This window comes from Pseudomonas sp. R4-84, assembly GCF_054130985.1.
In genome coordinates, this window is record NZ_CP096390.1 from 793,478 (window position 1) to 849,699 (window position 56,222).

Here is a 56,222-nt window from a genome sequence, read left to right on the forward strand (position 1 = left end):
GGTGTGCGTCGCATAAGTGTGCGCAGGCAAAAGTTGGGCCATACTGCGCCCGATTTCGGACGGTCGGGATGTATCGCATGAAAAACATTGCATGGGCCTGGGTGTTCGGCCTGGGGCTGGCCGTGCCGGTCGCGCACGCCGCGTCGGCACCACCGCTGAGCGAGGTCAAGGTGCTCAAGGTCGAGTCGCCGGCCTGTGGTTTCGAAGACGTTTCCGCAGGACAGGCGCAAACCCGTTGCGACCACAGTGGCCCGCATATCAAGGTCTACGTGCTGGAGCTCGGCATAGGCCACCAGCCGAATGTCACGCTGGACGGCTTCGAGGTCGACGGCACCCGTTCACCGGTGTGTGCATACGACAATGGCAATCTCAATGATTGTTCGACCGGAGCCCGGCGAACGGTCGGCTACTTGTATATCTTCGATCTGAAGGGCAAGCAGGAAGGCACCTTCAGCTTCAGCAACGTGTCGATCAACGCACCGGGCAACCGGATGTCGACCCAGTTGTACATCAAATGACATGCCGTGGACGACCTTCGGCTGACAGGGCCCGGCAAAGCTGACTAGTCTTGAAGGATCACCCAGCGGAGAGTGCCCATGATGCCTGGAACCAAGATCCCCCGAGTCCTGATCGCCGTGGCTGAAGGCGTTGATGATTTGCAGGTGGTGACGCTGATCGACGTGTTGCGCCGGGCGCAGCTTGAAGTCGTCGTGGCGAGTATCGAGGGCCGTCGCATGCTCACCTGCGCACGCGGAACGCGCCTGACCGCCGACGGCATGCTGGTAGACGTGCTGGTGCAGGATTTCGATTTGATCGTCTTGCCGGGCGGCATCATCGGCGTGCAACACCTGGCGGCCCACCCGCCTTTGCAACAGTTGATCAAAGACCAGGCGGCCGCCGGGCGCATCTTCGCCGCCATCGCCGAAGCCCCGGCGTTGGTGCTCCAGGCGTTCGGCGTGCTGCGCCAGCGCCGGATGACCTGCCTGCCCGCCGTGAGCCAGCAACTGTCCGGGTGCAGCTTCGTCGACCAGCCGGTGGTGGTGGACGGCAATTGCATCACCGCCCAGGGTTCCGCCGCCGCCTTGGTGTTTGCCCTTGCGCTGGTGGAAGCATTAGCCGGTAAAGGGGTGAGAAGCGTGGTGGCGGCGGAGTTGTTGGCGTGACAGCGTCAAATGTGATGGGCAAGGGGTTCGATCATTGGTTGTTCGCGCCGCTCGGCTTGCCATAGGTCATAGTCGGTCTGGACGCCCAGCCAGACGCGTGCCTTGCCAATGCCTGCGCGTTCCAGGCGTACTGCCAGGTCTGGGCTGACCGGTGCATGGCCGTGCAGTACCCGAGAAAGGTGCGGTCGAGCGAAACCGAGGTGTCTCGCCAGTTCGGTCGCCGTGATGCCCAGCTTGGGCAATACGTCCACCAGCAATGTTTCGCCAGGATGTGGCGGATTGTGCATGGGCATGTTCCAGCCTCCTGTCAGTGATGGTCGAGATAGTCGACCAGTTCGATGTCGGGCTCGATGAAGCGGAAGACAATTCGCCAGTTCCCTGAAACGCTCAGCGACCAATAATCGACCAGATCACCCTTGAGCGAATGCAATCGCCACCCGGGGATGTCCAGGTCGCTTGGCATGCATGCCCTGTCCATGAACTGAAGCATGCGAGCCAGCCGCTTCCCGTGGTCTGCCGAATTCCCGCGTCGAACCCGTTTCATAAAAGACCCTGAGGCCTTTGTGCTGGAAGGATTTCATCATGGAAAAGAATGTAAGGCGATACATTACAGTCTGTGCGATACATATGTACCGCACAGGCGCGCTGGACTCGTGCATTGGGGGCGGGCAATTGTCTTGGAACGCTCATCCCACCCCGAAGTCGTACCCCTTATGACGGCGGTTTTCCAAAACGCCGCGTGTACGACCAACCGTGAGGTGTTCCATGAGCGCGACCTTGTCCGAAGCGACGCAGGCGTCCTTCGTCCGTCATTCCATACGTCTGACACTCAATGGCGCGGTGCGCGAGTTGCAGGTGCTGCCCTGGACTACGTTGCTCGATTTGCTGCGCGAACAATTGGACCTGGTGGGCAGCAAAAAGGGCTGTGACCACGGCCAATGCGGCGCCTGCACGGTGCTGCGCGACGGCAAGCGGATCAACGCCTGCCTGACCCTCGCGGTGATGTGCGACGGTGCCGAGCTGACCACCGTCGAAGGCCTGGCCAATGGCGACGAGTTGCATCCGATGCAACGGGCATTCATCAAGCATGACGCGTTCCAGTGCGGCTATTGCACTCCCGGGCAGATCTGTTCGGCAGTGGCGCTTGCCCACGAGGGGCGGGCGAGCACTGGCGCCGAAATCAGCGAGCTGATGAGCGGCAACCTCTGCCGATGCGGTGCCTACAACAACATTCGCGATGCCATCGAAGAAGCCCTGCCGCTCTGCCAGCAGACCGGAGGTGAGTCGTGAATCCCTTTCGCTACAGCAAGCCCGACACGCTGCAGGCCGCCGTCGAGCTGTCGAGTGCCGATTCGCGTTTCATCGCTGGCGGCACCAACCTGCTCGACCTGATGAAGGAAAACCTCACCCGCCCCCAGCACCTGATCGATATCACCGGGCTGCCCTTGGCCGACCTCAGCGAAACGCCATCGGGCGGGGTGATGATTGGCGCGTTGGTGAGTAACGCCGATTTGGCCTGGCACCCCTGGATCGAGCGCCGTTATCCATTGCTCTCCCAGGCCATTCTTGCCGGTGCTTCGCCACAGCTGCGCAACATGGCCAGCACGGGTGGCAACCTGTTGCAGCGTACCCGTTGTTACTATTTTTATGACGCCGGTGTGCCGTGCAACAAACGTCGGCCCGGCAGTGGCTGCCCGGCTCGAACCGGTTTGAACCGTATTCACGCGATTCTTGGGGCGAGCGATCAATGCGTCGCGACTCATCCCTCCGACATGTGCGTGGCACTGGCCGCGCTTGACGCGGTGGTCCATGTGCTGGGCCGGGGTGGTCCACGGACCATCGAATTCGCCGACTTCCATCGCCTGCCCGGCGACGCTCCGGACCGGGACAACCAACTGGCCGATGATGAACTGATCACCTATATCGAGCTGCCGCCCACAGGCTTCGCCGAACACAGCCAGTACTTGAAGATTCGTGACCGCGCGTCCTATGCCTTCGCTCTGGTCTCGGTCGCCGCCGCGCTGGAGCTGGACGGGCTGGTGATTCGCCAGGCTCGCCTGGCCCTGGGTGGCGTGGCACACAAGCCTTGGCGTGATCGATCCGTGGAGAGTTGGTTGGTGGGGCAGGCGGTCAGCCGCGAGACGTTCACGGCCGCCGCGGATGCGCTGCTGCAAAACGCCGAGCCGTTGGAGCACAACGGTTTCAAGGTCAAGTTGGCGCGCCGGGCGATTGTCCGCGCCTTGAGCGATGCCGCACTGGTGGGAGGAACCGCCCGATGAATGCACCGAGCAAAACCATAGGCCAGCCGCTGGACCGGGTCGATGGCCTCCTCAAGGTGACCGGTCGGGCCCGTTACGCCGGGGAATATCCGGAAGACGGCTTGTTGCACGGCAGTGTCGTATCCAGTGCCATCGCCCGGGGGCGGGTGGTGGGTATCGATGCTTCCCGCGCCCTGGCGCTGCCGGGTGTCGTTGCTGTGATCGATCATACCAATCGGCCCAAAATCGCCAGCTACGACGAACCCTATCAGGATGCCGACGCAGCGGAGGGCTCGCCGTTCCGGCCACTGTTCAACGACCAGATCCTCTATAGCGGCCAGCCGCTGGCCCTGGTGGTCGCCGAAAACCTGGAGCTGGCCCGTTATGCCGGCTCGCTGGTGGAGATTGAATACGAGGCTGAGGGGCATCAGACCGATCTGACAATCCTGCAAAACGAAGCCCATCCAGCACCTGCAGAACTGCCCAAGCCCCGTGGGAATTTTCAGGGCGAGTACGCGAGCGCAGCCCTGAGTGTGGACGTGTCCTACAGCACGCCGATAGAACACCACAACCCGATGGAGCCCCATGCCTCCACCGTGTTGTACCAACCCGACGCAAGCCTGCATATCCACGACAAGACCCAAGGCGCGCAGAACTGCCAGGCGTACGTGCAAAAAGTATTCGGGCTGGAAAAGGAGCAAGTGCGGGTATTTGCCGCCTACGTGGGCGGCGCGTTTGGTTCCGGCCTGCGTCCGCAATACCAATTGGCGCTCGCGGTGATGGCCGCGCTGCATCTCAAGCGTTCCGTACGGGTCAGCCTGACGCGCCAGCAGATGTTTACGTTTGGCTATCGGCCTCGGACATTCCAGCGCTTGCAATTGGGTGCTGCGGCCAACGGAAGATTGCTCGCGGTAGCGCATACCGCCATTGGCCAGACCTCGCGTTTCGAAGATTTTACCGAGCACGTGGTGGAGTGGAGCGGCATGCTCTATCACTGCGATAACGTGACACTGACGTACAAACTGGCGCCGTTGGACGTGTACACACCGCTGGACATGCGCGCCCCGGGCGCGGCCCTCGGGTTGATCGGGCTGGAGTGTGCCATGGACGAGCTGGCCTGCGCCCTGGCGATCGACCCGCTGCAGTTGCGTCTGATCAACTATGCCGAACGCAACGAAAACGAAGGCAAGCCCTATTCCAGCAAGGAGCTGCGGGCCTGTTACGCCCAGGGCGCCGACCGTTTCGGTTGGAGCAAGCGCAACCCCGAACCGCGCAGCATGCGCAGCGGCCGGCAACTGGTGGGCTGGGGCATGGCGGGCGGCGTGTGGGAAGCCATGCAGCAAAAAGCCAGTGCCCGCGCCTCGCTGGACGCCAACGGCAAGTTGACCGTCAGCAGCGCAACGACGGACATCGGCACCGGCACCTATACCGTCATGACTCAAATTGCCGCCGAGGCGTCAGGCGTTTCCCTTGAGGACGTCACCTTTGTGCTGGGCGACTCGTCGCTGCCAACGGCACCATTGCAGGGTGGTTCGTTTACCGTCTCGTCGGTGGGCACGGCGGTGCAGAAAGCCTGCGAAGCGCTCAGGGAAAAGCTGCTCGCCGTGGCCCGTCAGTCCTGTCCTGCCTTCAGCGGCGCGACCCTTGAGCAGGTAACATTCATCGACGGTGAACTGCGCATGGGCGAGGCCCGTGTCGCCCTGGCGGAGCTGGCGCAAAAAAGCGGCGAAGTGCCGTTGCAGGCGGAGGTCGGCACCGGACCGGATGAAAAACGCCATGCCTATGCGACCGCCACGCATTCGGCGGTTTTCGTTGAGGTGTTGGTGGATGAAGACCTTGGCACGGTGAAGGTCAACCGAGTGGTCAGCGCCATCGCGGCGGGCCGGGTAGTCAATCCGAAGACTGCCCGCAGCCAGATCCTCGGTGGGGTGGTCTGGGGCGTTGGCATGGCACTGCACGAAGAAACCTTGACCGACCATGCCCTTGGCCGCCACATGAACCACAATCTGGCCGAGTACCATGTGCCGGTGAATGCCGACATTGGCGAGATAGACGTGATATTTGTCGAAGAGCATGACGAGATCGTCAACGCCCTCGGGTCCAAGGGCGTCGGCGAAATCGGCATTGTCGGCGTGGCCGCGGCGGTGGCGAATGCGATCTACCATGCCACGGGCAAACGGGTGCGGGATTTCCCCATCACCCTGGATAAGTTGCTCTAGGCTTTCGCCTCGTCCACCGGTTCGTGCATCCGGTCACGGTTGGCCAGGGTCGGGAACAGTTTGATCCAGGCCCCGGTCACCAGCAGCGTGCCGACGCCGCCCATGACCACCGCCGGCACCGTGCCGAACCAGTGGGCGGTGATCCCGGACTCGAATTCGCCCAACTGGTTCGAGGCGCCGATAAACAACCCATTCACAGCGCTGACCCGACCGCGCATCTCGTCGGGCGTTTCCAACTGCACGAAGGAGGCGCGGATGACCATGCTGATCATGTCCGCCGCGCCCAGCACCACCAATACCGCCAGGGAGAACCAGAACGACGTGGAAAGGCCGAACGCAATGGTGGCGACGCCGAACACGCCCACGGCGGTAAACATCACCCGGCCGACCTTGCGCTCCACGGCAAACCGCGCCAGCCACAGCGACATCAGCAAGGCCCCGACCGCCGGCGCCGAACGCAACAGGCCCAGGCCCCAGGGGCCGGTGAGCAGGATGTCCTTGGCGAATACCGGCAACAGCGCGGTGGCGCCGCCCAACAGCACCGCAAACAAGTCCAGAGAGATCGCCCCTAGGATGTCCGGGCGGCTGCGAATGAAGCGAATACCGGCCAACAGCGAGTCGAGGGTCGCCTTGCCTTTATTCAGCGGTGTCTGCCGGGCGGGCAGGTTGAGCATCAGGCAGCAGGCGATGACATAAAGCAACACGGTTGGCCCATAGACCCAGACGCTGCCAAAGGCGTACAGCAAACCGCCCAGGGCCGGGGCGACGATGGTGGCCGATTGTTGTGCTGATTGCGCGGCGGCCACTGCCCGGGGAAACAACGCGGCAGGGACAATGCTCGGCAACAGCGCCTGGGTGGTCGGCATTTCGAAGGAGCGGGCCGCGCCGAGCAGGAACGCGAGGATGAAGATCATCTCGCGCGTAACGTTGTCGCTGGCGCTGCCAATCGCCAGGGTGAGGGCGATCATGGCTTGCAACGATTGGCAGATGGCCGCGACTTTACGTCGATCGTATCGATCCGCCACGTGCCCGGTGTGCAGCATGAACAGCACCCGTGGGGCGAACTCCACGAGGCCGACGAGCCCCAGGTCCAGGACATTGCCGGTCAGTTGATAGAGGTTCCAGCCGATGGCCACCGTCAGCATCTGGAAACCGCTGGCGGTGAATATCCGAGCCAGCCAGAAAGCAATGAAGGGACGATGGTGACGGAGCAGAAGGGGCGCTTGGCTGGGCATCTGTGACGGGGTCCGGTGATGGGAAGGTCGAGATTATCACTGAGCTGTAACAGGAAGTTGCGGTGGTTGGAAAAATAGTTAGCCAAACATCGATATTGGCTTGAGGGAACATTTGTGGCGAGGGGATTTAGCGAAACGTCGCACCGCCCCGCTGGGGCGCTAAGCGGCCCCAAGCTTCTGCGAGTGCTGTGCGATCGAGCGGGATGAATCCCCTCGCCACAAGAGTTTTTACTTATGTCCTGAGCACCTGGGACAACCTGTCACGCGACAAAAAACCACGCCGTCCATCGGCCATATAGCGACTACTCTTTGAACATTGCTTGACCCAGGTCAATCCCCTTGGGGCGTTGTGCTGGCGGCCATTGGGCCAAAGTCCTGCGTTGTGACGGTTTAAAAAGAACGATTTTAAAAGCATCGCACTCCATATCCCTGGGGGCTGTGATGCAAGCCCCGCCCGCAGCCGGTTTTACCTGACAGAGGAAGACTTATGTTCGGTTTGGAGGCGCTCGATCTCGCCCGAATCCAGTTCGCGTTCACCATCTCGTTCCACATCCTGTTCCCGGCCATCACCATTGGCCTGGCGAGTTACCTGGCGGTACTCGAAGGCCTGTGGCTGAAGACACACGACGATACCTACCGCGACCTGTATCACTTCTGGTCGAAGATTTTCGCCGTCAACTTCGGCATGGGGGTGGTCTCCGGGCTGGTGATGGCTTATCAGTTCGGCACCAACTGGAGCCGTTTTTCGGATTTCGCTGGCGCTGTAACCGGGCCGCTCCTGACTTATGAAGTGCTCACGGCATTCTTCCTCGAAGCGGGCTTCCTCGGCGTAATGCTGTTCGGCTGGAATCGCGTGGGGCGTGGCTTGCACTTCTTTTCCACGGTCATGGTGGCGATCGGTACGCTGATCTCGACCTTCTGGATCCTGTCGTCCAACAGTTGGATGCAAACCCCGCAAGGCTACGAAATCATCGATGGCCGGGTCATTCCGGTGGACTGGCTGGCCGTGGTGTTCAACCCCTCGTTTCCGTTCCGGCTGATGCACATGTCGGTCGCGGCCTTTGTCGCCACCGCGTTTTTCGTCGGCTCGTCGGCGGCCTGGCACCTGCTGCGCGGTCGCGATAACCCGGCCATTCGCCGCATGTTGTCGATGGCGATGTGGATGGCCCTGCTGGTCGCGCCTGTACAGGCGGTAATCGGTGACTTCCACGGTCTCAATACGCTGAAGCACCAGCCGGCAAAAATTGCCGCCATCGAAGGGCACTGGGAAAACGTCGGCGACGAACCCACGCCACTGATTCTGTTCGGCTGGCCGGACATGAAGGCCGAGCAAACCAAGTTCGCTGTGGAAATCCCGTACCTGGGCAGCTTGATCCTGACCCACTCGCTGACCGATCAGGTGCCGGCGCTGAAGGATTTCCCGCCTGAGGATCGACCGAATTCGACCATCGTGTTCTGGTCGTTCCGGGTCATGGTGGGCCTGGGGTTGCTGATGATATTCACTGGGCTGTGCAGCCTCTGGCTACGCCGCGGCAACCGGCTTTACCAATCCCGCCCGTTCCTGCACCTGGTGCTGTGGATGGGGCCTTCCGGGCTGATCGCGATCCTGGCCGGCTGGTTCACCACGGAAATCGGTCGCCAGCCGTGGGTAGTCTACGGCTTGATGCGCACGGCGGATGCGTCGTCCGGCCACAGCTTTGCGCAGATGAGCTTCACCCTGGTCATGTTCGTGGTGGTGTATTTCGCGCTGTTCGGCGCGGGGTTGAGCTACATGATGCGTCTGGTGCGCAAGGGCCCGGTGGCCCAGGAAGCCGAGCCGACCGACGGTGGCCCCGGTCAGAAACGCACCCCGGCCCGTCCATTGTCGGCCGCCAACGAAGGCGACGACGAAGTGGACCACAACGACAGCTCGAACAAGGGGAATTGAGTCATGGGTATTGATCTTCCGCTGATCTGGGCCGTGGTCATCATCTTCGGCATCATGATGTACGTGATCATGGACGGCTTCGACCTGGGCATCGGCATTCTCTTCCCCTTCGTCAAGGGCGAGCGCGACCGCGACGTGATGATGAACACCGTCGCGCCGGTCTGGGACGGTAACGAGACCTGGCTGGTGCTGGGCGGGGCAGGGCTGTTCGGGGCGTTCCCGCTGGCGTATTCGGTGGTGCTCTCGGCATTGTACCTGCCGCTGATCCTGATGCTCATCGGGCTCATCTTCCGGGGCGTGGCGTTCGAGTTCCGCTTCAAGGCCAAGGCCGAGAAGCGGCATCTTTGGGACAAGGCATTTATCGGTGGCTCGCTGACGGCGACGTTCTTCCAGGGGGTCGCCCTGGGGGCGTTCATCGACGGCTTCGAAGTGGTCAATCGCCAGTTCGCCGGCGGTTCCCTGGACTGGCTCACGCCGTTCACCATGTTTTGCGGCCTGGCGCTGATCGCCGCCTATGCCTTGCTCGGCTGTACCTGGCTGATCATGAAGACCGAAGGCAAGCTGCAAGAACAGATGCATGACCTGGCCAGGCCGTTGGCCTTCGTGGTGCTGGCGGTGATCGGCATCGTCAGCATCTGGACCCCACTGGCCCATGCCGATATCGCCGCGCGCTGGTTCACCTTGCCGAACCTGTTCTGGTTCCTGCCGGTGCCGATCCTGGTGTTGGTGACCATGTACGGGTTGTTCCGCGCCGTGGCCCGCAACGCCAACTACACGCCTTTCATCCTGACGCTGGTGCTGATTTTCCTGGGTTACAGCGGCCTTGGCATCAGCCTGTGGCCGAACATCGTGCCGCCGTCCATTTCGATCTGGGACGCCGCGTCGCCGCCACAGAGCCAGGGCTTCATGCTGGTCGGCACGTTGTTCATCATTCCGTTGATCCTGGTGTACACCTTCTGGAGCTACTACGTGTTCCGCGGCAAGGTGACCCATGACGATGGCTACCATTGACCGACCTGCGAGGTGCCGAAGATGGCCAAGCCTGACTTGAAAGACATCGAGGCCGCGGAAAAAAAGCCGCTATGGCAGCGGCTCGGTTGGCTGGCGGCGATTTGGGCCGGTAGCGTGCTGGCATTGTTCATCGTAGCCAGCTTGATGCGGATGTTCATGAACGCCGCGGGTTTGACGACTCACTGACGGAGTTATTTGCGGGCGTTGAGGATCACGAACTTCGGCGTGGCGGCCACCTGCTCGACACCGCGGAACAGCCGCGCCAGCTTGCTGTGATAGCCCAGGTGGCGGTTGCCGACGATGTACAGCGCGCCGCCGACCACCAACGCTTCACGGGCCTGCTGGAACATGCGCCAGGCAAGGAAATCGCCCACCACTTGCTGCTGATGGAAGGGCGGGTTGCACAGCACCACATCCAGGGACTGCGCTTCTTGCCCGGCCAAGCCATCGCCCGCCCTCACGATCACTTCGCGCTCGCCCAGGGCGGCTCGCCAGTTTTCGGCGGCTGATTGCACGGCCATGTACGACTCGTCCACCAGGGTGTAGCGAGCGTCCGGGTTAGCCAGGGCGCTGGCAATGGCCAGCACGCCGTTGCCGCAACCCAGGTCCGCAACACGCGCCGAGCCCAGGTTTTTTGGCAGATGCGGCAGGAAGGCGCGGGTGCCGATGTCCAGCCCTTCACGGCAGAATACATTGGCATGATTGAGCAACTCGATGTTCGGCTCATCCAGCGCATACCGAGTGGGGTAAGGGGAAGCGGCCGGTGTCCTCGGTTGCGGCGTGGCAATCAACAGACGGGCCTTCTTGACAGCGAGCGAGGCCTGCACCGGGCCGACGTAGCGCTCCATCAGGTCGCCTGCGGCCCGGGGCAGGTGCTTGACCATCGCGGCAGCGATCACCTGGGCCCCTGGTGCCAGTTGCCCTTGCAGCCGGATCAGTTGCTCCTCCAGCAGCGCCAGGGTCTTGGGCACCTTGACCAGGACACAATCGAAAGGCCCCGTCAGCGCTTCGCTGGCCGGCACGATGGGCACCGTATCGAACGGCAAGCCGTTGCGCACCAGATTCTTTTCCAATGCCTGCAGCGCCAGGAACGAGTCACCGCTGCTGGTGACCTTGACCTTGCCTGCGAGGCTGGCCGCCAGGGCGCCGAAGCCATCATTGAGTACCAGCACCCGAGTTTCCGCGCCCGGTTGCTGTTCGGCCAGGTGCGCAAGCAAATATTCATCGGCAGCGTCGAACGCTTGCAGGGGTTCGTTCGGCTGTTCGGGCTGGCGGATCAGGTCGAGTTGGGCGAAGGGAGTATCGAGCAAGGGCATGGCTGGGACTCTGGCAAATCAACGGGTGTCCCGCTGCCTTGGGCAGGTCTGTCAGCGGGACCTCCTGAATGAACTGCGTCGCGGACTAGGCGCGTCATCATTCAAGTGGGGCCGTAAATGGTACTTTTTTTTGCCAGGCATTACCCGTGGGTTTTTGCAGACTGAGCGGTTACCTAGATCACATGGATGTGCGCAGCTTTCGCCACCGCCGAGATTTTATTGGTCACATTCAACTTCCGCATGCAGCTGCAGACATGGAAATTCACGGTACGTTCGGACAGGCACAGGATGCGCCCGACCTCCGACGCCGTCTTTCCTTCCGCGGACCACCTCAGCACTTCGATCTCCCGGGGGGAGAGGTGGTAGGTTTGCGGGGGCACCATATTGTCGACCAGCTTCTTGCCCGCCAGAGCATGCAGTTTCTGGCTGGCGAAGATGGCATAGCCAAGGTTCCCATAGTGCTCGTCGGCATCGATCGGACAATGCGTCCTGGCGAGGCTGAATAAACTGTAATGGGAGCCGTGCTCATCATGTATGGCTTGTGTCCAGCCGTGCCTGAGACCCTGTCGGTTAAGTTCCCGCCATAACTTGGGTGCTTCGGAAAATGCACTTTCACTCCACAGGATAGGTAATGCGGACTGGTTGCAATGCGCCACTATCGGGTCATTGTTCACGTAACCATTTTGTTCATAAAGCCGGTCCCATCCATAAGGGTAATTATTAATATTGATCTTGCTGGCATACCGATCGGGAACGCCCGAGTATGCGGCAAAGGCGCAGTATTCAAATCCTTGAAAATTAAAGAAATCCAGTACCAGACGATAGGCCCTTTGCAAGTCCTTTTCACATGACAGTTTTCGCAGTTGCAAGTCCTTCCACTCGTCCATTGCATTTCTCCTTTGGAACTTTCAACGAGGTGGATCCAATCGGTGACGCAAAAATGAGTGTAGGACTTTTCCTTGCTCGGTAGTTAGATTTTTTTCTTTTGTCTGGCGTCGTCGCTATTGACGAAGGCACTTTATTAACAGTGTTTTTGATACATGTTTTTAACTTTGTAGAGCTTTATCCACCGATGTACAAGGTGGGTGGCTTAACGCTATCAATCTTCGGCGGTGGTTAATATCCTCACTTTGCGGGACACTGCAGGCCTTGTTCGATTGGAGTGCCCCATGACCGACAATGCAGAAAAGTTTACCCGCCAGAGACTGGTCGACGTACAAACGTTGACGCCTCACTTGTTTACGCTACGCACCACCAGGGATCGCGGTTTCCGCTTCCGGGCTGGTCAGTTCGCCCGGCTCGGTGTCGTCAAGGCGGATGGGAGCACCGTCTGGCGCGCTTATTCCATGGTGTCATCGCCGTTCGACGAGTTTCTCGAGTTCTTTTCGATCGTCGTCCCGGGCGGTGAATTCACCAGCGAGCTGAGCCGTCTGAAACCAGGGGATAATCTGCTGGTCGAGCGCCAGGCCTTTGGCTATTTGACGCTGGACCGTTTTGTCGACGGTCGTGATCTATGGCTGTTGTCCACGGGAACGGGTGTCGCCCCGTTTCTTTCGATCCTGCAGGATTTCGAGGTCTGGGAAAAATTCGAACGGATCATCCTCGTCTACAGTGCGCGGGAGGCCAGGGAACTGGCGTACCAGGACCTTATCGAGGGGTTGTTCCAGCGAGACTACCTGGCCGAATACGCGCATAAGTTCCGGTTTATATCGACCGTCACCCGAGAGCAGGTTCCAGAGGCCCTTAACGGGCGAATCACTACGTTGATAGAGAACGGTGAGCTGGAACGGGTCGCCGGTGTCCCGCTGACGCCTGAGCATTCCCGGGTCATGCTGTGCGGCAATCCCCAGATGATTGACGACACGCGCAAGCTGCTCAAGGCCAGGGGCCTGCAACTGAGCCTCACCCGCCGGCCCGGCCAGGTAGCGGTGGAAAACTATTGGTAGAAAAATGGCGTCCCGGGGACGCCATTTCTAGGCGCGGGAATATCAGGGCCGTTCGTTCTGGGCCTTGAGCAAGTCGCGGATCTCACTCAGCAATAGCTCTTCCTTGGTCGGCACAGGGGGGGCGCTCGGGGCGACGGCTTCTTCGCGCTTGAGCCGGTTGATGGCCTTGACGCCCATGAAGATCGCGAACGCGACGATGATGAAGTCCACTGTGCTCTGGATGAATTTGCCATAGGCCAGCACAACTGCCGGCGTATCGCCTTGGGCGGCCTTGAGGGTGATGGCCAGGTCGCTGAAGTCCACCCCGCCGATCAGAAGGCCGATCGGAGGCATGACTACGTCACCCACGAACGACGAAACGATCTTGCCGAAAGCAGCACCGATGATGATCCCGACGGCCATGTCGACGACATTGCCTTTGACCGCGAAGGCCTTGAACTCGCTTAGCACGCCCATGAATGATTCCTTGTGACAGATGAGTTGATAGCCGCAGTGTAAGCCAGTCATCGGTGTCTCGCTCGACATGATTGCTTACAAAGCGTGCCTGTAATCGACCCGGCCCCCCGCGAAAAGTTTACAAAGTGCCACCAATCGCGCGCGATACGCGCTTCAGGGCTGACTCCCTATATTGTTTTTTCTATCAGCGCGGTATGGCATTTCTATTTAGGTTTTCATTTTCCGAGCACTAGCCTCTGAAAGGCGCACATGGATGCGCTTTATAAAATCAGAGGAAACTTCAATGAACACTTCCCTTGGCCTCGGCGCTATGTCCGGTCGCCGTTCCCTTGTTGTGCTGACCGCCAGCCTGTTTTCCCTGTCCATCAATGCCGCCACGCTGACTCGCGATAATGGTGCAGCGGTAGGCGACAACCAGAACTCGCAAACGGCGGGGCCCAATGGCCCAACCTTGCTTCAGGATGTGCAATTGATCCAGAAGCTTCAGCGGTTCGACCGCGAACGTATCCCCGAGCGCGTCGTCCATGCCCGTGGCACCGGTGCCCATGGCGAATTTACCGTGTCCAATGATTTGAGCGACCTGACCAAGGCCAAGGTTTTCGCGGCGGGCCAGGTCACGCCAGTGTTCGTACGTTTTTCCGCCGTGGTGCATGGCAATCATTCGCCCGAAACACTGCGCGACCCGCGTGGCTTTGCCACCAAGTTCTATACGGCGGAGGGTAACTGGGATCTGGTGGGTAATAACTTCCCGACATTTTTCATCCGTGACGCTATCAAGTTCCCTGACATGGTCCACGCGTTCAAACCCGATCCGCGAACCAACCTGGATGATGACTCCCGTCGTTTCGACTTCTTTTCCCATGTTCCAGAAGCGACTCGCACCCTGACCGAGTTGTATTCAAACTCCGGGACACCAGCCAGTTACCGCGAGATGGACGGTAACGGTGTACATGCTTACAAACTGATCAACTCAAAGGGCGAGATCAGTTACGTAAAGTTTCATTGGAAAAGTTTGCAAGGCCTCAAAAATCTCGACCCGAAAGAAGTGGTGAAAGTACAAGGACAGGATTACAGCCATATGACCAACGATTTGGTCAGCCATATCAATAAGGGGGACTTTCCAAAGTGGGACTTGTTCGTCCAGGTGCTCAAGCCTCAGGACCTGGCCAAGTTTGACTTCGATCCATTGGACGCGACCAAGATATGGCCGGATGTTCCTGAGCGAAAAGTTGGGCAAATGGTGTTGAACCGTAATCCGGCGAATGTTTTCCAGGAAACCGAACAAGTGGCAATGGCGCCGGCGAACCTGGTGCCGGGTATCGAGCCTTCGGAAGACCGGTTGTTGCAGGGGCGGGTGTTTTCCTATGCCGATACGCAAATGTACCGGGTTGGGCCGAACGCGCTGCAGTTGCCAATCAATGCCCCCAAGGTCGCTGTCAACAACGGCAACCAGGATGGCGCGATGAATTTTGGCAAGACCAGCACCGGCGTGAATTACCAGCCGAGCCGCTTGATGCCCCGTGAAGAACAACAAGCGGCGCGCTATAGCCAGGCCGAGCTGACCGGTAGCACCCAACAGGCGAAAATCCAGCGCGAGCAGAACTTCAAGCAGGCGGGCGACCTGTACCGCTCGTTCAACCAAAAGGAGCGCAGTGACTTGATCGAGAGTTTTGGTGGGTCTTTGGCGACTACCGATGACGAGAGCAAGCACATCATCCTGTCGTTCCTCTACAAGGCCGATCCTGAATACGGGACGGGAGTGGCCCGTGTCGCCAAGGGCGACCTGGCGCGGGTCAAGGCGCTGGCCGAGAAGCTGAGCGACTGATCCGCTTATGGGAGCCGAGTGGGTTCGGCTCCCATAATTCGCAGTCGCATGGAGAGGTCATGATGCGTAAGTTCCTTTCATTGATATTAGTCACATGGTCATGGGCTGTGCTGGCCGATCAGGCTCCGACCGCCGGCGCGGATGAGGTGCGGGCACAGTTGCAAGATTATTATTTCGATGCCGCCCGCCGGGGCGATGTGCCGATGCTCGATACCTTCATCGAGGCCGGCTATTCGCTGGACACGCGGGATGAGAAGGGCTACACCGCGCTGATCCTGGCGGCGTATCACGGTCATGGCCCGGCGGTCGAGCGTCTGTTGGTCGCCGGGGCGGATGCCTGTGCCCAGGACAAACGTGGCAACACCGCGTTGATGGGGGCGATTTTCAAGGGCGAAGTGCAGATCGCGCGTCGTTTATTGTCCACCGATTGCAGCCCAGACCAGCGCAACGGTGCCGGGCAGACCGCCGCGATGTATGCCGGTCTGTTCAAGCGTGGCGAGTTGCTCGATGCCCTGAAGGCCAAGGGGGCCGACCTGGAGGCCAGGGATCCGTTGGGCAACACCCCGGCAGATCTGGCAAAGGGTGAAATCAGAATGCCGGCCCCGCGGTAAAGCCCGGCTGTTATCATCGCGGTTTTTACCCGGAGTTCAGATGGCCAAGGCAAAGCGCATGTACGGCTGCACCGAGTGCGGCTCGACCTTTCCCAAATGGGCCGGCCAATGCAGCGAATGCGGGGCCTGGAACACTCTGACCGAAACCATGGTGGAAAGCGGCGGCGCGGCGGCGCCCACCGGGCGTACGGGCTGGGCCGGCCAGCAGGCGCAGATCAAGACGCTGGCCGAGGTCAGCGTTGAGGAAATTCCGCGGTTCTCCACGGCATCCGGTGAGCTGGACCGCGTGCTGGGCGGTGGTCTGGTGGACGGTTCGGTGGTGTTGATCGGCGGCGATCCGGGCATCGGCAAGTCCACCATCCTGTTGCAGACGTTGTGCAATCTCGCCACGCGCATGCCGGCGCTGTATGTCACTGGCGAAGAATCCCAGCAGCAGGTGGCCATGCGCGCCCGGCGCCTGGGGTTGCCCCAGGATCAGTTGCGAGTCATGACCGAGACTTGCATCGAAACGATCATCGCCACGGCGCGCCTGGAAAAACCCAAGGTCATGGTGATCGACTCGATCCAGACAATTTTTACCGAACAACTGCAATCGGCCCCGGGCGGCGTGTCCCAGGTGCGCGAGAGCGCTGCGTTGCTGGTGCGTTACGCCAAGCAGAGCGGCACGGCGATTTTCCTGGTAGGCCACGTCACCAAGGAAGGCGCGCTGGCCGGGCCACGGGTGCTGGAGCACATGGTCGATACCGTGCTGTATTTCGAAGGCGAATCCGATGGTCGCCTGCGATTGCTGCGGGCGGTGAAGAATCGCTTCGGCGCCGTCAACGAACTGGGTGTATTTGGCATGACCGACAGGGGCTTGAAGGAAGTATCCAACCCCTCGGCGATCTTTCTGACACGCGCCCAGGAAGAAGTTCCAGGCAGCGTTGTCATGGCTACGTGGGAAGGCACCCGACCGATGCTGGTGGAAGTGCAGGCGTTGGTGGATGACAGTCACCTGGCGAACCCGCGCCGTGTCACGTTGGGGCTGGATCAGAACCGATTGGCGATGTTGCTGGCTGTCCTGCACCGGCACGGCGGGATTCCTACGCACGACCAAGACGTTTTTCTCAACGTGGTGGGCGGAGTCAAGGTGCTGGAGACCGCATCCGACCTGGCACTGATGGCAGCGGTCATGTCCAGCCTGCGAAACCGGCCGCTGCCCCACGATTTGTTGGTGTTTGGGGAAGTGGGGTTGTCGGGAGAAGTGCGACCGGTGCCCAGTGGCCAGGAGCGGCTGAAAGAAGCGGCCAAGCATGGCTTCAAGCGCGCCATCGTGCCCAAGGGCAATGCGCCGAAGGAGGCGCCGGCGGGGTTGCAGATCATCGCGGTGACACGTCTGGAGCAGGCGTTGGATGCGTTGTTCGAATAGCACCGAGGCGGGTGCGGTCCACTGTGGTGAGCGGATTTATCTGTGGCGAGGGGATTTATCCCCGCTGGGCTGCGCAGCAGCCCCAAAAAAGCGACCCCAATCAACCTGGCACACCGAGTTGTCAGGTTTAGGGCTGCTTTGCAGCCCAGCGGGGATAAATCCCCGCGCCACAGGGGGCACCGCTGGATTCAAATCTGGATCAGCGCCGCCAGTTCCCGCTCCAGTTCATCATGGTCGGCCAGGTTCAGTTCCACCAATCGACGCAAGTGGGCGATGGAATCCAGGTCGATATGCTCGCAGACGAAGCCCAGGTGGCCGTGGTCGTCGTGAGCCAGCCGGACTTCCATCTTGACCTCTGCCTCCGGGCTCAGGTGGATGTCTGCCATGAAAGGCGCCTCGGGATCACCGAGCCAAGGCTGGGGCTTTTCGATCAGCAGCCCCTTGAGGGACAGGTCCAGCAACTTCACTGGCCAGATGAAGGGCCCTTGGCTCAGTTCGGTCTTGGCATGGAATTCAATTCGTACGAAGCGGCGGCGTTCGCTCATTACCCGTTCCCCCTGAAGATCCACTGACTATAGACCCAACTGGCGCGCCGTCGTTGTCGTTCGGTCAGTGGCCGACGAATGTCGGGGTATGGCCTTTACGCTGGTTAGCGCTAAACTCCAGTGGCTATCTTTCTTGTCCACCCTGGCTGGAATATAAAAATGAAAAACAATAATAGCCTGCTACGCCATCTGCCCTGGCTACTGCTGGCCGTCGTAGGAGCGTGCGCCTTGGGCGTCGTGGCATTGCGTCGAGGCGAGGCGATCAACGCCCTCTGGATCGTCGTCGCAGCCGTGGCCATTTACCTGGTCGCCTATCGCTACTACAGCCTCTTCATCGCCAACAACGTGATGCAACTCGATGCGCGCCGGGCCACGCCTGCCGTGCTCAACAACGATGGCCTGGACTACGTCCCGACCAACAAGCACATCCTGTTCGGCCACCACTTCGCGGCCATTGCCGGCGCGGGGCCGCTGGTCGGGCCGGTGCTGGCCGCGCAGATGGGCTACCTGCCCGGCACGCTCTGGCTGATCGCCGGCGTGGTGCTGGCCGGTGCGGTGCAGGACTTCATGGTCCTGTTCCTGTCCACCCGCCGCAACGGTCGCTCCCTGGGCGACATGGTGCGCGAGGAAATGGGCCGTATTCCCGGCACCATCGCGCTGTTCGGCTGCTTCCTGATCATGATCATCATCCTCGCGGTGCTGGCGCTGATCGTGGTCAAGGCCCTGGCCGAGAGCCCGTGGGGCATCTTCACGGTGATGGCGACCATCCCGATCGCGATGTTCATGGGCATCTACATGCGCTACATCCGCCCGGGCCGCATCGGCGAGATCTCGATCATCGGCGTGCTGTTGCTGTTGGGTTCGATCTGGCTGGGCGGGCAGATCGCCGCCGATCCGGTCTGGGCCAAGGCCTTCACCTTCACCGGAATCCAGATCACCTGGATGCTGATCGGCTACGGTTTTGTCGCGGCGGTCCTGCCGGTGTGGCTGATCCTGGCGCCACGGGACTACCTGTCGACCTTCCTCAAGATCGGCACCATCGTCGCCCTGGCGATCGGCATCCTGGTCACCATGCCCGAGCTGAAAATGCCCGCGCTGACTCAGTTCACCGACGGCACCGGGCCGGTGTGGAAGGGCGGCTTGTTCCCGTTCCTGTTCATCACCATCGCCTGCGGCGCGGTCTCGGGTTTCCATGCGCTGATCTCCTCGGGCACCACGCCCAAGCTGCTGGATAACGAAACCAATGCCCGCTACATCGGTTACGGCGGCATGCTGATGGAGTCCTTCGTGGCCATCATGGCGATGGTTGCCGCCTCGGTGATCGAGCCGGGCGTGTACTTCGCCATGAACAGCCCGGCGGCGATCGTCGGCACTGACGTGGTGGCCGTGGCCCAGACCGTCAGCAGTTGGGGCTTTGCAATCACCCCCGACGCGCTGCAAGCGGTGGCCAAGGACATCGGTGAGACCACCATCCTGGCCCGTGCCGGCGGTGCGCCGACCCTGGCGGTCGGTATCGCGCAGATCCTGCACTCGGTGCTGCCGGGTGAGAACACCATGGCCTTCTGGTACCACTTCGCGATCCTGTTCGAAGCGCTGTTCATCCTCACCGCGGTGGACGCCGGCACCCGTGCCGGGCGGTTCATGCTGCAGGATCTGCTCGGCTCGTTCGTGCCGGCCCTCAAGCGTACCGAATCCTGGACCGCCAACCTGATCGCCACTGCCGGCTGCGTCGCGCTGTGGGGTTACTTGCTGTACCAGGGCGTGATCGATCCGCTGGGCGGCATCAACACCTTGTGGCCGCTGTTCGGCATCTCCAACCAGATGCTGGCCGGTATCGCGCTGATGCTCGCCACCGTGGTGCTGATCAAGATGAAGCGCCAGCGCTACGTCTGGGTCACGCTGCTGCCGGCGAGCTGGCTGCTGATCTGCACCACCACCGCGGGCCTGATCAAGCTGTTCGACGCCAACCCGGCGATCGGCTTCCTGGCCCTGGCGCGCAAATACAACGATGCCCTGGCCGCCGGCCAGATCCTGGCCCCGGCCAAGAGCATCGAGCAGATGCAGCACGTGGTGTTCAACGCCTACACCAACGCAACGCTGACGGTATTGTTCCTGTTCGTGGTCTTCAGCATCCTGTTCTACGCGCTCAAGGTCGGCATCGCCGCCTGGGGCACGAAAGAGCGCACGGACAAAGAAGCGCCATTCCAGGCCCTGCCGGACGCTTGATAGAGGATTGCAACGATGTTCAATGACTTGAGTCGCCTCGGTAAATACCTCGGTCAGGCCGCCCGCCTGATGGTCGGCATGCCCGACTACGACAACTACGTCGAGCACATGCAAACCAAGCACCCGGACAAGCCGCTGATGGACTACGAGGCGTTCTTCCGAGAGCGCCAAGAGGCCCGTTACGGCGGCAAGGCCGGGCCTAAGTGCTGTTGAACTGAGGCCCATCCCTTGTGGGAGCGAGCCTGCTCGCGATAGCGGTGGGTCAGTTAATGATGAATTGACTGACCTGACGCCATCGCGAGCAGGCTCGCTCCCACAGTTGTTTTGGGCTGGTCTCAGGATTTTTGTACACCACCGGTTCCCTTGTGGGAGCGAGCTTGCTCGCGATAGCGGAGTGTCAGTTGACGAGGATTTGACTGACCTGACGCCATCGCGAGCAAGCTCGCTCCCACAGGATCCGCTTTCTTTTTCAGGCATCAAGGAGATTCAGTTTGTCCTCTCCCATCCCGGTCACGATCCTCAGCGGCTTCCTCGGCGCTGGCAAGACCACGCTGCTGCGTCATCTGCTCAAGGCCGAGCACGGCCTGAAAATTGCCGTGATCGAGAACGAATTCAGCGATGCAGGCATCGATACCCAGTTGCTGGGCGAAGAGCCGGTGCAGGTCATGACCCTGGCCAACGGCTGCGTTTGTTGCACCATCCACACCGACCTCACCAAGGCCCTGTACTTGTTGCTCGAGCGGCTGGACAGCGGCGAGATCCAATTTGACCGCCTAGTGATCGAATGCACCGGTCTCGCCGATCCCGCACCGGTGGCGCAAACCTTTTTCATCGACGAGGACCTGCGTGAGCGCTACATCCTCGACGGTATCCTGACCTTGGTGGATGCCGCCCATGCCGACACCCACCTGGTCCAGGCCATTGCCCAGGCCCAGGTCGGATTTGCCGATCGCCTGCTATTGAGCAAGACAGACCTGGTCGACGCGGCCCATGTCGAGGCTCTTCGCGAACGCCTGATGCGCATCAACCGGCGGGCGCCGATTCGAGTGGTCGAACACGGCAAGATCGACCTGGCCGAATTGCTGGACATCCGCGGTTTCAACCTCAATGCGGACCTGGGCGCCGGGCTCAGCCTTCGTCCGGTTGGCAAGGCGACCACGGGCGATCGCATCAGCAGTCTGGTGCTGCGCACCGACAAGCCGCTGGACATCGACAAGCTCAGCGACTTCATGAACCAGTTGCTGGAAGAACACGGCAAGCAGTTGCTGCGCTACAAAGGCGTTTTGAACATCGCGGGCGAGTCCCGTCGGTTGGTATTCCAGGGTGTGCTCAAATTGTACGGTTTCGATTGGGACACCGATTGGGCGCCAGGCGAGGCCCGGGAAAGCGTTATCGTGTTCATCGCCGATGAATTGCCCGAAGAAAAGATCCGCGCCGGCTTCGAAGCCGCGCTCCACTGACCATCCACGCGTGGGGCAAGTGGTTTTCCAACGATAAAAAAACCGGCCACTGGGGCCGGTTTTTTTTTGCTACTGCTATCAGGCGCCGTATACCGGCAGCTTCTTGCAGATCGCCTTGACCTTCTCACGCACGGCGTCGATCACCGCTTCGTTGTTCAGGTCGGCCAGGATGTCGCAGATCCAGCCAGCCAGTTCCTTGCACTCGGCTTCCTTGAAACCGCGAGTGGTCACCGCAGGGGTGCCGAAACGCAGGCCCGAGGTGACGAACGGGGAACGTGGATCGTTGGGTACCGAGTTCTTGTTGACGGTGATGAACGCTTTACCCAGCGCCGCGTCAGCGTCTTTGCCGGAAATCTCTTGCTTGATCAGCGAGAGCAGGAACAGGTGGTTTTCAGTACCGCCGGACACCACGTCGAAGCCGCGCTCGATGAACACGCCGGCCATGGCCTTGGCGTTCTTCACCACTTGTTGCTGGTAGGCCTTGAACTCAGGCTGCAGGGCTTCCTTGAAGCAGATCGCCTTGGCTGCGATCACGTGCTCCAGCGGGCCGCCCTGGGCGCCTGGGAATACCGCCGAGTTCAGCTTCTTCTCAATGTCGGCGTTGGCGCGCGCCAGGATCAGGCCGCCACGTGGACCGCGCAGGGTCTTGTGGGTGGTGGTGGTGACCACGTCGGCGAATGGCACCGGGTTCGGGTACACGCCAGCGGCAACCAGGCCGGCAACGTGGGCCATGTCGACGAACAGGTAGGCCCCGACCTTGTCGGCGATCTCGCGAAAGCGCGGGAAATCGAGGATCTGGGAGTAGGCGGAGAAACCGGCCACGATCATTTTCGGCTTGTGCTCGAGGGCCAGGCGCTCGACTTCGTCGTAGTCGATCAGGCCATTGCCGTCGATACCGTACTGAACGGCGTTGTACAGCTTGCCGGAGGAGGAAACGCTGGCGCCGTGGGTCAGGTGACCGCCGTGGGCCAGGCTCATGCCCAGGATGGTGTCACCGGCCGACAGCAACGCCAGGTACACGGCGGCATTGGCCTGGGAACCTGCGTGTGGCTGGACGTTGGCGTAATCGGCGCCGAACAGCTGCTTGGCGCGGTCGATGGCCAATTGCTCGACCACGTCGACGTACTCGCAACCACCGTAGTAACGCTTGCCTGGGTAGCCTTCGGCGTACTTGTTGGTCAGTACCGAGCCTTGAGCTTCCATCACCGCTGGGCTGGTGTAGTTTTCCGAAGCGATCAGCTCGATGTGCTCTTCCTGGCGCTGAGCTTCTTGCTCCATGGCGGCAAAGAGATCGGCGTCGTACTTGGCAATAGTCAAATCACGGCTGAACATGGCGGTCCTCAAGGATCGGGGCAGAAAAGGGGGGCATTCTACCTCAACCGGTTTTGGAAGGCATATGAAAGGGCGTCATGTCTTGGACGAATGGGTTTCATGCATTATTCAGTGATGTCTCGGCCGGCCCCATCGCGAGCAAGCTCGCTCCCACAGGGTTATGTGTACACAGGTTCAAATGTGGGAGCGAGCCTGCTCGCGATGAGGCCAGTCCAGACACCAAAAATTTCAGTCGATCATGAACAACGCATCATTGCTGAACTGCGCTTCAAACCGATTCGCCGGCATCGGCCGGCCGAACAGGTAGCCCTGTACTTCGTCGCAGCCGTGTTCGCGCAAGAAGTCCAGTTGCTCGTGGGTCTCGACGCCTTCGGCGATCACCGCCAGGTTGAGGCTGTGGGCCATGGCGATGATCGCTCGGGCGATCTGCGCGTCCTGCTCGCCGGACGGCAGGCCGTCGACGAAGGTGCGGTCGATCTTCAGCACGTCGATGGGGAATTGCTTGAGGTAGTTGAGCGACGAATAACCGGTGCCGAAGTCATCCACCGCGATACTCAGGCCAAGGTTTTTCAACCCGGCGAGGATCTGCATCGCCTCGCTGACTTCGCGCATCAGGATACTTTCCGTCAGTTCCAGCTCCAGGCAGGCCGGTGGCAGCCCAGTGCTGCGCAAGATATTGGCGATGCGTGTGCCGAGCTGGCCGTCGGAGAACTGCCGGGCCGAGATGTTGACCGAGACCTTCGGCACCCGGACCTTGGCCTGGTGCCAGGTCTTGAGCTGGCGACAGGCTTCGCTGATGACCCAGTCGCCGACGTCCACCACCAGGCCGAGTTCTTCCAGCACCGGGATGAAATCCCCCGGCGGCACCAACCCGCGTCGCGGATGGCGCCAGCGCAGCAAGGCCTCGGCGCCGGTCAGGCGCTTGCCGTCGCCGCTGAACTGGGGTTGGTAATAGAGCACGAACTCATTCTGCTCCAAGGCGTGGCGCAGGTCGCTTTCCAATTCCAGCCGCTCCAGGGCGCTGGCGTTCATGTCGGCCTGGTAGAACTGGAAGTTGTTCTTGCCGCGCTCCTTGGCGTGATACATGGCCGTGTCGGCGTTCTTCATCAATTGGCTGAGTTCGTTGCCGTCCTGGGGGCTGAGGGCGATACCGATACTGGCGGTGACGAAAAACTCGCGACCTTCGAGCACGAAGGGCCGGACGAGGCTGGCAAGGATCTGCTCGGCCACGGTGATCGCCCGGTTCAACGCCATCTCGCGAGTGGCTCGCGGTTGCAGCAGCAGGGTGAATTCATCGCCGCCCATGCGCGCCACGGTGTCGTCGTCGGCTACGCAGCCGAGCAGGCGCGTCGCCATTTCCTTGAGCATCCGGTCGCCAGCGGCATGGCCCAGGGAGTCGTTGATCGGCTTGAAGCGGTCCAGGTCGAGAAACATCAGCACGACCCAGGTCTTCTGCCGCTCGGCTGACTGCAGCGCGGTGTGCAGACGGTCCTGGAACAGCGTGCGGTTGGGCAGGTGAGTCAATGCGTCGTAGTAGGCCAGGCGATGGATGCGCTGCTCGCTGGCCTTGCGTTCGCTGATGTCGCTGAAGAAACACACGTAGCTGGCAAGGTCGCCTTCGTCGTCGAGCACCGCCGTGATGCCGACCCAGGCCGGGTAATGTTCACCATTACGGCGCTTGAGCCAGACTTCGCCTTCCCAGGTGCTGTGTTGTTGCAGTTGCTTGAGCACGTAGCGCAAATGGGCTTCCTGCTGCTCATCCACGGTCAGCATGGTGGGCAGTTGGTCGAGCACTTGCGATACCGCGTAACCGCTGACGCGACTGAACGCCTCGTTGGCCTGAACGATGTAGCCGGCCGGGTCGGTGATCAGGATCGCCGATGTCGAGTGCTCGAATACGGTGGCGGCCATGCGCAGGTCTTTTTCGGCGCGCCGCTGCTGGCTGATGTCACGGCCCACCCCCAGTACACCTTCGAACGCGCCATGGTCATCCCACACCAGCACCAGCCGCAGCTCGATAGGGATCTTGCGCCCATCGGCGCGCAGGCAGTCGAACAGATACAACTGGGTCTGCATCTGGTTGCGCAGCTCGGTCAGTTGGTCGGGCTTGTCGAGGGCCTTGCTGAGGCGGTCCATCAGGCTGTAGATGCCGGTCAGTTGTTGCGGGTTGGCGATGGTCGACTGCCAGCCGTTCTGGAAGATCGAGTCGGCGGTGTAGCCCAGCACCGCCTGGACGGACGGGCTGACATAGTTGAGCGACAGCTTGCTGTCGGTCGAGAAAATCACATCGCTGATGCTTTCGGCGAGCATCCGGTAGCGTTGCTCGCTGTCGCGCAGCGATTCGCTGGCCTCGATCTGCTCGGTGATGTCCTTGGCCACGCCGATGATCCGGGTCACCTGGTCGTAGCGGTCCCGGGCCAGGGCCTGTTCTCGGACCTCGAAACGGCGCCACTTGCCGTTGCGATGGCGGAACCGCAGCTGGCATTGCAGCAACTGCGTGTAGCCGCCGCGCCGCTGTTCCTGGCGTAGCGTGTGATAGTGATCGGCGTCGTCGCTGTGCAGCAGGATTTCCCAGAAATACTCGCCCATCTGGTGCAGTTCGGTTCGGTCGTAGCCGAGCGTCTGGCCCAGGTGGTGGTTGCTGAAGATCATCCGCTGGCTGATCACATCCTGCACATAAAGATGATCCGGAACGGTGCGCACCACATCGGACCAGAACCCTTCGCGTTCCAGTAGTGACAGTTCGATCAGCTTGCGGCTGGTGATGTCGCTGATGCTCAGGATGACCGCGTTATAGTCGTGCTGTGTTTCCGGCAGGCGCAACACCAGCCACAGATGCTGATCCCGGCCGTGGGCGTCCTGGAGCCTGATTTCCAGCTCCAGCTGTTTATGGGGATCGAGCAACGCTTCGAGCAGTTTCGAACCGACCGGGTTGTTGTCCTTTTCGGCGTTGCCAACCAGCAGTTGCCAGGCTTGTTGGCAGGAGTCGACATTGAGCAGCTTCAACGCCACCTGGTTGACTTCGGTGACGTGCACTTGCTGTTGCAACTGTTCGAGCTGTTGCGGAACCTGCAACCAGGCGCGCAATTGCTCGCCGTTGTGCAGACCAGTCCTGGCAAAAAACGCCTTGAGGCCGGACAGGTCGAGCACGCAGAGGGCCACGCCGGTGCCCTCGAAAATGTCCTGATAGCGACGGCGCCCTTCGTGCAGCTGCCGCTGGCGTCGGCGCATGTTCAGCAGGGCAATGACCGGCAACATGGAAAACGCCAGGCCCAGCAGGCATTTGCCGATGAAGGCCGGGAGCAGCTGCTCGAGCACCTGGCGCCGGTCGAACAGCCCGCGCAGCTGCCAGTCGCTGCTGCTCAGGGGGACGGTCAACACCGTGTTGCTCAGGTCCTGCGGGGTCAGTTGGGACGGGGTGATCGTGGGCAGGCTTTCGTCGCGGCTGATGATCTGCCGATTGAGACGGTTCTCCACCAGCCACAGTGGCCGCAGGCCCGTATCGCCCTGTTTGGTCAATGTCGAAAAGAAACTCGGAGACAGGCGCAGCGCCCAGTATCCGCGAGAGCTGCCGCTGGCCTGGTGCAACAGCAGATGCACCACGGAGCCGTCCTCGGCATTACTGAAATAGTGAGCCTGGGCGCGACTGCGCCGTACCAGTTCGGCCAGGTAATCCGCGTCCTGGCTATCCGCGTCACTGTCGCTGAGCACTCTGCCGGAGGGGCTCAGCAGCGCCAGGCTGCGCAATTCGGGCAATGATTGCTTGAGCTTGCGCAACAGCGCCTGCTGTTCGTCGGCGGTTTGCGGTTGTTCGACGATCGGTAGCAGATTGAGGGCTATTTGCGCGTTCAGGGCCATGTTCAGGCTGACTTGCGCGGCGAGGTCGGCCGTGTAATCGATGGTGTATTGGCGCTGCTGCTGTTGGGTTTCGCGCAGTTGGTCAAGCAACTGCCAGAAGAGTAGCCCCAGCAACAACAGCACCAGCGAGGCCAGCCCGCCCTTCAATGTCCCGCGCAGGGGCAAGCCTGGCACGGCGACGGGTGCGCGTGGGGACGGGGGCGGAGTGACGTTGGACAAGCTGTAATCCTGCGGTTTGCTGGACTGGCGCGACGTCACTATAAGCCGGACGCCCGAAGGGCGGCTAGCATGCCTTGCCTTGTGGCAAAGTGCCAGCCCTCGGTGGCTGGACCTGGACCGACGGTTGAGGTAGCTTTGCCGGTCAAACAAGAGCGTTCCAGCTCCGGATTCCCAGGCTCCATCGGCTCGCAGGCAGTGATCAACATCAACTGCCCGCGCCGCGCATGGCCTGGCTCGTTCTTTTCACTGTCACTGACGCTAGGTTCACCATGGCTCAATACGTCTTCACCATGCATCGGCTGGGCAAAGTTGTTCCGCCGAAGCGGGAAATCCTGAAAAACATTTCTCTTTCCTTTTTCCCTGGCGCCAAGATCGGCGTACTGGGCCTCAACGGCTCGGGTAAGTCCACGCTGCTGAAAATCATGGCCGGCGTCGACAAGGAGTTCGACGGTGAAGCCCGTCCGATGCCCGACCTGAACATCGGCTACCTGCCGCAAGAGCCACAACTGGACCCGACCAAGACCGTGCGTGAAGTGGTCGAGGAAGCGGTCAGCGTGATCAAGGACGCCCAGGCGCGCCTGGACGAGGTCTACGCCGCCTACGCCGACCCGGACGCCGATTTTGACAAGCTGGCCGCCGAACAGGCCAAGCTCGAAGCGATCCTGCAGGCCAGCGACGGTCATAACCTGGATCGCCAGCTGGAAGTGGCCGCCGATGCGCTGCGCCTGCCGGCCTGGGACGCGAAAGTGGAACATCTGTCAGGCGGTGAAAAGCGTCGCGTGGCCCTGTGCCGCCTGCTGCTGTCCGCGCCGGACATGTTGCTGCTCGACGAACCGACGAACCACCTGGACGCCGACTCCGTCGCCTGGCTCGAACACTTCCTGCACGACTTCCCAGGCACCGTGGTTGCGATCACGCACGACCGTTACTTCCTGGACAACGTCGCCGGCTGGATCCTGGAACTCGACCGCGGCGCGGGCATTCCGTACGAGGGCAACTATTCGGGCTGGCTGGAAGCCAAGTCCGATCGTCTGGCCCAGGAGTCCAAGCAGCAGTCGGCCCATGAAAAAGCCATGAAAGAAGAACTGGAATGGGTGCGCAAGGGCGCCAAGGCCCGCCAGTCCAAATCCAAGGCTCGCCTGCAACGCTTCGAGGAAATGCAGTCTCAGGAATTCCAAAAGCGCAGCGAAACCAACGAGATCTACATCCCGGCCGGCCCGCGCCTGGGTGACAAGGTCATCGAATTCAAGAACGTCACCAAGGGCTACGGCGACCGCGTGTTGATCGACAACCTGTCGTTCTCCATGCCTAAAGGCGCCATTGTCGGTGTGATCGGTGGTAACGGTGCGGGTAAATCCACGCTGTTCCGCATGCTGATGGGCAAGGAAACCCCGGACTCCGGCACCATCGAGATCGGTGAAACCGTGCAACTGGCCTGCGTCGACCAGAGCCGTGAGGACCTGGACGGCAGCAAGACCGTGTTCCAGCAGATCTCTGACGGTTCCGACCAGATCCGTATCGGCAACTATGAAATCCCGTCGCGCACTTATGTCGGTCGTTTCAACTTCAAGGGCGGCGATCAGCAGAAGTTCGTCAAGGATCTCTCCGGCGGTGAGCGCGGTCGCTTGCACCTGGCGTTGACGTTGAAGGAGGGCGGTAACGTCTTGCTGCTCGACGAACCGTCCAACGACCTCGACGTCGAAACCCTGCGTTCCCTGGAAGAAGCCTTGCTGGACTTCCCGGGCGCCGCCATTGTGATCTCCCACGACCGGTGGTTCCTTGACCGCGTGGCAACTCACATCCTGGCGTATGAAGACGACTCCCAAGCGGTGTTCTTCGAAGGCAACTACACCGAGTACGAAGCCGATCGCAAGAAACGCCTCGGCGAAGCCGCCGCCCAGCCGCATCGCGTACGGCACAAGAAACTGGCCTGATTCGGTCGGTTGCATGAAAAACGGAGCCTTCGGGCTCCGTTTTTCATGGACCGTGGCTTTACTTCAGGTCAATTGCCACCACCTCAATCGATAGATCCCCCGCCGGCCGCTTCCACACCACTTCATCCCCAACCTTCGCCCCCAGCAAGGCCCGCCCCAGCGGCGAGCCCCAGTTGATCAGTCCATTGGCCGCATCGGCCTGGTCTTCCCCAACCAATTGCACACACCGTTCCTGATCGTGCTCATCGGCAAAAGTCACCCAGTGCCCGATTCGCACCTGATCGCAATGGCTCGGCGTAACGACCTGGGCGCTTTGCAGGCGTTGATTGAAATATCGCAGATCCCGTTCGATATCGGCGATACGCTGCTTGTCTGCCCGCTCGCCCTGGGCAGACTGTTGGCTATGCAGCTGCTGCAGTTCGGTGACCCGTGCCTGCAATTGAGCAAGCCCCGCCGGCGTGACGTAGTTGGGCTGTGCGCTGACCTGGCGTTCGACCGGTTGATCGGCCTGGGCGGCGGCGTTGTCTTCGTTGACGAAAGCGCGACTCATAGGGTTCTCCTCTGTTGGAGTTTGGGCCATGGTCGCAAGGTTTTGGTTTCGACGGCTGTCTCTGAGCGACTCACTGCGTGCGATAGGCCCGAGCGGCGTCGCGATCTTTCTCCTGCTGCCAGGCACGTTCGCGATCGTCCCAGTGGCGTTCGCGGTAGGCGTCACGCTCTTCGCTCTCGCGCATGGCCTGGCACTGGCGAAAGCCGTCGCTCCAGCCCTCGGCGTAGCGGGCATCCTTGAGATAACGCGGCACGTCCTTCCTGAACTGGCCTGTGATCACGCCGGCGGCTTGCCGACCGCTACTGCAGCCATCATCGAAACCGTCGGCGAAGGCCGGTGGATAACCTCGGGCAATCAAATCCTCATGGGTTGTTTCACAGCCACCGAGCAACACCAACACCCCCAATACCACCGCCGCGCGCCACATGTTTTGCGTTCCTGCCCGATCCACTCATAAAAGAAGTCTAGAAGCGGATTCGTCAGAAAGGTGTGAAAGCGCGGTGATCAATCCGTTCGTTCAGTAGTGGTACCACTTCACCTCGAGCATCACCTCGTTCTCTGGCGAGGCCAAGTGGCTGAACTCTCGCTGGGCGCTCAGGCGCAGGCCCAGGTTGCGGGACAATTCCCACTGCTGGTTCAGGCTCAGGCTACGGCGTACCTCGCCATTGACGAAGTAATCGCCCTTGGCTTCCAGGCTCAGGTTGCCCAGCGGGTTCTTCCACAGCACGCCGCTGTTGAATCCGGCGGCCGGGGCGATGAATTGAGCGAAATCGTTGTTGTGTTCGACCCGCACCGTGCCCAGTGCAAAGCCCAGTACATCTTCGCCCAGCGCCCAAGTGCCGCCCGCGCCGCCGTTGACGTGGCTGACCAATGTTTCATCGTCGTGTTTGCCCGGCACCCGCTCCAGGCCACCAGTGACCTGCCAGGACAACGGTTGCAGCAGCTCGTTGCGCGGGGTCAGGGAGCGGATGGTCGCCAGGTCCAGCTGCTGCACTTGCCAGTCGTTGCCTTCGTACTGGCGCAGCTTTAGTTGCAGGATCTCGATCTGCGCCCCCAGCGGAAAGCTTTCGGCGTTGTCGTTGAGGTCGTGATAGGCCATGCGCAGGCCGTACTCACCGAACGCACGGTCACCCCGCGTACCCAGGCCGGCCTGCCAGGTGCGCGATTCGTGGCCGTCTTCCGGAAGGCCCGGCTGTGGGATGTCCAGTTCCGGCGCGGGGTTCTGGTTGATCGCCCTCAGCAGCTCGAAACTGCGCTGGGCCCGCTGTGGATCGCGCTCCTGGCCGTTGGCGCGATAACGCTCCAGGCGGTAGGCGGCATCGATGATCAGCGCCTGGCGCTCGCGCGGTAGCGCCTTGAAGTCGGGCGTTTGCAATTGTTGCTGGTCGGCGCTGACCTTCAAAACCCACTGCTGCTCATTATCGCTGAGCGGTTCGGCGCGGCTGAGCAACTCTCGCTCCCGGGACGGGCGGTACTGGATGCTTTCCACCAGCCCGGCTTCTTTCACCGCCTTGACGGTGTCGGTGGGGATCGCCGTGAGCGGGAACTGTTCGGTCAGGCGCAGGCTGGGACGGGCGACTTGCAGCAATTCAAGCAGGCGATAGGAGCAGTTTTCGTCGAAGAAGAAATAGTCGAACTGGATCTGCTTGAGCTCCCACACATGCTCGACCATCCGTTCGGTTTGCGCCTGGCTCAGGTTCAGGCGGTATTCCCATAGGTCGCGATTCTCGAGGCTGCGGTATTCGGAGAGTTTTTCCTGGTACGGCACCAGGGCGAACAGGCCAGGGTAGCCGCCCATCAGGCCCTTCCAGGCGTAGAGGATGCTGTTATCCGAACCTTCAATGTAGGCGCCGAAGTTGATCGCGTAGCTGAGCAGCGCGGTCTTGTCGCTTTGCACATCGGCCTGGTCGATGCGCAGCAACGTATGGCCGAACATCGATGACGGGCTGTTCAGGTACGCGGCCGGGAAGATCATCACCGCGCTGTGGGGCGAAACGTCCTTGAACCATTGGGTGTAATCGCTGCAATTGACCGAGGGCAGGTCCGTCAGGTCGAGCTGCGCCTTCAGCCAGCGGGTACGCGCCGGGTACACGCACTGGGCGTGCTGCTGGCCGGCACTGGCCGGGCCGTACAGGGCTTGCAGCGTGGCGGTCAGTTCGCGGTCGGGATGCTCGTTGCCGTCGGGTGCGAGGAAGAATTTCTTGTCGCTGATGTAGCTGCGCCAGCCGCCGAGCTTGGCGGTTTCGTAGTGGCCAAGGGAAATCCAGAAGCGGTCATTGGCCAGTTGCTGCAAACGTTGAGGGTCGACATGAGGCGCGGCGGATAGCGGGGCGCACACACAGAGCGCCAGCCAGGCAAGGCGTTTGAGCATAGTCGGCTACTTGGAAGATCGAAAAATAAAGACCGAGAGGGCCCCAGAAAGAAAACCCGCTCCCCGAAAGGAGCGAGTGGTGTCGAGCTTAAGCTTGAGTCGCGTACTTGGCCAGGCGAGGGTCGTTTTTCAGAATGGCCAGGGTGTTGGCATGCACGTCTTCTGCGGTCACGTCAGCCTTGCTGAAGATCTGCTGGAAGTGCTCGTGGGTCACAGCGGAGAAGTGAGCGCGATCTTCCGGCGCCACACCCAGTACCACGGCGTAGGTGGTCAGCGCTTCGCCCTGACCCTTGGCCATGTCTTCGGACAGCTCGTTCATCATGCCATTCATGGCCAGCCAGGACTTGCCACCGTAGGTCAGTGCTGCGTTGGTCGAGCAGCCGTTGGTGCCGGAGGTCATGCCGAAGGTGGCGTTGCCGGAGGTGCCGTTGGTGGTGGATGCGAGGAAGTGGGCCGGGGTGCCACGCTGACCTTCGAACAGCATGTTGCCCCAACCGCAATCCGGGCCGCCCGGCGCCTGAGCCATGGCGTTGATGGATACAGCGGTGAAGAGAGTACCGAGAAGAATCCGTTTCATAGCTATGTTCTCTTTATGTGCATACCAATGGACAGGGTCTGGCCCCTACAGGAGCCAGTGGGCCGGTTATTGTTCCAGCCGCGCAGTTTGGAGTTTAGGCACGATCCGAGGGTTCCGTGACATTTTGCAAAAACATTACTGCAAACCCGTTGCTTGCGGGGCTCTGCGCTGGGTTTTTCCCTCGACTATGCTTTGGCCTGAGACGCTCCTTGCCAGTCAGGTATAGGCAGCGCCAGAATGCCGCTATCTGCCCCGCCTGATGTAAGGAAGCCCGATGCCTGATCCTGTTGCTGCCAGCTTGCGTCTAGCGCCCGAAGCGCTGACCCGTCCGTTTTCCGCTGAACAGTTCAGCTTCTCTACCACCAATGATCTGGAGCCCTTCCGCGGTGTGCTTGGCCAGGAGCGTGCGGTCGAAGCATTGCAGTTCGGTGTGGCGATGCCACGCCCCGGTTACAACGTATTCGTCATGGGTGAGCCCGGTACTGGCCGGTTCTCTTTCGTCAAGCGCTACCTCAAGGCCGAAGGCAAGCGCATGCAGACCCCGTCGGACTGGGTCTATGTCAATAACTTCGATGAGCCTCGCGAGCCACGCGCCCTGGAGCTGCCCTCGGGTACGGCGGGCACGTTCATCGGCGATATCAATGGCCTTATCGACAATCTGCTGGCGACTTTTCCGGCCGTGTTCGAGCACCCGTCCTACCAGCAGAAAAAAAGCGCCATCGACCGAGCCTTCAACCAGCGCTACGACCGCGCTCTCGATGTGATCGAGCGCCTGGCATTGGAAAAGGATGTCGCGCTGTACCGTGACAGCAGCAACATCGCGTTCACGCCGATGAGCGAGGGCAAGGCGCTGGACGAGGCGGAGTTCGCCCAACTGCCGGAGGCCGAGCGCGAGCGGTTCCACGAAGATATTTCCGGCTTGGAGGAGCGCCTGAACGAAGAGCTCGCCAGCCTCCCGCAGTGGAAACGCGAATCCAACAACCAGTTGCGTCAGCTCAACGAAGAAACCATCACCCTGGCCTTACAGCCTTTGCTGGCGCCGTTGTCGGAAAAGTACGCCGAGAACGCCGCGGTTTGTGGATATCTGCAAGCCATGCAGGTCTATCTGCTCAAGACCGTGGTCGAACAACTGGTGGACGACAGCAAGACCGACGCCGTCGCCCGCAAGCTGCTGGAAGAGCAATACGCGCCGAGCCTGGTCGTCGGCCATCCGGCGAGCGGTGGCGCGCCGGTGGTGTTCGAGCCGCACCCGACCTACGACAACCTGTTCGGGCGCATCGAGTACAGCACCGACCAAGGCGCGCTCTACACCACGTATCGGCAGTTGCGCCCAGGCGCCTTGCACCGTGCCAACGGTGGTTTTCTGATCCTGGAAGCGGAAAAGATGCTCGGCGAGCCGTTCGTGTGGGATGCGCTCAAGCGTGCCCTGCAGTCGCGCAAGCTGAAAATGGAGTCGCCACTGGGCGAGTTGGGGCGGCTGGCGACGGTCACCCTGACGCCGCAGCACATCCCGTTGCAGGTCAAGGTCGTGATCATCGGCGCACGCCAGCTCTATTACGCCTTGCAGGACCTGGATTCGGATTTCCAGGAAATGTTTCGCGTACTGGTGGACTTCGATGAAGACATCCCGATGGGCGACGAGAGCCTGGAGCAGTTTGCCCAGTTGCTCAAGACACGCACCTCGGAAGAGGGCATGGCGCCGCTGACCGCCGATGCGGTGGCGCGCCTGGCGACTTACAGCGCGCGTCTGGCCGAACACCAGGGACGCCTTTCGGCGCGTATCGGTGACCTTTTCCAACTGGTCAGCGAGGCGGATTTCATCCGCCAACTGGCCGGTGACGAGATGACCGATGCCGGTCACATCGAGCGCGCCTTGAAGGCCAAGGCCACCCGCACCGGGCGTGTCTCGGCGCGAATCCTCGACGACATGCTGGCGGGGATCATCCTCATCGACACCGACGGCGCGGCCGTGGGCAAGTGCAACGGGTTGACGGTACTTGAGGTGGGCGACTCTGCGTTCGGTGTCCCGGCGCGCATTTCGGCCACGGTATATCCCGGCGGCAGCGGTATCGTCGACATCGAGCGAGAGGTCAACCTCGGCCAGCCAATCCACTCCAAGGGTGTGATGATTCTTACCGGCTACCTGGGAAGCCGGTATGCCCAGGAATTCCCGCTAGCGATCTCGGCCAGCATCGCCCTGGAGCAGTCCTACGGCTATGTGGACGGCGACAGCGCATCCCTCGGCGAAGCTTGCACGCTGATCTCGGCCTTGTCGAAGACGCCATTGAAGCAGTGCTTCGCCATCACCGGCTCGATCAACCAATTTGGTGAAGTGCAGGCGGTGGGTGGGGTCAACGAGAAGATCGAAGGCTTCTTCCGCCTCTGTGAAGCCCGCGGGCTGACAGGCGAGCAGGGGGCGATCATTCCCCAGGCCAACGTTGCGACCCTGATGCTCGATGAAAAAGTGCTGGCCGCCGTGCGCGCCGGGCAATTCCACGTCTACGCCGTGCGCCAGGCCGACGAAGCCCTTAGCCTGCTGGTGGGCGAACCCGCGGGCGAGCCGGACGAGAACGGCGAGTTCCCGGAGGGCAGCGTCAATGCGCGCGTGGTGGAGCGGCTGCGGGTTATCGCGGAAATGATCAGCGAGGACGATATCAAGGAGGCGGAAAAGGAACTGGCGCAGCAGGCGCTGGCGGAGGCCAAGCCTGCTTGAGGATTTTTCCTATATCGGAAAATCTAATTGTGGGAGCGAGCCTGCTCGCGATAGCGGATGGACAGTCGACATCATTGTTGCTGCCCATCCGCCTTCGCGAGCAGGCTCGCTCCCACACTGTTTTGTTGTGGATCATTTTCTTAATGCGCCACCAGTTTGGCGTCAATATTCACACTGTGACCGCTCGGCGCATTCTGGTTTCGAAATCCTTCGCCGCCGGAACTTTTCTCCTATCCTCAGTTCAAGGATAACGAGAGCCATCATTGGATCGAAACAGCCCCGCCTGGGCTGAATACCGGATCTACCGAGGGGCGCCGCCATGTCGCGCAACCTTTGCCTTACCCGCCAGTGCCTGGGCCTGGTGACCCGCATTGAATGTGCTGTCCGTCCGCTCGCTGGAGACACGGGCATGTGGACCGTGCTCTTCGCCGCCGGAATGGCCGGTGAGCAACCTTCCGCCATCAAGGCCCAGGGGCCGTTTCCCGGGCCGACCGCCGCAGAAACCATACTCGACACCATCGTCCAGAGCCTGACAACCCACGGTTATGAACTGGCCGACGATCCGCAGATCTGGTCCCTGCACATGCAGGCGCAACTGCGGGAGATCAACGGAGGGCGTTGTCGCAACGTTGGCGGTTTCGAGTTTCGTCCGCTTCAGTGAGTCGTCCAAGGGCATGCTCCGCCAGTAGATCCGCAGGCCGGACCGGCGTTTGTCGGTAGGGGCGTGGCTGGTATACTCGCCGCGTTTTTTCAGCCCTGGTGTGAGACTCAATGGAACGCTTTATCGAAAATGCAATGTACGCCTCCCGTTGGCTGCTGGCGCCGATCTACTTCGGGCTGTCTCTGGGCTTGTTGGCCCTGGCGCTGAAATTCTTCCAGGAAGTCTTTCACGTCATCCCCAACGTGTTTTCCATGGCCGAGTCCGAGCTGATCCTGGTACTGCTGTCGCTGATCGACATGGCGCTGGTGGGCGGTTTGCTGGTCATGGTGATGATCTCCGGCTATGAGAATTTCGTCTCGCAACTGGACATCGATTCCGACAAGGAAAAGCTCAACTGGCTGGGCACCATGGACTCTTCATCCTTGAAGATGAAGGTGGCCGCGTCGATCGTAGCCATCTCTTCCATCCATTTGTTGCGTATCTTCATGGATGCCAAGAATGTCGATCCCGACCACCTGATGTGGTACGTGATCATCCACATGACGTTCGTGGTGTCGGCCTTCGCCATGGGGTATCTGGACAAGCTGACCAAGCACTGAGGTTCCTCACGCGCTGCGGCATCTGTGCTAGTCTGCTCGCCCTTTTGGTTCCGGGCGCTCCGGGAGGCGCTGTGTACGCACGGCAACTTCCCGGGCCGTCCGCATAGCGGAGCAGCATCATGTCCGAAGTTAACCTGTCCACCGACGAAACACGCGTCAGCTACGGCATTGGCCGTCAGTTGGGCGACCAACTGCGCGACAATCCGCCACCGGGCGTGAGCCTGGACGCGATCCTGGCCGGCCTGACCGACGCGTTCGCCGGCAAGCCAAGCCGCGTGGGCCAGGACGAGATGTCCGCCAGCTTCAAGGTCATCCGTGAAATCATGCAAGCGGAAGCCGCCGCCAAGGCCGAGGCCGCTGCGGGCGAAGGTCGTGCGTTCCTGGCTGAAAACGCCAAGCGCGAAGGCATCACCACCCTGGCCTCCGGCCTGCAATTCGAAGTGCTGACCCAGGGTGAAGGCGCCAAGCCGACCCGTGAAGACCAGGTGCGCACCCATTACCACGGCACCCTGATCGACGGCACTGTGTTCGACAGTTCCTACGATCGTGGCCAGCCAGCCGAATTCCCGGTAGGCGGCGTGATTCCTGGCTGGACCGAGGCGCTGCAACTGATGAACGCCGGCAGTAAATGGCGTTTGTACGTGCCTAGCGAGCTGGCCTACGGCGCCCAGGGCGTTGGCAGCATCCCGCCGCACAGCGTGCTGGTGTTCGACGTCGAGCTGTTGGACGTATTGTAAGACCCTGTCCGGTTTTTACAGCCGGACAAAAAACTGTGGGAGCGAGCCGCACCATCGCTCCCACAGGTTCTCCCATAGGTTATTTATGCTCATCCATGGAATCTGCCGCTAAAATCACCCGTTGGGCGCAACGCCCGGGCGTAGCAGAACAGGAACAGGTTTCGCACCAACTCCTTTAGCACCAGCGGTTCGCTGGAGTTGAGGCTGTTGAGGTCCAGATCCCCCTGGTCCTGCAGCTCATTCAAGGCTTCTTCTTCAAGCACCGCACAGACTTCCCCGGTTTCCCGGTGCAGGATCCTCAGGTAGGGATGTGGACGGTCCAGCCAGGCATCGATCAAATAAGTCATGGTTCTCATCTCCTTGATGGGTTCGATGAGAATAATTCTTATTCGCTAAATAGCAAGTCTCTATTGGCGCAACGGTTTTTTTCTGACGATGGGTTGTGAAAGCCCAAGCGGGTTGGAATCCCGTGGGGTCGCACAAAATAGGGGTGGGGAGGGGGAAGGCAAGCACCATCCCACGCGGGGCATGGGATGGGATACAACAGATTCAGACTTTTCTGACGAACTCGGATTTAAGCTTCATCGGGCCGATGCCGTCGATCTTGCAGTCGATATCGTGATCGCCATCGCATAGGCGGATGTTCTTGACCTTGGTGCCAACCTTGACCACCAAGGAAGTCCCCTTGACCTTGAGGTCCTTGATCACGGTAATGGTATCGCCGTCCTGCAGGACGTTGCCAACCGAATCCTTCTTCACGATGTCGTCGGACGGCGCTTGCGCTTCGCCGCCGGCGGACCATTCATGGGCGCACTCCGGGCAGACCAGTTGGGTACCGTCTTCGTAGGTGTATTCGGAATTGCATTTCGGGCAGGGAGGCAACGTGCTCACTAAGGTTCCTTGGTATCAGGAGGGCAAAAGGGCGCACATTGTATAGGGTTTTAAGTCAAAGGGGGCAGCGCAGTGAAATACCCCTGTGGCGCAAGCTCGCTCCCACAGGGCTTCTGTCATCAATGGGTGCGGGCGACCGCAAACTCGCTCAGTTCCACCAGCGCATCGCGGTACTCGCTGGCCGGTAGGGCGTCGAGACACTTGATTGCGCGGGCGACGTAGTCCTGGGCCAATTTCGCGGTGTATTCCAGCGATCCGGAAGCTTCGACCGCGATCCGGATGCTCTCCAGGTCCTCGATCCCGCCTTTCTGGATCGCCTGGCGTACCAAAGCTGCCTGTTCAGGCGTGCCTTCACGCATGGTGTAGATCAGCGGCAGGGTCGGCTTGCCTTCGGCCAGGTCGTCACCGACGTTCTTGCCCAGGGTCTCGGCGTCGCCCTTGTAGTCCAGCAGGTCGTCCACCAGCTGGAAGGCCACGCCCAGGTGGTCGCCAAAGGTGCGCAGGGCTTCGCTCTGCTCGCTGGTGGCACCGGCCAGGGCGGCGGCGCTGTGGGTCGAGGCTTCGAAGAGCATCGCGGTCTTGCCGCGAATGACCTCCATGTAGGTTTCTTCGGTGGTGCTGGCATCGCGCACCTTGGACAACTGCAGCACTTCGCCTTCGGCGATGATGCGCGTGGCCTGGGACAGGATCTTCATTACCGGCATCGAGCCCAGCTCGACCATCATTTCGAACGAGCGCGAGTACAGGAAATCACCCACCAGCACGCTCGGGGCGTTGCCCCACATGGCGTTGGCGGTCGAACGGCCACGGCGCATGCCGGACATGTCGACGACGTCGTCATGCAGCAGGGTCGCGGTGTGCAGGAATTCGATGGTGGCGGCGAGCAGGCGCATGTCGTCGCCTTCGCGACCCAGTGCCTTGCCGCACAGTAGCACCAATAAAGGACGCAGGCGCTTGCCGCCGGCCGACGTGATGTAGTCGCCGATTTTCGATACCAGCGGCACGCGGGACGTCAGCTGCTTCTTGATGATACCGTCGACGGCACTAAAATCGTCCGCCACTGCGCGGTAGAAAGCTTGGGGTTGCATCAGCGACAGGCGCTCCAGAAGGGTTGCGCGGCATGCTAGGACCCACGTCCGCAGGTGTCAAGGCGCATGCTTCTACAGTGCGGGGCGGCCACTTGCAAGGCTCGGTCAGCTTGCGTACAATCGCGCACCCTGAACTTCCTGGGCAGCACCTGCCTTACGCAATTGCATCCGGGCCTTCCAGCCCATGCAGCCATGCCAGCCAATACCTCTTCTTATAAAGCGCTGGGTGAGCAGGATTATCGGAGAAATACCATGTCGTATGCAGTAATCGTTACTGGTGGCAAGCAATACAAGGTCGCCCCAGGTGAATACCTGAAGATCGAAAAACTGGAAATCGCTACCGGCGAATCCGTGACTTTTGATCGCGTTCTGTTGGTCGCCAATGGCGATGACGTGAATATCGGCGCTCCAGTCGTTGCTGGCGCTACCGTTGTGGCTGAAGTGATCTCCCAAGGTCGTCACGATAAAGTCCGCATCATCAAGTTCCGTCGTCGTAAGCACCACATGAAGCGTATGGGCCACCGCCAGTGGTACACCGAGATCAAAATCACCGGTATTCAGGCTTAATTTCAGCCTAATTCCTCACTAGGAGAATTGAACTCATGGCACACAAAAAAGCTGGTGGTAGTACCCGTAACGGTCGCGACTCAGAAGCCAAACGCCTTGGCGTGAAGATGTATGGCGGCCAGGCTATCAAAGCGGGCAACATCATCGTGCGTCAGCGCGGCACCCAATTCCACGCTGGCTACGGCGTTGGCATGGGTAAGGATCACACCCTCTTCGCTAAAATCGAAGGCGTGATCAAGTTCGAAGTAAAAGGCGCCTTCGGTCGTCGTTACGTAAGCGTTATCGCAGCTTAATTGCGAGACCGCTGGAAAAGCCCTGTCTTGCGACGGGGCTTTTTCGTTTGTGGGGTGAGTCTCTTGCAAAACTGTTTGTATGGGCTGTCGGCGCTGCGGTTGGGGCGTGTTTTGAGGTCGCTGCGCTCATTTTTGCAAGAGTCTTATGTCTTGTTTTTTTCGGCTCGTCCGTACGGCGAGAGGCGTGTGTCATGAAGTTTGTTGATGAAGTATCGATTCGAGTAAAGGCTGGCGACGGCGGCAATGGCTGCATGAGTTTCCGTCGGGAAAAATTCATTGAAAACGGTGGCCCCAACGGTGGTGACGGGGGCGACGGCGGCTCGATCTACATGCTCGCCGATGAAAACCTCAATACCCTGGTGGACTACCGTTACACCCGGCACTTCGATGCCGAGCGTGGCTCCAACGGTGGCAGCACCGACTGCACCGGCAAGAAGGGCGAAGACCTGATCCTGCGCGTGCCGGTCGGTACCACGGTGATCGATTCCGCCACTCAGGAAGTCATCGGCGACCTGACCAAGGCCGGCCAGCGTTTGCTGGTGGCCCATGGTGGCTGGCACGGTCTGGGCAACACCCGTTTCAAATCCAGTACCAACCGCGCGCCGCGCCAGACCACGCCAGGCAAGCCCGGCGAACAGCGTGACCTGAAGCTGGAAATGAAAGTGTTGGCCGATGTGGGTCTGTTAGGTCTGCCGAATGCCGGTAAAAGTACCTTCATTCGCTCGGTGTCGGCGGCCAAGCCTAAAGTGGCCGACTACCCGTTCACCACCCTGGTGCCAAACCTGGGCGTGGTCAGTGTCGACCGTTGGAAAAGCTTCGTGATCGCCGACATTCCGGGGCTGATCGAAGGCGCTTCCGAGGGTGCCGGCCTGGGCATTCGCTTCCTCAAGCACTTGTCCCGTACCCGCCTGTTGCTGCACCTCGTCGACATGGCGCCTCTGGATGAAACCAGTGCTGCCGATGCTGCCGAGGTCATCGTCAACGAGCTGACCAAGTTCAGCCCGGCCCTGGCCGAGCGCGACCGTTGGCTGGTGCTGAACAAGTGCGACCAGATCCTCGAGGAAGAGCACGAGGAGCGGGTCAAGGAGATCGTCGATCGCCTGGAGTGGGAAGGTCCGGTCTACGTGATCTCGGCCATCGCCAAGGAAAACACCGAGCGTCTGTGCCACGACATCATGCGTTACCTGGAAGATCGCGCCGATCGCCTGGCCAACGACCCGGCCTACAAGGAAGAGCTGGCCGAGCTCGACCAGCGCATCGAAGACGAGGCGCGCGCCCAGTTGCAGGCGCTGGACGACCAGCGTGCCTTGCGCCGCAGTGGCGTCAAGTCGGTCCATGACATCGGTGACGACGATTGGGACGAAGAAGATGTGGATGACGAGGACGGCCCGGAGATCATCTACGTCCGCGATTGATCTTGTGCTGATGCCGGCCGCTTGAAGGCAAAACCTGTGGGAGCGAGCAGGCTCGCTCCCACAAGGATTCTCGTGTGGCTGGCATTAACTGGTCCAGGGCGGTGTTATCATCGCAGCCAGCCGGTTTCCAAGGCGCCGCTCAAACGAGCGGCGTTTTGGTATCTGTAAAACGCAAATACGAATAATCCCATGGGCGGCGCTGGGTCGCGCCGTTCGCTGGCAAAGGTTGAAGAAAATGCGGAGCAAGGTGACGGGTGCGCAGCGCTGGGTCGTCAAGATCGGCAGCGCACTGCTGACGGCGGATGGCAAGGGCCTGGATCGCACGGCTATGGCGGTGTGGGTCGAACAGATGGTGGCCTTGCATGAGGCGGGTGTCGAGTTGGTGTTGGTCTCTTCCGGGGCCGTGGCTGCCGGCATGAGTCGCCTGGGCTGGACGTCGCGACCCAGCGCGATGCATGAGCTGCAAGCTGCCGCCGCCATCGGCCAGATGGGCCTGGTCCAGGCTTGGGAGTCGAGCTTCGCCGAGCATGGCCGCCACACGGCGCAGATCCTGCTGACCCATGACGACCTGTCCGACCGCAAGCGCTACCTCAATGCCCGCAGTACGTTGCGGGCGTTGGTCGAGCTGAAGGTTATCCCGGTTATCAACGAGAACGACACGGTGGTCACCGACGAAATCCGTTTTGGCGACAACGACACCCTGGCCGCGCTGGTGGCGAACCTGGTGGAGGCGGATCTGCTGGTGATCCTCACGGATCGCGACGGCATGTTCGATGCCGATCCACGCAACAATCCCGACGCCAAGCTGATCTACGAGGCCCGCGCCGATGATCCGGCGCTGGATGCCGTGGCGGGTGGCACCGGCGGGGCTTTGGGGCGTGGCGGCATGCAGACCAAGCTGCGCGCGGCGCGCCTGGCGGCCCGCTCCGGGGCGCATACGATTATCGTGGGTGGTCGGCTGGAACGTGTATTGGATCGCCTGAAGGCTGGCGAGCGTATCGGAACATTGTTGTCGCCCGAGCGCGGCATGCTGGCGGCACGCAAGCAATGGCTGGCCGGGCATCTGCAAACCCGTGGCACCTTGGTGCTGGATGCGGGGGCGGTGTCGGCCTTGTCCCAGGGCAACAAGAGTTTGCTGCCAGTGGGCGTGAAGCTGGTCCAGGGCAGTTTTCGTCGCGGCGAGATGGTGGTATGCGTCGCGCCGGACGGTCGCGAAATCGCCCGCGGCCTGGCCAACTACAGCGCGTTGGAAGCGCAGAAAATCATCGGCCAGTCGTCTGATGCGATCGTCGGCTTGTTGGGTTACATGGCGGAGCCCGAATTGGTCCACCGTGACAACCTGATCCTCGTCTAAGGAAAAAACATGGGTATGGCAAAAGGATTGATCGGTTTGCTACTGGCACTGCCGCTGCTGGCTTCGGCCGAGGAAATCGGCCAGGTCTCGACGGTGTTCAAGTTTGTCGGGCCGAACGATCGGATCGTGGTCGAGGCGTTTGACGATCCCAAGGTGGACGGCGTGACCTGTTACCTGTCGCGGGCCAAGACCGGTGGTGTAAAAGGCGGTCTAGGCCTGGCCGAAGATCGCGCCGAGGCGTCCATCGCCTGTCGGCAGGTCGGGCCCATCAGCTTCAAGGGCGACCTCAAGGACGGCGAAGAGGTGTTCCGCGAGCGCACTTCGTTGGTGTTCAAGACCATGCAGGTGGTGCGGTTCCTCGACAAGAAGCGCAATACGCTGGTGTATCTGGTCTATAGCGATCGCGTGATCGAGGGCAGCCCGCAAAATGCGGTGACGGCGATTCCGATCCTGCCGTGGGCTCGGGCTCAATAACCTACGCTCAATGCCCCTGTGTGGGAGCGAGCTTGCCTCGCGAATATGGTGTGTCAGGTGGCATCAATGCTGCTGGCAGACAGCATTCGCGAGCAAGCTCGCTCCCACAGTTTTTTTGCTGTGTGGTTGATAAATCGCAGGCAATAAAAAACCGACCCTGAGGTCGGTTTTTTAACGAGCGCGTCGCTTAGGCAGCAGCGGCAACGTTCAAGGCCTTTACGTGGCCATTCAGGCGGCTCTTATGGCGAGCAGCCTTGTTCTTGTGGATGATGCCTTTATCGGCCATGCGGTCGATAACTGGCACAGCCAGAACGTAAGCAGCTTGTGCTTTTTCAGCGTCTTTTGCGTCGATGGCCTTGACTACATTCTTGATGTAGGTACGGACCATGGAACGCAGGCTGGCGTTGTGGCTGCGACGCTTCTCAGCCTGTTTTGCACGTTTTTTGGCGGAAGGTGAGTTGGCCACCGTCGAGCTCCTCGAAAGACTTTTTAGGAAATAGCAAACAAAATAGGCCGCGAATCATGCCGATGAGTTGAGGTCTTGTCAAGGGCGGGTGACACGTTCCGCTGAATGGCAGGTGCGGCGCACCGAATGATTTCTTTCCGGCGTGCGACCTGTAAACTCGCGGGCTTTGGCGCTGTGCTGTTTAGCGGCGCGGAGTATCGCACAAGTGGGCGCATTGTTCGCCTGCTGTTTATCGACAGGCAAAAACTCTTTTCATGAATCTGCTTAAATCGTTGGCTGCCGTCAGCTCTATCACGATGCTTTCCCGTGTCCTGGGATTCGTTCGCGATACGCTGATCGCCCGGATATTCGGTGCCGGAATGGCCACCGACGCCTTCTTCATTGCGTTCAAATTGCCCAACCTGCTGCGGCGAATCTTTGCCGAAGGGGCTTTTTCCCAGGCCTTCGTGCCGATCCTGGCGGAATATAAAAGCCAGAAGGGCGACGAGGCGACCCGCACCTTCATCGCCTATGTAACGGGGTTGCTGACGCTGGTGTTGGCACTTGTCACGGCCGCCGGCATGCTCGCCGCGCCTTGGGTGATCTGGGCCACCGCGCCAGGGTTCACCGACACGCCGGAAAAGTTCCAGCTCACCTCGGATCTGTTGCGGGTGACCTTTCCTTATATATTGCTGATTTCCCTGTCGTCGCTGGCCGGGGCGATCCTCAATACCTGGAACCGCTTTTCGGTGCCGGCCTTCGTGCCGACGCTGCTCAATGTCAGCATGATCGTGTTTGCGTTGTTCCTGACGCCGTATTTCGATCCACCGGTAATGGCTCTGGGATGGGCGGTATTGGTGGGTGGCCTGGCGCAGTTGCTCTATCAACTGCCGCACCTGAAGAGGATCGGCATGCTGGTGCTGCCGCGGCTGAACCTGCGCGACAGCGGCGTGTGGCGCGTCATGAAGCAGATGCTGCCGGCGATTCTCGGTGTCTCGGTGAGTCAGATCTCGCTGATCATCAACACCATTTTTGCCTCGTTTCTGGTGGCTGGCTCGGTGTCGTGGATGTACTACGCCGACCGCTTGATGGAGTTGCCGTCCGGCGTGCTGGGCGTGGCGCTGGGCACGATTCTGCTGCCGACGCTGGCCAAGACCTACGCCAGCCAGGATCGCCATGAGTACTCGCGGATCCTCGATTGGGGCCTGCGCCTGTGCTTCGTGCTGGTCCTGCCTTGCGCGCTGGCGTTGGGGATCCTCGCCGAGCCGCTGACCGTTTCCTTGTTCCAGTACGGTCAATTCAATGCATTTGATGCCCTGATGACGCAGCGGGCACTGATTGCCTATTCGGTGGGGCTGCTCGGGATCATCGTGATCAAGGTCCTTGCGCCAGGTTTCTATGCCCAGCAGAACATCCGCACGCCGGTGAAGATCGCGGTCTTCACGCTGGTGATGACCCAACTGTTCAACCTGCTGCTCATCGGTCCCCTGGCCCATGCCGGCCTGGCCTTGGCAATCAGTGCAGGGGCCTGCCTCAACGCGGGGCTGCTGTTCTATCAACTGCGCAAGCAGAAGATGTATCAACCGCTGCCGGGCTGGGGCAAGTTCGGCCTCAAGCTGCTGGTCGCCGTGGCGGTGATGTCGGCGGTATTGTTGGCCGGGATGCACTTCATGCCGGCTTGGGGCGAAGGGCAGATGCTCGAGCGTTTCCTGCGCCTGGGCGTGTTGGTCGTGGCGGGCGTGGTGGCGTATTTCGGCATGTTGCTGCTGATGGGGTTCCGTTTGCGCGACTTCAATCGCAAAGCCTTGAACTGAGCACCTGCTCTGTATGATCACGGGCCCGACGGCGGTTTTGTCGGTTCGATCACTTTGGGTTACGGTGTTGCCTGTCACCGACCGCCGGGTGTGGTTATAATCGGCCACTTTATGAGCAAGAAGCGCGTTATGCAGCTGGTTCGAGGCCTTCACAACCTGCGTCCCCGCCATCGGGGCTGTGTCGCCACCATTGGCAACTTCGACGGTGTCCACCGTGGTCACCAGGCTATCCTGGCGCGGCTGCGCGAGCGTGCGCTGGAATTGGGCCTGCCCAGCTGCGTGGTGATCTTCGAGCCGCAGCCCCGGGAGTTTTTCGCCCCGGACACCGCTCCGGCCCGCTTGGCGCGGCTGCGGGACAAGCTGCAGCTGCTGGCCGCCGAAGGCGTCGACCGGGTCCTGTGCCTGGCCTTCAACCAGCGCCTGAGCAAACTCAGTGCCGCCGAATTCGTCGATACCATCCTGGTGGATGGTCTCGATGTGAAACACTTGGAAGTCGGCGATGACTTCCGTTTTGGCTGTGATCGGTCCGGAGATTTTGATTACCTGCAACAGGCAGGTATCGCCCAGGGCTTCACGGTTGAAGCGGCGCAGACCGTCGAGATGGACAGTTTGCGCGTCAGCAGCACCCAGGTCCGCAACGCCTTGGCGGCCGCCGACTTCGAATTGGCCGAGCGCTTGCTCGGCCGGCCGTACCGGATTGCCGGGCGGATCCTGCATGGGCAGAAACTGGCGCGCCAATTAGGCACGCCAACGGCCAACGTGCAGCTCAAGCGCCGTCGTGTGCCGCTCACCGGGGTGTTCCTGGTGAGTGTCGACATCGATGGCAAGACCTGGCCCGGCGTCGCCAATATCGGTGTACGGCCGACGGTCCAGGGAGATGGCAAGGCCCATCTCGAAGTACACATTCTGGATTTTGCCGGCGATCTGTATGACCGGCGTTTGACGGTGGTTTTCCACCAGAAGCTGCGTGAAGAGCAGCGTTTTGCCTCTCTGGAGGCGCTCAAGACGGCGATCCATGCAGATATCGCCGCCGCCCGTGCCCTTGTCGCAACCAGCGCCAATCGCTAATGAAGAGCCTTAAATGACCGACTATAAAGCCACGCTAAACCTTCCGGACACCGCCTTCCCAATGAAGGCCGGCCTGCCTCAGCGCGAACCACAGATTCTGCAGCGTTGGGACAGCATTGGCCTGTACGGAAAGTTGCGCGAAATTGGCAAGGATCGTCCGAAGTTCGTCCTGCACGACGGCCCTCCGTACGCCAACGGCACCATCCACATCGGTCACGCGCTGAACAAGATTCTCAAGGACATGATCATCCGCTCCAAGACCCTGTCGGGTTTTGACGCGCCGTATGTCCCGGGCTGGGACTGCCACGGCCTGCCGATCGAGCACAAGGTCGAGGTGACCCACGGCAAGAACCTGGGCGCGGACAAGACCCGCGAGTTGTGCCGTGCCTATGCCACCGAGCAGATCGAAGGGCAGAAATCCGAATTCATCCGCCTCGGCGTGTTGGGCGACTTCGCCAACCCGTACAAGACCATGAGCTTTGCGAACGAAGCCGGCGAAATCCGTGCCTTGGCGAAAATCGTCGAGGGTGGCTTCGTGTTCAAGGGCCTCAAGCCCGTGAACTGGTGCTTCGATTGCGGTTCGGCCCTGGCCGAGGCGGAAGTCGAGTACGAAAACAAGAAGTCCTCGACCATCGACGTCGCATTCCCGATCGCTGATGAAGACAAGCTCGCCGCCGCGTTCGGCCTGGGCAAGCTGGCCAAGCCGGCGGCTATCGTGATCTGGACCACCACCCCGTGGACCATCCCGGCCAACCAGGCGCTGAACGTCCACCCGGAATTCAACTACGCCCTGGTCGATGTCGGTGACAAGCTGCTGGTGTTGGCCGAAGAGCTGGTCGAATCCTGCCTGGCCCGTTACGGCCTCGAAGGTTCGGTGGTTGCCACCGCGCCAGGTTCGGCGTTGGAACTGATCAATTTCCGCCATCCATTCTACGACCGTCTGTCGCCGGTGTACCTGGCCGACTACGTGGAACTGGGCGCGGGCACCGGCGTGGTTCACTCCGCGCCGGCCTATGGCGTTGACGACTTCGTGACCTGCAAGAAATACGGCATGGTCAACGATGACATCCTCAACCCGGTGCAGAGCAATGGCGTGTACGTGCCGTCGCTGGAATTCTTCGGCGGCCAGTTCATCTGGAAAGCGAACCCGGCCATCGTCGACAAGCTGACCGAAGTCGGCGCGCTGCTGCACACCACCGTCATCGAACACAGCTACATGCACTGCTGGCGCCACAAGACCCCGCTGATCTACCGTGCCACGGCGCAGTGGTTCATCGGCATGGACAAGCAGCCCACCAGCGGCGACACCCTGCGCCAGCGTTCGCTCAAGGCTATCGAAGAGACCCAGTTCGTGCCGGCCTGGGGCCAGGCGCGCCTGCACTCGATGATCGCCAACCGTCCGGACTGGTGCATCTCTCGCCAGCGCAACTGGGGCGTGCCGATTCCGTTCTTCCTGAACAAGGAAAGCGGCGAGCTGCACCCGCGTACTGTCGAGCTGATGGAACAAGTTGCCCAGCGCGTCGAAGCCGAAGGCATCGAAGCCTGGTTCAAGCTGGACGCCGCCGAGCTGCTGGGCGACGAAGCGCCGCTGTACGACAAGATCAGCGACACCCTGGACGTCTGGTTCGACTCCGGCACCACCCACTGGCACGTGCTGCGCGGTTCACACCCGATGGGCCACGAGACCGGCCCGCGCGCCGACCTGTACCTGGAAGGTTCGGACCAGCATCGCGGCTGGTTCCACTCGTCCTTGCTGACCGGTTGCGCCATCGACAACCACGCGCCGTACCGCGAGCTGCTGACCCACGGCTTCACCGTCGACGAGTCCGGCCGCAAGATGTCCAAGTCCCTGGGCAACGTGATCGCGCCGCAGAAAGTCAACGACACCCTCGGCGCTGACATCATGCGCTTGTGGGTTGCGTCCACCGATTACTCCGGCGAGATGGCGGTTTCCGAGCAGATCCTGCAACGCAGCGCCGACGCCTACCGGCGAATCCGTAACACCGCGCGTTTCCTGCTCTCGAACCTGACCGGCTTCAACCCGGCCACCGACCTGTTACCGGCCGAAGACATGCTCGCCCTGGATCGCTGGGCCGTGGACCGTACCTTGCTGCTGCAACGCGAATTGCAGGAACACTACGGCGAATACCGTTTCTGGAACGTCTACTCCAAGATCCACAACTTCTGCGTGCAGGAGCTCGGTGGTTTCTACCTCGACATCATCAAGGATCGCCAGTACACCACCGGCGCCAACAGCAAGGCGCGCCGTTCCTGCCAGACCGCGCTGTTCCACATCAGCGAAGCGCTGGTGCGCTGGATCGCGCCGATCCTGGCGTTCACCGCCGATGAGCTGTGGGAATACCTGCCGGGCGAGCGCAATGAATCGGTGATGCTCAACACCTGGTACGAAGGCCTGACCGAACTGCCGCAAGGCTTCGAGCTGGACCGTGCGTACTGGGATCGAGTGATGGCGGTCAAGGCAGCGGTCAACAAGGAAATGGAAATTCAGCGGGCGGCCAAGGCCGTCGGCGGCAACCTGCAGGCCGAAGTGACGCTCTACACCGAAGACGCCCTGGGCGCCGACCTGGCGAAACTGGGCAACGAGCTGCGCTTCGTGCTGATCACCTCCACCGCCAGTGTCGCGCCGTTGGCGCAGGCGCCGGCCGATGCTGTGGTCACCGAAGTGAGTGGCCTGAAGCTCAAGGTGGTCAAGTCGAGCTTCGTCAAATGCGCCCGTTGCTGGCACTGCCGTGAAGACGTCGGCGTGAACCCGGAGCATCCGGAAATCTGCGGTCGCTGCGTCGACAACATCAGCGGCACAGGCGAGGTTCGCCACTATGCCTAATGTGGCGGGCCGTTTCGGGCGGCTGGGCTGGCTCTGGTTGAGCGTGCTGGTGCTGGTGATCGACCAGGCCAGCAAGTACTACTTCGAGGGTTCGTTGACCCTGTACCAGCAGATCGTGGTCATTCCTGACTACTTCAGCTGGACACTGGCCTACAACACCGGTGCAGCGTTCAGCTTCCTGGCCGACAGCTCGGGCTGGCAGCGCTGGCTGTTCGCGCTGATCGCCGTGGTGGTCAGCGCCGTGCTGGTGGTCTGGCTCAAGCGCCTGGGGCGTGACGAAACCTGGCTGGCGGTGGCGCTGGCCTTGGTCCTGGGTGGGGCGCTGGGCAATCTCTACGATCGGATTGCCTTGGGCCACGTCGTCGATTTCATCCTGGTGCATTGGCAGAATCGCTGGTACTTCCCCGCGTTCAACTTTGCCGACAGCGCCATCAGCGTGGGCGCCGTGATGCTCGCCCTGGATATGTTCAAGAGCAAGAAAACCGGAGAAGCCGTCCATGATTGAGCAGCGTATCGCTCAAAACACCGAAGTGAAGCTTCACTTCGCCCTGCACCTGGAAAACGGCGACACGGTCGACAGCACTTTCGACAAGGCGCCGGCGGTGTTCAAGGTCGGCGACGGCAACCTGCTGCCGGGCTTCGAGGCGGCGCTCTTCGGTTTCAAGGCCGGCGACAAGCGCACCGTGGTCGTTCCACCGGAAAATGCCTTTGGTCAGCCCAACCCGCAAAACGTGCAGACCATGCCACGCTCGCAATTCCAGGACATGGAACTGTCCGAGGGCTTGCTGGTGATTTTTAACGATGCGGCCAACGCCGAGCTGCCGGGTGTGGTGAAGGCTTTCGACGATGCCCAGGTGACGGTGGACTTCAACCATCCATTGGCGGGCAAGACCTTGAGTTTCGAAGTGGAAATTCTTGAGGTCAAGGCGGTTTAAGGTTTAACGGCAATTATCGCCCCCACAATACCTGTGGGAGCGAGCCTGCTCGCGAAAGCTGAGTCACAGTCGCCATCGAGTTGACTGATCCACCGTATCGCGAGCAGGCTCGCTCCCACAGACACGAGGCACAGCATGCAAATCAAACTCGCCAACCCCCGTGGCTTCTGCGCTGGCGTGGACCGGGCGATCGAAATCGTCAACCGCGCCCTGGAAGTCTTCGGGCCTCCGATCTACGTGCGCCATGAAGTGGTGCACAACAAGTTCGTCGTCGAGGACCTGCGCAGTCGCGGGGCCATTTTCGTCGAGGAACTGGACCAGGTGCCGGACGACGTCATCGTGATCTTCAGTGCCCACGGCGTTTCCCAGGCGGTGCGTACCGAAGCCGCCGGTCGCGGCCTGAAGGTGTTCGACGCCACATGCCCATTGGTCACCAAGGTTCACATCGAGGTGGCCCGCTACAGTCGTGACGGCCGTGAATGCATCCTGATCGGGCATGAGGGCCATCCGGAAGTTGAAGGCACCATGGGCCAGTATGACGCCAGCAACGGCGGCGCCATCTATCTGGTCGAGGACGAGGAAGACGTGGCGGCCTTGCAGGTGCGCAATCCTGAAAAGCTCGCTTTTGTCACCCAGACCACTCTGTCCATGGACGACACCAGTCGGGTGATCGATGCTTTGCGTTCGCGCTTTCCGGCTATCGGCGGACCACGCAAGGATGACATCTGCTACGCGACCCAAAACCGTCAGGACGCGGTCAAGCAACTGGCCAACGAATGCGATGTGGTCCTGGTGGTCGGCAGCCCGAACAGCTCCAACTCCAATCGCTTGCGCGAACTGGCCGAGCGCATGTCCACCCCGGCCTACCTGATCGATGGTGCCGAAGACATGCAGCGCAGCTGGTTCGACGGCGTCGAGCGGATCGGCATCACCGCCGGTGCTTCCGCGCCGGAAGTCCTGGTACGTGGCGTAATCGAGCAGTTGCAGGCCTGGGGCGCCACCGGGGCTGACGAGCTGGCCGGTCGCGAGGAAAACATTACGTTTTCGATGCCGAAGGAACTGCGCGTCCGCTCCCTGCTTTAAGTCCTTTTGCGCACAGGGCCTGTTCGGCTTCGATACTTTCCAGACGGACGCGGCCGGAGGGCGCCAATATCACCTGGTGATGGCTGACCGGTTCGCGCTTGGCGCAGACATGCAGCGTGCCGGCCTGGAAAGAGCCATTGAGGTGCAGCGCTTCCCCCTGGCTGCCGAATCTCACCCTGCGTTTGACCGTCGAGTTGCCGATCACCCGAGCGTGTGCGCTGCGCTCCATCAGCAAGGTTTTCTCCTTGTTGTCCAGCGTGATCCGCCAGCCTTTGCCCCAATCGTTGTCTATTCCTTGTATCAGCACCCGGCGGTTGCGCGTGATGGCTTCGCTGCGGGCGCTGCGCAACCCGCTGAGCAGCAAATGCGCCGTGTCCTCGCGCTGCATGGATTCGATCAGCTCTTTGCAGCTTGTGCCGGCCCACGGCAGAACAATCGCGGCAATTGCCAGTCCCATGAGCAGTTCGAGCAGGCTGAAGCCTTGTTGGTACATGACGTCTCCTCCCTGGAGAGTATGAAGCGGCGCGATTGGCAGGAAGCATGTTGTAGCGAGGGAGCAAGCTCCCTCGCCACAAGCGGTGGTTTGTTCTAGCGTTGTAGAAGCAGGTATAGCCGACGGCAACGGAGGGCATCGATGGATCTTCGTACAAAAGGTTTCACGCTGATCGAGCTGCTGGTGGCCCTCGGTGTGCTGTTGATCCTGATCACCATGGCGGTGCCGTCGTTCACCGGGTCGCTGCAAAGCAGCAAGGCCGATACCGAGATCGGCGACTTGCGCCGTGCCTTGAACTTCGCGCGAATGGAAGCGATCAATCGTGGCATTACCACGCGAATTCGGCCCACGACGCAGGGCGGAGCCTGGAGTGGTGAGTTGACCGTGTATGACAGCACCGGCAATCCGGCCAATGTATTGCGGGTTGTTCCAGCGATGGGCAGCGGCGTGACTCTGACGCTAACCTCAGATGTGACCAGTATCGATTTCAACAACCTGGGCGGATTATCGGCACCGGCCACGCCGGTGAGTTTCAGTTACGTACGGGGGGCGCAGAGCAGGACGCTCAGTGTTTGCCTCAATGGACGAATTGTATTGGATGGAAGTTGCGGATGAAGGGTTGCAGTAGACGGGCACAGGAGGGCATGACGCTGATCGAGGTGCTGGTGGCGGTGCTGATCCTTGGCGTGGGCCTGTTGGGGGCGGCGATGGTCCAGCTCAATGCGCTCAAGTACACCGACAGCTCGCGCATGACCAGCCAGGCCAGCTTCATCGCCTACGACCTGATGGACCGTATCCGCGCCAATTCAGCCGCCGACTACACCATCACGCCGCCCAGCTCACCCAATCTCAGCGTGGCCCGGGACCAGGACCTGTACGACTTCAAGACCAACATCGTCGCCTTCGGCGGCGCCACGGCCACGGGCACTGTCGCGCTGAATCAGCGGGTCTACACCATCACTGTTTCCTGGGACGATGCCCGGGCCGCCAACACGACAAACACAGGGCAGGCCAGGCGTAGCTTCGTATTGACCAGCCGTGTCGCCGTCGACCCGGTGGCGACGCCACCATGAATAGAAGCAACCGGGGATTCGGCCTGATTGAATTGATGATCGCGCTGGTGATCAGCCTGGTCGTGGTGTTGGGCGTCGTGCAGATTTTCATCTCGGCCAAGAACACCTATGTCAGCCAGAACGCTGCGGCGGTGATGCAGGAGGACGCACGGTTTGCCTTGAGCAAGATGATCCAGGAGATTCGCATGGTGGGCATGTTTGGCTGCCTGGCGACCATCACCGATGCCTCTTCGGACAATGATTTCGCCGCCAGCCAGCTCACCCCGATTCGCTGGGACAACGCCAACCGAAGGTTGACCCTGGTGACGGCCGACATCGGCAACAGCGGCGGCACGCCGGCCTGGACGATCATTTCCGACTGCCGTAACACGGCGACCGCCTACACCGGGGCGCGATTACCGGCGAGCGGGCAATTGGCTTTTCCGATTCGTCGTTTGATCTACGGTTTCAGCAACAATCAACTGCTCCTGGGCAGTGGCCGCGGCAACCCGACCATGGCGGTGCTGGTGGACAACGTGCGGGCGTTCGACGTGACCTTTGGCGTGGCCGACAGTGCGACGGATATCGCGGCCACCAACTACAGCGCCAACCCGACCGACCCGGCGCTGATTCGCAGCGTGCGCTTGACACTGACGCTGTTCGATCCGAGGAACAGCGTGCGCGACCAGACCTTCAACGTGGTTGCCGCCTTGCGCAACCGGTTGCCATGAGGGAGCGACCGATGACTTCGACAGGCCTCGGACATCGCCAGCGCGGCATGGCATTGCTGGTCAGCCTGGTTTTTTTGCTGCTATTGACGCTGATCGGCCTGTCGTCGATGCAGAGCGCCACGCTTCAGGAAAAAATGACCGGCAGCGTCATGCAGCGCAACCAGTCGTTCCAACTGGCCGAGGCTGCGCTGAGGGTGGGGGAAAGCGCTGTGCAGGTCGAGACGTATTCATTGCCGGTCTGTAGCACCCCGGCACAATGTGCTCCACCGGCCGAGTCGGCGACGGTGACAGGGGCGGGGCGTAATTCGTCGTCGGGGGTGCTCTGGGTGGCCGCCGCGGGCGGCTTTTATGGCGTGCAGAATATCGGCACGACCCTTGCGGCAGTCAACGTGCCGGTCAATACCTCGGCGACGTTGTATCGGATCACTGCGGTGGCTGTGGTGGGCAACAATCAGCGCAGCGTGGTGGAGAGCATCTATGCGAAGTATTAGGGCGCTGCTCGGTTCGTTGTGGGGGGCGTTGCTCAGCCTTTACCTGGCGGCGCCGGTCTATGGCTTCACGCCTTCGGAGTCGCCACTGTTGAGCGCGGCGGCGGTGACGCCCAACGTGATGCTGCTGATCGATGATTCCGGAAGCATGAACAACATCATCTGGGCCGCCGGCTTTGATCCGGCGGCGACGCAGACGCGCACCTTTGCATGTAACTCCACTAACAACTGCAACGACAGGTATGAGCTGGATCAGGACGATTCGAACATTCTGTTGGTGAGCCTGTTGCGGGGCGGCTGCTTGTCTGGCTGGTACGGCTTCTATCGGACCGGCATCGGGCGAATCTGCCTGCGACTGCCAGATCCGGTGGGCGGGGGTAATACCCGTTACGCGGGGAAGTACCTGGCCTATCTGGTAACCCTGGCCAACGGTGCCAGCCGGGACTTCACCACGGGGACGATTCCCAACGATTATCGCATCAATGTTGCACGGGATGTCTCGACCGACCTGGTCGCCAATAACCGCGCCCTGCGCATTGGCCTTGCCACCTTCAACCCGCCCAACAGCAGCAACTCCGGCCCGGGCGGCTACATTGCCCGGGCCATCAGCGATCTTTCTTCAGTCAGTGGCAGCGTGACCCAGGCCCAGGCCAACAATAACTACAGCGCCTTGATCAACGCCATCAACGGCTTGGGCGCCGTTGCCAACACGCCTTTGGCCGAAAGTTATTACGAAGTCACCCGCTATTTCCGAGGCATGGCGCCGTACCACAACGGTACACCCAGCACCTATACCAGCCCGATCCAATACCGATGCCAGAAGAACTTTGGCGTGGTGATCACGGATGGCCTGCCCACCTATGACCGCACGTTTCCCACCAACGACCCCCTAGGGGGCAACCGCTTGCCGAACTGGGATGGCATCAGTGCCAACGATGGTGCCAGCTCCAGCGGCGATGCGGAGGGCGACACGCTTTATCTGGATGACATCGCCAAGTTCGCCTTCGACATTGACATGCGCACCACAGGCACCGATGTCACGGGCAAGAGCTGGGATGGGGCCGAGTTTCGCCGGCAGTACCTCAACACTTATACCGTAGGGTTTGCCGTTACTAACCAGATGCTTTCCGACGCCGCTCGCTATGGTGCGGGCAAATATTATCCGGCCACCGACAGCGAGGGCTTGAACTCGGCGCTGTCATCGGCCCTCAGCGACATCACCTCCAAGGCCGGTTCGGGAGGCGGCGGCACCAGCAATGGCGCCACGCTCTCAAGCACCTCCAGTTACTACCAGACCACCTATGACCCCAGGGATTGGCGCGGGACCATCAAGGCGTTCGGTTTCAACTCCACCGGGACGGTCAACACGGCGGCGGTTCAATGGACCACCGACACCGCTATCGTGCCCGGCGCGACGGCGCCGATCTATCAGTCCTGGAACACCGCCACCAACGTGCCGGTAACCCTGGCCTACGGGAACTTCTCCCCGGCTCAGCAGACCAGCCTGAGCCAGGGCCTGCCTACAGGGGTCACCGGCAACGACTTGGTGGAATGGAGCAAGGGCATCAACAAGACCGGGCTGAAAGCGCGCAGCGCCTTGCTCGGGGACATCATCAATTCACCGCTGCTGCTGGCTTCGCCCAACGACCAGACCGCCTCCGACCTGGTGAATGACACCAGCTACAGCGCCTACCTGACGACCAAGGCGGCGAACATGAACGCCAGCCTGGTGGTGAACGCCAACGATGGTTTCTTCAGCGTCATCAACAGTACGAACGGCACCCGGCGTTACGCTTACATGCCATCGAGCGTCCTCCCGTCGTTGCAGCTCATCGCCGACCCCAGCTACGTCAACGGCGTAAGCCACAAATTCCTGGTGGATGGGCAGCTCGGCGTTTTTGATGCACAACTGGGCTCCGTCTGGAAAACCCTTGCCCTGGGCGGAACCGGCGCGGGTGGCCGGGCTTTTTATGCGGTGCAACTGTTCGATGCATCGGCGGGCAACGCGATTCGGGCGTTGTGGGAAATC

At 61.0% G+C, this 56,222-nt stretch carries 53 protein-coding genes and 1 pseudogene (1 of these 54 cut by a window edge); 36 read left to right on the forward strand and 18 right to left on the reverse strand.

Annotation, left to right across the window (positions count from 1 at the left end; all coding sequences use genetic code 11):
- Positions 1-77: 77 nt before the first annotated feature.
- Together M1D68_RS03670 and M1D68_RS03675 are read left to right on the forward strand one after the other, a co-directional pair.
- Positions 78-518, forward strand: coding sequence for a DUF4879 domain-containing protein (locus M1D68_RS03670; RefSeq protein WP_420767287.1), 441 nt, complete (start codon positions 78-80; stop codon positions 516-518).
- Between the two features lie 78 nt (positions 519-596).
- Positions 597-1,163: a DJ-1 family glyoxalase III gene (locus M1D68_RS03675; RefSeq protein ID WP_420767286.1), complete on the forward strand. Its 567-nt coding sequence runs from the start codon at positions 597-599 to the stop codon at positions 1,161-1,163.
- A 5-nt stretch (positions 1,164-1,168) separates the two neighbouring features.
- Here the strand turns inward: M1D68_RS03675 and M1D68_RS03680 are convergent, their stop codons facing one another.
- Positions 1,169-1,456, reverse strand: a complete 288-nt coding sequence (locus M1D68_RS03680) for a HigA family addiction module antitoxin (protein ID WP_457969316.1) — start codon at positions 1,454-1,456, stop codon at positions 1,169-1,171.
- 14 nt (positions 1,457-1,470) lie between these two features.
- Positions 1,471-1,747, reverse strand: a pseudogene (locus M1D68_RS03685) (type II toxin-antitoxin system RelE/ParE family toxin).
- A 181-nt stretch (positions 1,748-1,928) separates the two neighbouring features.
- On the opposite strand from M1D68_RS03685, the gene M1D68_RS03690 reads away from it, so the two are divergent.
- From M1D68_RS03690 to M1D68_RS03700, 3 genes are read left to right on the forward strand one after another with little or no spacing between them, the layout of a single operon-like run.
- Positions 1,929-2,453: a (2Fe-2S)-binding protein gene (locus tag M1D68_RS03690; protein ID WP_457969318.1), complete on the forward strand. Its 525-nt coding sequence runs from the start codon at positions 1,929-1,931 to the stop codon at positions 2,451-2,453.
- The gene (locus tag M1D68_RS03695) at positions 2,450-3,442 is read left to right on the forward strand and encodes an FAD binding domain-containing protein (protein ID WP_457969320.1); all 993 of its coding nucleotides are present in this window, start codon (positions 2,450-2,452) and stop codon (positions 3,440-3,442) included. The genes M1D68_RS03690 and M1D68_RS03695 overlap by 4 nt, the downstream gene beginning before the upstream one ends.
- A complete protein-coding gene (locus M1D68_RS03700) occupies positions 3,439-5,640 on the forward strand; it encodes a xanthine dehydrogenase family protein molybdopterin-binding subunit (RefSeq protein ID WP_457969322.1) in 2,202 nt (733 codons plus the stop codon). The genes M1D68_RS03695 and M1D68_RS03700 overlap by 4 nt, the downstream gene beginning before the upstream one ends.
- Here the strand turns inward: M1D68_RS03700 and M1D68_RS03705 are convergent.
- Positions 5,637-6,875 carry an MFS transporter gene (locus tag M1D68_RS03705; RefSeq protein ID WP_434562208.1) on the reverse strand — a complete coding sequence of 413 codons (1,239 nt, stop codon included), beginning with the start codon at positions 6,873-6,875 and terminating at the stop codon, positions 5,637-5,639. The two genes, M1D68_RS03700 and M1D68_RS03705, sit on opposite strands and share 4 nt — an antisense overlap.
- Before the next feature lie 487 nt (positions 6,876-7,362).
- On the opposite strand from M1D68_RS03705, the gene M1D68_RS03710 reads away from it, so the two are divergent.
- From M1D68_RS03710 to M1D68_RS03720, 3 genes are read left to right on the forward strand one after another with little or no spacing between them, the layout of a single operon-like run.
- Positions 7,363-8,802 (forward strand): cytochrome ubiquinol oxidase subunit I, encoded by a 1,440-nt coding sequence (locus M1D68_RS03710; RefSeq protein ID WP_420767279.1) that lies wholly within the window; start codon positions 7,363-7,365, stop codon positions 8,800-8,802.
- A 3-nt stretch (positions 8,803-8,805) separates the two neighbouring features.
- The gene (cydB, locus tag M1D68_RS03715; RefSeq protein WP_434562210.1) at positions 8,806-9,813 is read left to right on the forward strand and encodes a cytochrome d ubiquinol oxidase subunit II; all 1,008 of its coding nucleotides are present in this window, start codon (positions 8,806-8,808) and stop codon (positions 9,811-9,813) included.
- Between the two features lie 21 nt (positions 9,814-9,834).
- Positions 9,835-9,999 carry a DUF2474 domain-containing protein gene (locus M1D68_RS03720; protein ID WP_080942585.1) on the forward strand — a complete coding sequence of 55 codons (165 nt, stop codon included), beginning with the start codon at positions 9,835-9,837 and terminating at the stop codon, positions 9,997-9,999.
- A gap of 5 nt (positions 10,000-10,004) precedes the next feature.
- Here the strand turns inward: M1D68_RS03720 and M1D68_RS03725 are convergent, their stop codons facing one another.
- Positions 10,005-11,129, reverse strand: a complete 1,125-nt coding sequence (locus tag M1D68_RS03725) for a methyltransferase (RefSeq protein WP_457969325.1) — start codon at positions 11,127-11,129, stop codon at positions 10,005-10,007.
- Between the two features lie 173 nt (positions 11,130-11,302).
- Positions 11,303-12,016: an autoinducer binding domain-containing protein gene (locus M1D68_RS03730; RefSeq protein ID WP_434562214.1), complete on the reverse strand. Its 714-nt coding sequence runs from the start codon at positions 12,014-12,016 to the stop codon at positions 11,303-11,305.
- Positions 12,017-12,298: 282 nt separating this feature from the next.
- Between M1D68_RS03730 and M1D68_RS03735 the strand changes: the two genes are divergently transcribed.
- Positions 12,299-13,075, forward strand: coding sequence for a ferredoxin--NADP reductase (locus M1D68_RS03735; RefSeq protein WP_420767275.1), 777 nt, complete (start codon positions 12,299-12,301; stop codon positions 13,073-13,075).
- Between the two features lie 42 nt (positions 13,076-13,117).
- On the opposite strand, the gene mscL is transcribed toward M1D68_RS03735, so the two are convergent.
- Positions 13,118-13,531 carry a large-conductance mechanosensitive channel protein MscL gene (gene mscL / locus M1D68_RS03740; RefSeq protein WP_420767274.1) on the reverse strand — a complete coding sequence of 138 codons (414 nt, stop codon included), beginning with the start codon at positions 13,529-13,531 and terminating at the stop codon, positions 13,118-13,120.
- A 283-nt stretch (positions 13,532-13,814) separates the two neighbouring features.
- Between mscL and katB the strand changes: the two genes are divergently transcribed.
- The 3 genes from katB (at position 13,815) to radA (ending at position 17,375) form a co-directional block, all read left to right on the forward strand.
- A complete protein-coding gene (katB, locus tag M1D68_RS03745; RefSeq protein WP_457969328.1) occupies positions 13,815-15,356 on the forward strand; it encodes a catalase KatB in 1,542 nt (513 codons plus the stop codon).
- 62 nt (positions 15,357-15,418) lie between these two features.
- The gene (locus M1D68_RS03750) at positions 15,419-15,967 is read left to right on the forward strand and encodes an ankyrin repeat domain-containing protein (RefSeq protein WP_457970679.1); all 549 of its coding nucleotides are present in this window, start codon (positions 15,419-15,421) and stop codon (positions 15,965-15,967) included.
- Positions 15,968-16,007: 40 nt separating this feature from the next.
- The gene (gene radA / locus M1D68_RS03755; protein WP_030140305.1) at positions 16,008-17,375 is read left to right on the forward strand and encodes a DNA repair protein RadA; all 1,368 of its coding nucleotides are present in this window, start codon (positions 16,008-16,010) and stop codon (positions 17,373-17,375) included.
- A gap of 188 nt (positions 17,376-17,563) precedes the next feature.
- Here the strand turns inward: radA and M1D68_RS03760 are convergent, their stop codons facing one another.
- Positions 17,564-17,920 (reverse strand): PilZ domain-containing protein, encoded by a 357-nt coding sequence (locus M1D68_RS03760; protein ID WP_457969330.1) that lies wholly within the window; start codon positions 17,918-17,920, stop codon positions 17,564-17,566.
- Positions 17,921-18,079: 159 nt separating this feature from the next.
- Between M1D68_RS03760 and M1D68_RS03765 the strand changes: the two genes are divergently transcribed.
- The 3 genes from M1D68_RS03765 to yjiA all read left to right on the forward strand — a co-directional run bounded on the left by M1D68_RS03765 (position 18,080) and on the right by yjiA (position 21,606).
- A complete protein-coding gene (locus tag M1D68_RS03765; protein ID WP_420767271.1) occupies positions 18,080-20,146 on the forward strand; it encodes a carbon starvation CstA family protein in 2,067 nt (688 codons plus the stop codon).
- Between the two features lie 15 nt (positions 20,147-20,161).
- Positions 20,162-20,359, forward strand: a complete 198-nt coding sequence (locus M1D68_RS03770; RefSeq protein ID WP_072390895.1) for a YbdD/YjiX family protein — start codon at positions 20,162-20,164, stop codon at positions 20,357-20,359.
- A gap of 278 nt (positions 20,360-20,637) precedes the next feature.
- Positions 20,638-21,606 (forward strand): GTPase, encoded by a 969-nt coding sequence (gene yjiA, locus M1D68_RS03775; RefSeq protein WP_434562220.1) that lies wholly within the window; start codon positions 20,638-20,640, stop codon positions 21,604-21,606.
- A gap of 78 nt (positions 21,607-21,684) precedes the next feature.
- On the opposite strand, the gene glyA is transcribed toward yjiA, so the two are convergent.
- Complete coding sequence (glyA, locus tag M1D68_RS03780) at positions 21,685-22,938, reverse strand: serine hydroxymethyltransferase (protein ID WP_230153609.1); 1,254 nt, start codon at positions 22,936-22,938, stop codon at positions 21,685-21,687.
- Positions 22,939-23,166: 228 nt separating this feature from the next.
- Positions 23,167-27,015 (reverse strand): sensor domain-containing protein, encoded by a 3,849-nt coding sequence (locus tag M1D68_RS03785; RefSeq protein ID WP_457969333.1) that lies wholly within the window; start codon positions 27,013-27,015, stop codon positions 23,167-23,169.
- Between the two features lie 269 nt (positions 27,016-27,284).
- Here M1D68_RS03785 and ettA point away from each other — a divergent pair, with 269 nt between their 5' ends.
- Positions 27,285-28,949 carry an energy-dependent translational throttle protein EttA gene (ettA, locus tag M1D68_RS03790; protein ID WP_420767658.1) on the forward strand — a complete coding sequence of 555 codons (1,665 nt, stop codon included), beginning with the start codon at positions 27,285-27,287 and terminating at the stop codon, positions 28,947-28,949.
- A 58-nt stretch (positions 28,950-29,007) separates the two neighbouring features.
- Here the strand turns inward: ettA and M1D68_RS03795 are convergent, their stop codons facing one another.
- From M1D68_RS03795 to M1D68_RS03810, 4 genes are all read right to left on the reverse strand, one after another.
- A complete protein-coding gene (locus M1D68_RS03795) occupies positions 29,008-29,499 on the reverse strand; it encodes a GreA/GreB family elongation factor (protein ID WP_434562224.1) in 492 nt (163 codons plus the stop codon).
- A 70-nt stretch (positions 29,500-29,569) separates the two neighbouring features.
- Positions 29,570-29,926 (reverse strand): hypothetical protein, encoded by a 357-nt coding sequence (locus M1D68_RS03800; protein WP_434562226.1) that lies wholly within the window; start codon positions 29,924-29,926, stop codon positions 29,570-29,572.
- Positions 29,927-30,016: 90 nt separating this feature from the next.
- A complete protein-coding gene (locus M1D68_RS03805; protein ID WP_457969335.1) occupies positions 30,017-31,870 on the reverse strand; it encodes an Lnb N-terminal periplasmic domain-containing protein in 1,854 nt (617 codons plus the stop codon).
- 88 nt (positions 31,871-31,958) lie between these two features.
- Positions 31,959-32,447, reverse strand: coding sequence for a DUF3015 domain-containing protein (locus tag M1D68_RS03810; protein WP_420767654.1), 489 nt, complete (start codon positions 32,445-32,447; stop codon positions 31,959-31,961).
- Between the two features lie 274 nt (positions 32,448-32,721).
- Between M1D68_RS03810 and M1D68_RS03815 the strand changes: the two genes are divergently transcribed.
- The 4 genes from M1D68_RS03815 (at position 32,722) to M1D68_RS03830 (ending at position 37,157) form a co-directional block, all read left to right on the forward strand.
- The gene (locus M1D68_RS03815; protein WP_434562228.1) at positions 32,722-35,160 is read left to right on the forward strand and encodes a Lon protease family protein; all 2,439 of its coding nucleotides are present in this window, start codon (positions 32,722-32,724) and stop codon (positions 35,158-35,160) included.
- Positions 35,161-35,479: 319 nt separating this feature from the next.
- The gene (locus M1D68_RS03820; protein WP_420767652.1) at positions 35,480-35,821 is read left to right on the forward strand and encodes a PA4575 family protein; all 342 of its coding nucleotides are present in this window, start codon (positions 35,480-35,482) and stop codon (positions 35,819-35,821) included.
- A gap of 110 nt (positions 35,822-35,931) precedes the next feature.
- Positions 35,932-36,420 (forward strand): TIGR00645 family protein, encoded by a 489-nt coding sequence (locus tag M1D68_RS03825; RefSeq protein WP_420767651.1) that lies wholly within the window; start codon positions 35,932-35,934, stop codon positions 36,418-36,420.
- Between the two features lie 119 nt (positions 36,421-36,539).
- Complete coding sequence (locus M1D68_RS03830) at positions 36,540-37,157, forward strand: FKBP-type peptidyl-prolyl cis-trans isomerase (protein WP_003205746.1); 618 nt, start codon at positions 36,540-36,542, stop codon at positions 37,155-37,157.
- Between the two features lie 89 nt (positions 37,158-37,246).
- On the opposite strand, the gene M1D68_RS03835 is transcribed toward M1D68_RS03830, so the two are convergent.
- The 3 genes from M1D68_RS03835 to M1D68_RS03845 form a co-directional block, all read right to left on the reverse strand.
- Positions 37,247-37,504 (reverse strand): PA4570 family protein, encoded by a 258-nt coding sequence (locus M1D68_RS03835; protein WP_003205743.1) that lies wholly within the window; start codon positions 37,502-37,504, stop codon positions 37,247-37,249.
- A 202-nt stretch (positions 37,505-37,706) separates the two neighbouring features.
- Positions 37,707-38,048: a zinc ribbon domain-containing protein YjdM gene (locus tag M1D68_RS03840; protein ID WP_420767650.1), complete on the reverse strand. Its 342-nt coding sequence runs from the start codon at positions 38,046-38,048 to the stop codon at positions 37,707-37,709.
- 119 nt (positions 38,049-38,167) lie between these two features.
- Positions 38,168-39,136 carry a polyprenyl synthetase family protein gene (locus tag M1D68_RS03845; protein ID WP_434562230.1) on the reverse strand — a complete coding sequence of 323 codons (969 nt, stop codon included), beginning with the start codon at positions 39,134-39,136 and terminating at the stop codon, positions 38,168-38,170.
- Positions 39,137-39,388: 252 nt separating this feature from the next.
- Between M1D68_RS03845 and rplU the strand changes: the two genes are divergently transcribed.
- The 5 genes from rplU (at position 39,389) to M1D68_RS03870 (ending at position 43,239) form a co-directional block, all read left to right on the forward strand.
- Positions 39,389-39,703 (forward strand): 50S ribosomal protein L21, encoded by a 315-nt coding sequence (gene rplU, locus M1D68_RS03850; protein ID WP_003176051.1) that lies wholly within the window; start codon positions 39,389-39,391, stop codon positions 39,701-39,703.
- Positions 39,704-39,738: 35 nt separating this feature from the next.
- Entirely contained in the window at positions 39,739-39,996 is a 258-nt protein-coding gene (rpmA, locus tag M1D68_RS03855) for a 50S ribosomal protein L27 (protein ID WP_053153633.1), read from the forward strand.
- Between the two features lie 191 nt (positions 39,997-40,187).
- A complete protein-coding gene (gene cgtA / locus M1D68_RS03860; RefSeq protein WP_039593902.1) occupies positions 40,188-41,411 on the forward strand; it encodes an Obg family GTPase CgtA in 1,224 nt (407 codons plus the stop codon).
- A 235-nt stretch (positions 41,412-41,646) separates the two neighbouring features.
- Positions 41,647-42,765 (forward strand): glutamate 5-kinase, encoded by a 1,119-nt coding sequence (gene proB, locus M1D68_RS03865; protein WP_420767648.1) that lies wholly within the window; start codon positions 41,647-41,649, stop codon positions 42,763-42,765.
- Between the two features lie 9 nt (positions 42,766-42,774).
- Positions 42,775-43,239, forward strand: a complete 465-nt coding sequence (locus M1D68_RS03870; protein WP_420767647.1) for a CreA family protein — start codon at positions 42,775-42,777, stop codon at positions 43,237-43,239.
- Between the two features lie 187 nt (positions 43,240-43,426).
- Here M1D68_RS03870 and rpsT read toward each other — a convergent pair whose 3' ends face one another.
- Entirely contained in the window at positions 43,427-43,705 is a 279-nt protein-coding gene (gene rpsT, locus M1D68_RS03875) for a 30S ribosomal protein S20 (protein WP_020798646.1), read from the reverse strand.
- Positions 43,706-43,959: 254 nt separating this feature from the next.
- Between rpsT and murJ the strand changes: the two genes are divergently transcribed.
- The 6 genes from murJ to ispH all read left to right on the forward strand — a co-directional run bounded on the left by murJ (position 43,960) and on the right by ispH (position 51,429).
- On the forward strand, positions 43,960-45,498 hold the full coding sequence (gene murJ / locus M1D68_RS03880) for a murein biosynthesis integral membrane protein MurJ (RefSeq protein ID WP_420767646.1): 1,539 nt from the start codon (positions 43,960-43,962) through the stop codon (positions 45,496-45,498).
- 129 nt (positions 45,499-45,627) lie between these two features.
- Positions 45,628-46,566: a bifunctional riboflavin kinase/FAD synthetase gene (ribF, locus tag M1D68_RS03885; RefSeq protein WP_457969344.1), complete on the forward strand. Its 939-nt coding sequence runs from the start codon at positions 45,628-45,630 to the stop codon at positions 46,564-46,566.
- A 13-nt stretch (positions 46,567-46,579) separates the two neighbouring features.
- Positions 46,580-49,411 carry an isoleucine--tRNA ligase gene (gene ileS, locus M1D68_RS03890; RefSeq protein WP_434562236.1) on the forward strand — a complete coding sequence of 944 codons (2,832 nt, stop codon included), beginning with the start codon at positions 46,580-46,582 and terminating at the stop codon, positions 49,409-49,411.
- Positions 49,404-49,916, forward strand: a complete 513-nt coding sequence (gene lspA, locus M1D68_RS03895) for a signal peptidase II (RefSeq protein WP_420767643.1) — start codon at positions 49,404-49,406, stop codon at positions 49,914-49,916. Before ileS ends, lspA begins: the two co-directional genes overlap by 8 nt.
- Entirely contained in the window at positions 49,909-50,346 is a 438-nt protein-coding gene (fkpB, locus tag M1D68_RS03900; RefSeq protein WP_457969346.1) for an FKBP-type peptidyl-prolyl cis-trans isomerase, read from the forward strand. The genes lspA and fkpB overlap by 8 nt, the downstream gene beginning before the upstream one ends.
- Before the next feature lie 135 nt (positions 50,347-50,481).
- Positions 50,482-51,429 (forward strand): 4-hydroxy-3-methylbut-2-enyl diphosphate reductase, encoded by a 948-nt coding sequence (ispH, locus tag M1D68_RS03905; RefSeq protein ID WP_420767641.1) that lies wholly within the window; start codon positions 50,482-50,484, stop codon positions 51,427-51,429.
- Here the strand turns inward: ispH and M1D68_RS03910 are convergent.
- Positions 51,383-51,922 carry a GspH/FimT family pseudopilin gene (locus M1D68_RS03910; RefSeq protein WP_434611514.1) on the reverse strand — a complete coding sequence of 180 codons (540 nt, stop codon included), beginning with the start codon at positions 51,920-51,922 and terminating at the stop codon, positions 51,383-51,385. The genes ispH and M1D68_RS03910 overlap by 47 nt on opposite strands.
- Before the next feature lie 141 nt (positions 51,923-52,063).
- On the opposite strand from M1D68_RS03910, the gene M1D68_RS03915 reads away from it, so the two are divergent.
- The 5 genes in view from M1D68_RS03915 to M1D68_RS03935 are tightly spaced (each overlapping or abutting the next) and all read left to right on the forward strand, a layout consistent with a single transcriptional unit that may run on beyond the window.
- Entirely contained in the window at positions 52,064-52,537 is a 474-nt protein-coding gene (locus M1D68_RS03915; protein WP_420767639.1) for a GspH/FimT family pseudopilin, read from the forward strand.
- Positions 52,534-52,995 (forward strand): type IV pilus modification protein PilV, encoded by a 462-nt coding sequence (gene pilV / locus M1D68_RS03920; protein WP_457969347.1) that lies wholly within the window; start codon positions 52,534-52,536, stop codon positions 52,993-52,995. Before M1D68_RS03915 ends, pilV begins: the two co-directional genes overlap by 4 nt.
- Entirely contained in the window at positions 52,992-53,705 is a 714-nt protein-coding gene (locus tag M1D68_RS03925) for a PilW family protein (RefSeq protein ID WP_457969349.1), read from the forward strand. The genes pilV and M1D68_RS03925 overlap by 4 nt, the downstream gene beginning before the upstream one ends.
- Positions 53,702-54,196 (forward strand): pilus assembly PilX family protein, encoded by a 495-nt coding sequence (locus tag M1D68_RS03930; protein ID WP_420767636.1) that lies wholly within the window; start codon positions 53,702-53,704, stop codon positions 54,194-54,196. Before M1D68_RS03925 ends, M1D68_RS03930 begins: the two co-directional genes overlap by 4 nt.
- Positions 54,183-56,222, forward strand: partial view of a pilus assembly protein gene (locus M1D68_RS03935; protein ID WP_457969351.1) — the 5' portion only. It continues 1,053 nt past the right edge of the window; the window shows 2,040 of its 3,093 coding nt (coding positions 1-2,040); it begins with the start codon at positions 54,183-54,185; its stop codon lies beyond the right edge, outside the window. Before M1D68_RS03930 ends, M1D68_RS03935 begins: the two co-directional genes overlap by 14 nt.

Excerpts from the sequence above, each read along its gene's own strand:
- M1D68_RS03670 (WP_420767287.1), top strand. The coding sequence starts at position 78 with ATGAAAAACATTGCATGGGCCTGGGTGTTCGGCCTGGGGCTGGCCGTG.
- M1D68_RS03675 (WP_420767286.1), top strand. The coding sequence starts at position 597 with ATGATGCCTGGAACCAAGATCCCCCGAGTCCTGATCGCCGTGGCTGAA.
- M1D68_RS03680 (WP_457969316.1), bottom strand. The coding sequence starts at position 1,456 with ATGCCCATGCACAATCCGCCACATCCTGGCGAAACATTGCTGGTGGAC.
- M1D68_RS03690 (WP_457969318.1), top strand. The coding sequence starts at position 1,929 with ATGAGCGCGACCTTGTCCGAAGCGACGCAGGCGTCCTTCGTCCGTCAT.
- M1D68_RS03700 (WP_457969322.1), top strand. The coding sequence starts at position 3,439 with ATGAATGCACCGAGCAAAACCATAGGCCAGCCGCTGGACCGGGTCGAT.
- M1D68_RS03705 (WP_434562208.1), bottom strand. The coding sequence starts at position 6,875 with ATGCCCAGCCAAGCGCCCCTTCTGCTCCGTCACCATCGTCCCTTCATT.
- M1D68_RS03710 (WP_420767279.1), top strand. The coding sequence starts at position 7,363 with ATGTTCGGTTTGGAGGCGCTCGATCTCGCCCGAATCCAGTTCGCGTTC.
- cydB (WP_434562210.1), top strand. The coding sequence starts at position 8,806 with ATGGGTATTGATCTTCCGCTGATCTGGGCCGTGGTCATCATCTTCGGC.
- M1D68_RS03720 (WP_080942585.1), top strand. The coding sequence starts at position 9,835 with ATGGCCAAGCCTGACTTGAAAGACATCGAGGCCGCGGAAAAAAAGCCG.
- M1D68_RS03725 (WP_457969325.1), bottom strand. The coding sequence starts at position 11,129 with ATGCCCTTGCTCGATACTCCCTTCGCCCAACTCGACCTGATCCGCCAG.
- M1D68_RS03730 (WP_434562214.1), bottom strand. The coding sequence starts at position 12,016 with ATGGACGAGTGGAAGGACTTGCAACTGCGAAAACTGTCATGTGAAAAG.
- M1D68_RS03735 (WP_420767275.1), top strand. The coding sequence starts at position 12,299 with ATGACCGACAATGCAGAAAAGTTTACCCGCCAGAGACTGGTCGACGTA.
- mscL (WP_420767274.1), bottom strand. The coding sequence starts at position 13,531 with ATGGGCGTGCTAAGCGAGTTCAAGGCCTTCGCGGTCAAAGGCAATGTC.
- katB (WP_457969328.1), top strand. The coding sequence starts at position 13,815 with ATGAACACTTCCCTTGGCCTCGGCGCTATGTCCGGTCGCCGTTCCCTT.
- M1D68_RS03750 (WP_457970679.1), top strand. The coding sequence starts at position 15,419 with ATGCGTAAGTTCCTTTCATTGATATTAGTCACATGGTCATGGGCTGTG.
- radA (WP_030140305.1), top strand. The coding sequence starts at position 16,008 with ATGGCCAAGGCAAAGCGCATGTACGGCTGCACCGAGTGCGGCTCGACC.
- M1D68_RS03760 (WP_457969330.1), bottom strand. The coding sequence starts at position 17,920 with ATGAGCGAACGCCGCCGCTTCGTACGAATTGAATTCCATGCCAAGACC.
- M1D68_RS03765 (WP_420767271.1), top strand. The coding sequence starts at position 18,080 with ATGAAAAACAATAATAGCCTGCTACGCCATCTGCCCTGGCTACTGCTG.
- M1D68_RS03770 (WP_072390895.1), top strand. The coding sequence starts at position 20,162 with ATGTTCAATGACTTGAGTCGCCTCGGTAAATACCTCGGTCAGGCCGCC.
- glyA (WP_230153609.1), bottom strand. The coding sequence starts at position 22,938 with ATGTTCAGCCGTGATTTGACTATTGCCAAGTACGACGCCGATCTCTTT.
- ettA (WP_420767658.1), top strand. The coding sequence starts at position 27,285 with ATGGCTCAATACGTCTTCACCATGCATCGGCTGGGCAAAGTTGTTCCG.
- M1D68_RS03795 (WP_434562224.1), bottom strand. The coding sequence starts at position 29,499 with ATGAGTCGCGCTTTCGTCAACGAAGACAACGCCGCCGCCCAGGCCGAT.
- M1D68_RS03800 (WP_434562226.1), bottom strand. The coding sequence starts at position 29,926 with ATGTGGCGCGCGGCGGTGGTATTGGGGGTGTTGGTGTTGCTCGGTGGC.
- M1D68_RS03805 (WP_457969335.1), bottom strand. The coding sequence starts at position 31,870 with ATGCTCAAACGCCTTGCCTGGCTGGCGCTCTGTGTGTGCGCCCCGCTA.
- M1D68_RS03810 (WP_420767654.1), bottom strand. The coding sequence starts at position 32,447 with ATGAAACGGATTCTTCTCGGTACTCTCTTCACCGCTGTATCCATCAAC.
- M1D68_RS03815 (WP_434562228.1), top strand. The coding sequence starts at position 32,722 with ATGCCTGATCCTGTTGCTGCCAGCTTGCGTCTAGCGCCCGAAGCGCTG.
- M1D68_RS03820 (WP_420767652.1), top strand. The coding sequence starts at position 35,480 with ATGTCGCGCAACCTTTGCCTTACCCGCCAGTGCCTGGGCCTGGTGACC.
- M1D68_RS03825 (WP_420767651.1), top strand. The coding sequence starts at position 35,932 with ATGGAACGCTTTATCGAAAATGCAATGTACGCCTCCCGTTGGCTGCTG.
- M1D68_RS03830 (WP_003205746.1), top strand. The coding sequence starts at position 36,540 with ATGTCCGAAGTTAACCTGTCCACCGACGAAACACGCGTCAGCTACGGC.
- M1D68_RS03835 (WP_003205743.1), bottom strand. The coding sequence starts at position 37,504 with ATGACTTATTTGATCGATGCCTGGCTGGACCGTCCACATCCCTACCTG.
- M1D68_RS03845 (WP_434562230.1), bottom strand. The coding sequence starts at position 39,136 with ATGCAACCCCAAGCTTTCTACCGCGCAGTGGCGGACGATTTTAGTGCC.
- rplU (WP_003176051.1), top strand. The coding sequence starts at position 39,389 with ATGTCGTATGCAGTAATCGTTACTGGTGGCAAGCAATACAAGGTCGCC.
- rpmA (WP_053153633.1), top strand. The coding sequence starts at position 39,739 with ATGGCACACAAAAAAGCTGGTGGTAGTACCCGTAACGGTCGCGACTCA.
- cgtA (WP_039593902.1), top strand. The coding sequence starts at position 40,188 with ATGAAGTTTGTTGATGAAGTATCGATTCGAGTAAAGGCTGGCGACGGC.
- proB (WP_420767648.1), top strand. The coding sequence starts at position 41,647 with ATGCGGAGCAAGGTGACGGGTGCGCAGCGCTGGGTCGTCAAGATCGGC.
- M1D68_RS03870 (WP_420767647.1), top strand. The coding sequence starts at position 42,775 with ATGGGTATGGCAAAAGGATTGATCGGTTTGCTACTGGCACTGCCGCTG.
- murJ (WP_420767646.1), top strand. The coding sequence starts at position 43,960 with ATGAATCTGCTTAAATCGTTGGCTGCCGTCAGCTCTATCACGATGCTT.
- ribF (WP_457969344.1), top strand. The coding sequence starts at position 45,628 with ATGCAGCTGGTTCGAGGCCTTCACAACCTGCGTCCCCGCCATCGGGGC.
- ileS (WP_434562236.1), top strand. The coding sequence starts at position 46,580 with ATGACCGACTATAAAGCCACGCTAAACCTTCCGGACACCGCCTTCCCA.
- lspA (WP_420767643.1), top strand. The coding sequence starts at position 49,404 with ATGCCTAATGTGGCGGGCCGTTTCGGGCGGCTGGGCTGGCTCTGGTTG.
- fkpB (WP_457969346.1), top strand. The coding sequence starts at position 49,909 with ATGATTGAGCAGCGTATCGCTCAAAACACCGAAGTGAAGCTTCACTTC.
- ispH (WP_420767641.1), top strand. The coding sequence starts at position 50,482 with ATGCAAATCAAACTCGCCAACCCCCGTGGCTTCTGCGCTGGCGTGGAC.
- M1D68_RS03910 (WP_434611514.1), bottom strand. The coding sequence starts at position 51,922 with ATGTACCAACAAGGCTTCAGCCTGCTCGAACTGCTCATGGGACTGGCA.
- M1D68_RS03915 (WP_420767639.1), top strand. The coding sequence starts at position 52,064 with ATGGATCTTCGTACAAAAGGTTTCACGCTGATCGAGCTGCTGGTGGCC.
- pilV (WP_457969347.1), top strand. The coding sequence starts at position 52,534 with ATGAAGGGTTGCAGTAGACGGGCACAGGAGGGCATGACGCTGATCGAG.
- M1D68_RS03925 (WP_457969349.1), top strand. The coding sequence starts at position 52,992 with ATGAATAGAAGCAACCGGGGATTCGGCCTGATTGAATTGATGATCGCG.
- M1D68_RS03930 (WP_420767636.1), top strand. The coding sequence starts at position 53,702 with ATGAGGGAGCGACCGATGACTTCGACAGGCCTCGGACATCGCCAGCGC.